We start from the raw sequence: 54,488 nt of genomic DNA on the forward strand, positions 1-54,488 counted from the left end.
TCGAGGTGGGCGGGCTGGTCGTCCAGGCCCAGGAGGGTCGAGGCGGGGATGGTGATGCGGACCTCGGCGCCCGGGCGACCCGAGCAGCGGGCGCAGCCGCGGCGAGCGGCCGGGGACGCGGCCGTGACGGTGCTGGGCGCGTGGACGGGTGCGGTGGCTCCGGTCGGTGCGCCGGGTGCGGCGGCGCCGGTGCCGGGGCAGGCGTCGGCCTCGGTCTCTGTCTCTGTCGGCGCGGTGGGCACAGCGGCCGATGAAGCCGGGGACTGCCCGCCAGGCGCGGGGAGCGTGGCGGGCGAAGCGATCCGCGAACCCGAGTCCGCCCGGACGGACGCGGGGTGCGCGGCGGGCACAGGGTCGGGCGGAGCCAGGTCCGTCTCACCGGACGCGGGGTGCGCGACGGCCTCGCCGACCGGGAAGAGCGTGGCGATCGGGGTCGGCTCGGCCGGGGGTGCGAGGACGGGGCCGTTGCGGTCGGTGAACGTCGCCCCATTCCACGAGCGTGTGGGTTGCGGCGGTTGCGGTGGTCCGGGGGTCAGGTGGACCTCGAAGGCCGGCCCGTCGGACGCCGGCACGTCCCCGACGACCAGGTCCCGCAGGCCGTCGGCGCGCAGCTGGTCCAGGGTGCGCCCGTCACCCAGGGCCTTGGCGGTCTTCGCGGCGTGGGTCAGCACCCCGTCGACCCGGATCGCGTCGGCAGCGTCCAGCACCAGCCACATCGAGGCCATCCCGTTCGGTTGGGGCCTCGGGTGGCTGACCTTCCTGGTCCGCCGGGCGCGGTCGTGGCGACCGGCGGCGCCCTCGGGGTCGACGAGCCGGATCTCCCGCGCCACGCGCTGCCGCAGCTGGCCGACCGAGCACTGGTCGGCGTCCGGGAGCACCGCGTCCTCCACGGCGTGCGCGACCTGGAACGGCAGGTCGGCCAGCTCCGCGGTCAGCACCTGGGCCTTGGCGGCGTCGACGTGCCCGGTCTCCAGCGCCTGCCGGGTGGCGCCGAGCAGCCCGTCCAGGACCAGCGCCCGGTGCACGGTCCTGGTCGCGGTCACCCGGGGCCAGCCCAGCCGCATCGCCAGCTCGTCGCCGGCCACGCACGCCTGCGTCGGGGGCGCACCGGCGAGCGGGGACCACTCCGGGCGCATCTCCTCGCGACGGGCCAGCTCGGCGACCATGGCCAGCGTGCGGGCGTGCTGGTAGGACTCGACGCGGTCCTGCGCGGCGATCGCCTCGACCAGGATCGCCGGGCTCAGCACCGTCAGATCCAGACCCCGCAGCCACGCATCCAGCTCCGGTCCGGGCGGGCAGGACCGGATCGCCTCGACCTGCCGCTGCTCGCCCGTCCGGGGCGCCCCGCCGGCTGCCACCACGGGGTCCGGACCGAGGTCGGTCAGGCACGTCCCGTCGGGCCCGTAGACCGGCAGCACCACGGCGGCGACCACGTCGCCATCCGGGTGTTCCTGCAGGTCAGGTGCCATGGAACAACGCTACCGGCGACCACCGACACGCCCCGCCGGGCGCCCCCGTCGTAGGCTGCCCCCGTGCGAGCGACCCTCATCCACGGCCCCCACGACGTCCGCCTCGAGCAGGTCCCGGACCCCACGATCCAGCGCCCCACCGACGCCCTCGTGCGGGTCGTCGCGTCGTGCGTGTGCGGATCCGACCTGTGGCCCTACCGCGGCGTGCGGCCGACCAGGCAGCCGCGCCGGATCGGGCACGAGTTCGTCGGCGTGGTCGAGGAGGTCGGGTCGGACGTCCGGACGCTGCGGCCGGGGCAGTTCGTGGTCGCGCCGTTCACCGTCTCGGACGGGACCTGCGTGCACTGCCGCAACGGCGTGCACACGTCCTGCGTGCACAGCAGCGGCTGGGGCGGGGACGACGCCGAGGGTGTGTTCACCGACGCCGGGCAGGGCGAGTACGTCCGGGTCCCGCTGGCCGACGGCACCCTCGTCGCGATGCCCGACACCCCCGACGCCGACCTGCTGCCGCACGTCCTCACGCTGACCGACGTCATGGGCACCGGGCACCACGCCGCCCTGTCGGCGGGCGTCGGACCGGGCTCGACCGTGGCCGTCGTCGGCGACGGCGCGGTCGGCCTGTGCGCGGTGCTCGCGGCGAAGCGGCTCGGCGCCGAGCGCGTCGTCGCCATGTCCCGGCACGCCTCCCGGCAGGCGCTGGCGCGCGAGTTCGGCGCGACCGACGTCGTGGCCGAGCGCGGCGACGAGGGCGCCGCGGCGGTGCGCGACCTCCTGGGCGGGAGCGGCCCGGACCAGGTGCTGGAGTGCGTCGGCACCAAGGAGTCGATGCAGCAGGCGCTCGACACGGCGCGTCCGGGCGGGCAGGTCGGCTTCGTGGGCGTCCCCGCGGGCGGGCCCGAGCTGCCGGTGCAGCAGATGTTCGGCAGCAACGTCGGCGTCCGCGGCGGGATCGCCCCGGTGCGCGCGTACATCGAGGAGCTCGCCGCCGAGGTGTGGTCGGGCGCGATCCGGCCCGGCAAGGTGTTCGACCTGGTGCTCCCGCTCGACGAGGTCGCCGAGGCGTACGCCGCGATGGACGAGCGCCGCGCGATCAAGTCGATGCTGCTGCCCTGACGCGCGCCGTCCCGCCGAGGACCGGCGTGCGCGGGGCGGCGCCGGGGTGACCGGCCCGGGTAGGTTCGACCGCGTGAGCCAGCCCACCCCGCCGCCCACCCCGCCGTCCGCGCACGCCACCCTCGCCGACGTCGTCGGCGTGCTGGAGCGCCGCTACCCGCCGCGCACCGCCGAGTCGTGGGACCGCGTCGGGCTCGTGACCGGCGACCCCGACCAGCCGGTCCGCCGGGTGCTGTTCGCGGTCGACCCGCTCGCCGCCGTCGTCGACGAGGCGCTGGACTGGGGCGCGGACCTCGTCGTGGTGCACCACCCGCTGCTGCTCCGCGGCGTGCACTCGGTCGCCGCGACCAGCGCCAAGGGCGCGCTGCTGCACCGGCTGATCCGAGGCGGGGTGGCCCTCTACACGGCGCACACCAACGCGGACGCGGCGGCCGGCGGCGTGGCGGACGAGCTGGCCCGCCTGGTCGGCCTGCAGGACCTGCGCCCGCTCGTCCCCGCGCCGGCCGAGCCGCTCGACAAGCACGTCGTGTTCGTCCCCGCCGGCGACGCCGAGCGCCTGGTCGACGCCCTGGCCGCGGCGGGTGCCGGCGCGATCGGCGAGTACAGCCGGTGCGCGTGGACGTCGACGGGCGAGGGCACGTTCACCCCGTCCGACGCGGCGACCCCGGCCGTCGGTCGCGCCGGCGAGGCGGCCCGCGTCGTCGAGGCCCGCGTCGAGATGGTGGCGCCTCGACGGCGGCGGGCCGCGGTCGTCGCCGCGATGCGCGCCGCGCACCCGTACGAGGAGCCGGCGTTCGACGTCCTGGAGCTGGCGACCTGGGACGGCCCGACCGGCACCGGCCGCGTCGGGCACCTGCCCGAGCCGCTCACCCTGCGCGCGTTCGCCGAGCGGGTCGCAGCCGCGCTCCCCGCCACGGCGCAGGGCATCCGGTACGCCGGCCCGGCGGACGCGGCGGTGCGCACGGTGGCGGTCGTCGGGGGGTCGGGCGACTCGCTGTTCGACGACGTCCGGTCCGCCGGCGCCGACGCCTACCTCACCGCCGACCTGCGGCACCACCCGGCCTCCGAGCTGCGCGAGCGCGCCGAGTTCGAGGCCCGCGGGGCCGCCGCCAGCCCGCCCTACCTGGTGGACGCTGCGCACTTCGCCTCCGAGTGGCCCTGGCTGCGGGGCGCGGAGCGCGACCTGCGCGCCGACCTGGCCGCGCGCGGCACTACGGTGGAGACCCGCGTGAGCACCCTGCGCACCGACCCGTGGACCGGCCGCGTCCCGGCGCCCTCCAGCACCACCGCACCGTCGGAAGGACACCACCCGTGACCAAGGCCTCCCCGCAGGACCAGAAGCGGCTGCTCGACCTCCAGGGGCTCGACACCAAGCTCGACCAGCTGGCGCACAAGCGCACCGCGCTGCCGCAGCACAAGCGGATCGCCGAGCTGGACGCGCAGCTGAAGGACCTGGACACCGCCATCGCCGCCTCCCGCACCGCGGTCGGCGACATCCAGCGCGAGGTCAGCAAGGCCGAGTCCGACGTGCAGCAGGTCCGGGACCGCGCCGCGCGCGACCGGACCCGGCTCGACTCCGGGCAGGGCTCCGCGAAGGACCTGCAGGCGCTGCAGAGCGAGCTCGTCTCGCTGGCCCGCCGGCAGGGCGACCTCGAGGAGGTCGAGCTCGAGGCGATGGAGCGGCTGGAGGCGCACGAGGGCACCCTCGGCGAGCTCACCACCGCGCACGCGGCGCTGCTCAACGACCGCGCGGCCGTCGTGGCCGAGCGCGACGCCGAGCTCGCGATCATCGAGAAGCAGGCCGACGAGGTGCGGACCCAGCGGGACGCGATGGCCGCCCCGCTGGCCGAGCCGCTGATCCAGCTCTACGACCGGCTGCGCGGGCGGCTCGGCGGCGTGGCCGTCGCGGCGCTGCGGCACGGGCGGTCCGAGGGCAGCGGCCTGCCGGTGCCCGCCACCGAGCTCGCGAAGATCAAGGCGACGCCCGAGGACGAGATCGTCTACTGCGAGGACTCCGGTCGGATCCTGGTCCGCGGCGAGGACGCGTACTGATGGCCGCCGACAGCCCGCAGGGGAGCGCGCAGCCGCTGGAGCCGGAGGCCGGGACGCCCGCGCCCGCGTCGCCCGCGCGCCGCGGGCGCCCGTCCGGCGCGGCGGTGCGGTTCGACGACGCGCAGCCGGTCACGGTGATCCTGGTCCGGCACGGCGAGACCGAGATGACCGTCTCCCGCGGCTACTCCGGGTCGTCCGAGCCCGGCCCGTCGCTCACCGAGCGCGGGCGCGGCCAGGCCGCCGCCGCGGGCGAGCTGGTCCGGCGGGTCGGCGACGACCTGTGGGGCGACGTCCCGTACCCGACCGAGCTCATCGCGTCCCCGATGGTCCGGACCCAGGAGACGGCCGCGATCATCGGCGCGCGCCTCGGCCTGACCCCGCGCGTGGACGCCGCGTTCCAGGAGGCCGACTTCGGCGCCTGGCAGGGGCTCACGGCCGAGGAGATCGAGCAGCGCTGGCCCGGTCAGCTCGAGCCGTGGCACACCCGCGCCGACCTCCGTCCCGACGGCGGCGAGTCGATCGCCGACGTGGGGGAGCGGATCGGCGCCGGGCTCGACGCCCTGCTCGCCGCGGGCACCGACCGGACCGTGGTCGTCGTCTCGCACGCCGTGGCGATCCGGGCCGCGCTCGGGCGGACGATGGGCGCGCAGCCGGGGTCGTGGAGCCAGCTGCGGGTCGCGCCGGCGTCGGTGAGCATCATCCGGCTGTTCGCGGACAAGCGGGACGAGGTCGCCGTGGCCGGGGCGCCGAGCGAGGGTTGGCCGGCGCGCGGCTGAGTCGCCGGCTCACCCAGGGCCCTGGGCCGGTGCGTCCGTGTCGGGCGGTCGCCCGGCGGGTGCGGATCCGAGCCCGAACGAGCTCAGCCACGCATCGACGGCGGGAATGGCCATGATCTTGGCGACCGCGGCGGCCAGCGCGGCGGTAGACGCCGAGGCGCCGAGAAGCCACAGGCTCCACGACTCGGGAATCCACTCGCCGAGGTCGTCGACCACGATGCCGACGATGACGGGCGCTGCCAACCCGAGTGCGATCAGCGTCGAGAGGAATGCTTGGAGAGCGGTGCGGGTCGCGACGCGAGCGTGACGGTGCGTGCGCTTCCGGGGGGTCTGGTATCGAAATGGAGTCCTCCTGAAGTGGGGTCAGATGCGGCGTCCCGGCAGTTGGCCGGACACGTCCGGTCGGCCGGCTCGTAGCCTCGACGCGGTTGGCGTTGCTGGGGCACCCCCGCGGCGGGTGGCGGCCTCTCGTCGTGCGATGAACTCCTCGACGGCCGACTGCCGAAAGCGCCAGGCGGACGTCGTGCCGCCACGGCCCGTCTTGAAGCCCCGGAGCTCGCCGCGTCGGGCCAGTTCACGAACTGTCTGCGGATCCTGGCCTGTGCGTTCGGCCACGTCGCGGACCGTCAACGGTGGTTCGACGCGCTCTCGGCCTCGTTTGTGTGCGCGTTCGGCGATGAAGTCAGATGTTCTGCTCCTATCGATCATCGTGCGAAGTCCCCTCTCGGTCCTGCGGTCGTCGTCGTCCGCCGCCGCACCGCGGCGCCGGCCGGTTTGTCCGCTGTCTGCACGTTCGGCGACAGCAGCGTCCCCGGAGCTACGAGCGCGCTCCGCGGTCTGTGTCCCTCGGCGCTCGGCACACGGCGGTGCGGGCGCTCGCGCTTCGCCACCGTGGCAGTAGACCACCCACTCAACGGGCGGAGGCGCTCGATGGGTGGTGCCGCGTGCCTAACATCGCCGCCGATGGCGCTGCCCGGTGCTCCCGGGCCGTGCCGGGCACCGACGGTCGGGAGTAAGAATGAGGCATCGGTTGGCTGCGATGGCGGGGGTGCTGATGTTGATGGCGTCAGGAGCGTGCACGCCGGACGAGGATGGCCGCAGGGTGGAGGGCGGGGAGTCGGCCGACAGCGGGGTCGGTGAACCCACCGGGAGGCGCGACTCGTACCTGGGGCTTTTCCCGGAGTTCGAGGCGGCGGTGTTCGCCGGCGCGGGTGACGAGACAGTGGAGCTCCCCGGCGGCGCGTGGGCGGGCTTGGTGTTCGCAGAGTTCGCTGGCTCCGGTGCGGTGAGCGTGTGGGAGACGGACGCGTCGGGCGTCCCGATCAGCACGTTGGTCAATCGCCACGGCCCCTACCGTGGGACGCTCGCGTACGGGCTCGACGGACTCACGAACGCATCCGCGTTGACAGTGCGTGCTCCCGCCGAATGGACCATCCGCATCCTGCCGGTCACCTCGGCTGCGGAGCTGCCTCCGGAGGGCTCCGGAGACGGCGTGTTCAGGAACCTCGCGTTCGACGGGAAGGTTCCTGTGACCTATCCGGGCGACGAGGTCTTTACGATGACGGCCTTCCCCGACTTCGCCTGGCCCGAGCTCAAGATCTATTCGATCCCTCATCTCGACGTCTCCGAGGTGGTCCCCGGGAGCACTGCCTCGAGTCAGATCTCGCTGTCGCAGTACGACCGGCTCGTCGTCGTCCGCTCGACCGGGTCGTGGACGATCGGCTGAGTCGAGGTCCGCCCGCCACGTGCACGGCGGGCGGTGTGCCCGCCGTGCACGGGCTGTCACCGGAGCGACCCTGCGTTCAGCCGCCGCTGCATCTCGGCGATGGCCGGCGACCGCGCCCAGAACGCGCCGTCGGCGAAGGTGCCGACGCGGCTCTGGAGCGCACGGAACGTGGTCGGCCCGCCGATGCCGTCTGCGGGCACGCCGAGCCAGTTCTGCATGGCTCGCATGAGGGGCGAGCCCTTCGGCGCACCGACCCATTCCCACCCCGAGGTCAGTCCGGGGTTGTTGCTCCGGTGCGCGGAGTACTGGCTCGACACCACGCCGTCGACGTACGTGCCGAAGCACTTCTGGAGGGCGGCTGTCGTCGCACGGCCCCAGTACCCGTCGGTGACGAGGCCCACGCTGGCGTGGGGGAGGTCGAACGTCCACTCCAGGTCGGGGGCGGTCACGCCCTCGCGGTCGTACGCGGGACGCCCGTACCCGACGATCGTGATCCCTCGGCTGAGCGGACCCCGGAGCTTGCGAGCGACGCAGCCGCCGGAGTCCTCGCTGCCGGGCATGTCGGCCCGTGAGGTGTTGCCCTCGATCGTGTAGGCGCCGAGTCCGTTCACGCTCTCGACGATGCCCACGTGGTTCACGTACCCGCGCGCTGCGCCGATCTTCATGTACAGGATGTCCCCCCGTCGTACGCCCGACAGGCCGTTGGTCCAGCGACCGCGAGCCTTGAACCAGTCGGCTCCCGCAGGGGTGCTCATGTGACGGGGGATGATCTCGCCGAGCATCCCCGACTGATTCGCGCACCACGAGACGAACATCGCGCACCAGAAATCGTGGTATCCGTACCAGTGGGTGTAGATGCTGTCACGCGGGTCGCCGTTCCAGTGGACCTTTCCGGGCTGGAATGCCGCGCCCTTCAGGCCCCTCGACGGCTCCCCGGTCGCAACTCCCAGAATCATGTCCGCCGTTCGAATCATGACATCAGTCCGGGTTCCGGTTGCCGAGATCCACCGCATCCTGAGATGCGGTGGGATCATCGCCCATCGGAAACTCGTCGACCTCTTCTGGCGGGATGTTGGCGATCTCTTCAGGCGTCAGTTCCGACATGTGTTTCTCCTTCGCTGCGACCGGTCGGTCGCGTAGTGCGCCGAGAATCGGTATGTCCTCGGCTGCGATGGAGATGACGTTAGTTTGCAGGAAAGCGCACGGCCAAGTTGCTCGATGTTCCTTGATGCCGCTTGGTGCGAGTGATTGTTGTTTGTTGTTCATCGCCGGACTGAGGTGAAGCCCGCGCTGCCCAAGGCGAGCGGAAGGAGGTGCAGGGGCGCGCGGTGACGAGCGCCGGTCGTGGCGCCGTCCGGCCGCCAAGGTGGGAACCGAGCACCTACTCAGGTGGACGAAGGCACGCCGCAATGAAGTCGTCCAGTCGTCTGGGCGGCTGGTCAGGCGGTCCGCTCGGCCTCTCAGACCGGCGGGTCGGTGCGGCGACGCAGCCGCCAGGGGCGCGCGGCCGGGAGCAGCCCCGGCACGCCGCCCATCGACCACCGCTGCTGCCGCCCCGGCAGGCCGCGCGCCGCCGACAGGCCGACGAGGACGCCCAGCGCGATCGCCACCATCGTGCCGCCGGTCGTCACGAGCGTGGACACGCCGTTGCTGTCGCCGTCCAGCAGGCTGGTCACCCCGACCAGGCCGAGGGCACCGGGCACCAGCATCCAGAAGGCGGGCAGGAACGACACGAGCGGAGACGGGCCCGACGGGAACCGGGACACCGCCAGTGCGACCGGCGTCATGGCGAGCGCGCCGACGAACGCCGACAGCGCCCCGCCGAGCAGCGCGTCCCCGAGCACCTGCGCGCCGTACGCGACGGCGAGCACCAGGACGACCCAGCCGATGGTCCGCGGCCGACCGCACCGGTAGACGACCGTGCCGGCCCCGAACACCGCGACGCCGATCCACGGCGCGACGGGACCGAGGGCGTTGCTGCTGGAGGCGAGGTCGACGGCGGGCACGCCGACCAGGGCGGCGGCCGCGACGATCCCGCCCGCCAGCAGGACGAGCTGCATCGCGCCCGCGGCGATGCGCCCCGCTCCGGAGAGCATCTGCCCGGTGGCGAGCTCGATGACCCCGGTCGTGAGCAGGCCGCCCGGCAGGAACAGCACGAGGGGGGCGACCAGCGACGGGAGCACGCCGAGATCGGGTACGACCCGCGCCGCGAGCAGCACGGCCGCCGCGACGACGAACGCGGACGCGACGGTCACCAGCACCTCGGCGCCGCTGGGCATGCGGCCCGCCACCAGCTGCACGGCGCCGACGGCGAGGCCGAGCCCGGCGGCGAACAGCAGGTCGAGCCACGAGCCGCCGAGGAGCGCGGCGATGCCCACCGACAGCAGCAGGTAACCGCCGAGCCGCGCGAGCATCCCGAACGGGGGCGCGCCCGCGCGCAGCAGCGTGATCCGGGCGGTCGAGCCGGCGACGTCCGCGTCCGGCTCCGCGACGTCGCGGAGCACGTCGGTGAGCTCGTCGACCTGGTGCAGGAGCAGGGGACGGCGCCCGGTCGACACGGCCGCAGTGGCGACGCCGTCCCCGTCGGGCACCGAGACGAGCAGCGCGGTCGGCAGGACCACGGTCTCGGTGCCCGGCACCCCGTGCACGGCGGCGATCTCGTCCAGGGTGTCGGCGACGGAGGACACCGTGTGCCCGGCGTCGACCATGGCCTCGCCCGCCACGACCATGAGGCGCAGCACCTCGGCGGGGGTGGGGGGCGTGGGCAGCTCGGCGGTGTCGCCGTCGACGGCGGGCAGGGCGGCGGTCGTCGCGTCGGACTCGGCCGCGGCGGCCCCCGCGCCGGTCGCCCCCGCGCCGCCCGCCTCGGCCGCGAGCCGGGCGCGGCGGGCCGAGATGGCCACGACCGCGACCGCCCCCGCGACGACGACGGCGAGCGCCGCGATCAGCTCGGCCCAGGGCGTCGAGGACGTGGTGACGGCGGGCGGGCGGCTGAACTGCCGGGACCCGCCCGTCCCCGCCCCGGCGTCGGTGGGTGACGGAGTCGGGCTGGGAGCCGGGCTGCCGGTGGGTGCCGGCGTCGACGTCGGGCCCGGCGTCGGCGTGGGCTGCGGCTCCGCCGTCGGCACCGGCGCGGGGACCTGCTGGGTCGGCGTCGGCGTCGGCACGGGCGTGGTGGTGGGGGCGGGTTGCGCCGGCGAGGGGGTGGGGGACGGCGCGGGGACGGCCCCCGTGCCCGCGTCCTGACCCTCGTCGGTGGTCGTGCCGGGAGCGGCCGCGCCGTCGCGCTGCGTGCCGGAGCCGCCGTCGGACACCGAGGCCCCCGCCGGGGCGCCCGCGAGGGCGACGACGCCGACCAGGGCGAGCACGAGCGCCAGCAGCAGCGCCGCGACCCGCGCGGTGCTCGTGCGTCGCATGCTGCTGCCGTCCCCCTGCCGGTCGATCACCACGGGCGGCCATCCCGGCCTGGACCCACGGTAGCCCGACGGGTCGCCCACGGCGTGCCCCGGCGGTGGCCGGCCGGTGGGTGGCGGGTGAAGGGGCGGTGCAGGGCAGCGGGACCGCCGCGGCCCTGCCCGGTCCGGTCGGTGCCGGCCGGCCGTGCGGCTACGCGACGACGAGCGACAGCGTCGCGGCCCGTCCGGCAGGTGCGTCCAGCTCGACCGCGAGCAGCTCCGTGCCGACCAGCTCCTGCGCCGCGCGGGCCAGCCGCTCCGCCGTCGTCGGCGCCCCGCCGCGGCGGGTGAGCAGGTGGCGGGTGAGCACGCCGCGCGTGTGCTTGGCGTGGTGGGACACCACGGAGCGCCTCCCGTCGACCTCGCGTAGCACCCGCACCTGCACCCACGACCCGTGGGCGGCCCGCGGCGGTCTCCACGCGGCGAGGTAGGTGGCCGAACGGCAGTCGACGACCAGCTCGCCGGCCTCGGCCCGCGGGTCGAGCTCGGCCCGCAGCGGCTCCCGCCACACGGCCGCGAGCGGCCCGACGCCCGGCAGGTCGACGCCCATCGACAGCCGGTAGGCCGGGATCCGGTCCTCGGGAGCGACCAGGCCCCACAGCCCGGACACGACGCGCACGCTCTCCGCGGCGCGCCGGCGCTGGGTCGTCGTCAGCCGGTCCAGTCCCGCCGCCCCGTACAGCACGCCGGTGTACACCGAGCGCGCCTCCGCGGCGGGCGCGTGCCGCAGGTCGACGTTGCGGGCCACCTCGTCGGCGATGCCCGCGCCCACGCCCAGCACCTCGACGGCGTCCGGGCGCGCGCTCGCCGCGACCAGGGCGTCCAGCACGCGCTCACGCGTCGGCGTCAGGGCCGGGGCGGACAGGGCGGCCGGGTCGAGCGCGGCGCCGCGCACGGGCGCCGTCTTGCCCTCGGACGGGGGGAGGAGGATCAGCACGCGCTGAACTGTAGGCGGCGCGGGGCGGTCGGCCGGCGCGCGGCGAGGGTGCGGTTCGCCACGTGCGGCGCGACCCCGGTGGCCCGCGGGCGTCCCGGCCCGCGCACGCACCATGAGGCCGTCGTGAGGGCGCTGCCGGCACTGCTCGCCGGGTGCGGCACGGACGCGGGGTCCCGGCGTCGGCGACGTGCGTGGAGCCACGGCGTCCCGCGCGCGGGCCGGTCGGGGTGCGACCATCGCGGGGTGCTGACGCGGGGGATGGACGGGGTGACGCGGGCCTGGGTCCGCGCGACGGGCCGACGGGTGGACCTGCCCGCGACGCCGTGGCTGCAGGGACCGGTCGGGGATCTCGACCGCGTCGGTGACGCGTGGCTCCCGGCGGAGGCCCACCGGCTCGGCGCCGAGGTGGCCGGACAGGGCGGCGGAGGTGACGCCGGGCCCCAGGGCCTGCTCGGGTCGATGGCGGAGCTGGACCGACCGGACTTCGCCGCCGACGCGCTCGCCGGGCCGGTCCGCCGGTTCTACGAGCGCACCTCGACCTGGCGGCTCGACGCCTGGGTCGGCTGGGCCCCGTGGGCGTGGCCGTTCGGCTGGGCGGTCGCCGCGCTGTTCGCGCGCCGCCTGGACCAGCTCGCCCTGCCCCTGCGCTCCCTCGACCTCGCGCACGGCATGTCGAGCGCCGTCACGCCGCTCGTCCGGGACGGCGCCCAGGTCGGTGCCCTGTGGCTGCGCCGCCTCCGCGCCACCGGCCGGATCGTGTTCAGCGGCCTGTACGGCGTCGTGCGGCTCCCGGCGTCCGGCGAGCCCGCCGTGCGCGTGACGTTCCCGCTGCCGCGCGGTCGGCTCGTGGTCCTCCTCCGGCCCACCGCGACCGCCGACGGCGGCCTCGTGCTCACGTCGGGGGCGGGGGCGTGGGGCGACCCGGGCGCGTACCTCGTCGTCGACCGGCCCGCCGGCTGCTGGGCGCGGCGCATCCCGGTGCACGAGCGGTTCCACGTGTTCGAGGACCCCGAGGGGGTGCTCCGCACGGACCACGGCCTGCGGCTCGGCACCCTGCCCGTGCTGCGGCTGCACTACCGGCTGACCGAGTCGGCCGGGCAGGAGCCGGCCCTCCGCGAGGGCGAGGCTGCGGCCGGGGCGTAGTAGGCTGACGGGCGCGGATGAGCTGGCCAGGCGGCCGCGTCGAGCCCTCGGGCTCGCCGAGGAACGTCCGGGCTCCACAGGGCAGGGTGGTGGGTAACGCCCACCCGGGGTGACCCGCGGGACAGTGCCACAGAAAGCAGACCGCCACCGCACGGCTCTCGGGCCGGACGGTGGTAAGGGTGAAACGGTGGTGTAAGAGACCACCAGCGTGCCGGGTGACCGGCACGGCTCGGTAAACCCCACCCGGAGCAAGGCCAGACAGGGAGCGTTCGAGGGCTGCCCGCCCGAGCTCCCGGGTAGGCCGCTGGAGGCGCACGGCAACGTGCGTCGTAGATGGATGGTCGCCACCCGCGCGGGGGTAACCGCGCGCGGGGACAGAACCCGGCGTACCGGCCAGCTCATCCGCGCACGAGGCAGCCCCGGCCACGTCGGCCGGCGCTTCGTCGTGCGTCGGCGGACGGTGCGCGGCCCCACGGTGGCGCGCGGCCCCGACCCCGGGCGCCGCGGGCCGAGCGCCCCTACCCTGGACGGGAGAAGACCGACGGAGGGGGCCCGTCATGTCCGAGGCGCGCTTCAGGATGACCCGGCTCGCGGTGGACGAGGCGGCGGACAGCCGCAGTCTCGCCGAGCTCGCGGAGCGGCTCACGCGGGACCCGACCGCGCACTACCAGGGCGCGGTGCCGGCCGAGGTGGGCGCGGTCGTGCACGGCGTGCTGACGTGGGGAGCGCGGCCCGGGAGGCCGCGCGAGCACCACGCGGCGGTCACGGTCGAGCGCCTCGCCTGACGGGCTGCCCGCGCCCCGGCCGCCGGGGCTCCGCGTCGACGTGCGCGGTGCCCGCGTCCAGGTCGACGGGCGGAGCGCCGTCACCCACGTCGTGCCGGTCGTGCCGCTGGCGCTCCTGCTCCTCGGTGGTGTGGGTCCGGCTCGGCTGGAACACGTCGATGAGCTCGGCGACCATCCCGCCGCCGGCCGCCGCGCCGCCCGTGTCCCGACGGCGCGACCGGCCGCGCGCCCGGAGGTCGAGCAGCCCCCACGCGACGAGGCGGTCGAGCAGGACGAGGAGCGCGACGGTCGCGGCCACCGCGACCACCCACCCGGTCACGTCCATGCGGCCCAGTGTCCCTCGCTCCCGGTGCCCCGGAGCCGTGCGACGTCGCCTACGCGCACCCCCGCCGTCGCACATCCGCCGCCGGCAGCCACACCGCGCCCGTCATCACCCGCAGGTCCACGATCCGCACCCGGACCAGGGCCGGGGTCCACTCGACCGCCACCGTGTCCAGGGGCTCCGGGCCGGTCTCCCAGCGCAGGGTGACGGTGACCGGGATGGGCCGCTCGACGTCGTGGTGCACGCCGGGCGGGACCGGCCGCGCGTTGAGCAGCGGGACGGCCGACCGCAGCCGGGACAGGCCGCCCGGGACGGTCTGCGCGAGGTTCACCACGGCAGTGTGCGCCGTCGGCCTCGCCGACGCGCGGGTGGTCCCGGGTGATGTCACCCACGGCCGGGCGCGGGCGGGAGAATGGCCGGCGTGCAGCCCGACGTGACCGTCCGCCCGATGACCGCCGCGCACGCCCCGGGAGTGCTGGCGGTGTTCGCCGAGGGGATCGCGACCGGCCACGCGACCTTCGAGAGCGCGGCGCCGACCTGGGCCGCGTTCGACGCCTCCCACCTGCCCGAGCACCGGTTCGTGGCGCTCGCCGGCGAGACCGCGGTAGATGCGGGGTCCGGGAGCCGGGAACCCCGCGACGAGGACGGTCTCGGCGGGGTCGGCGGGGTCGGCGCGGACGGGCCGGCCGACGCGCCGGAGGCGCCCGGTGGGACGGTGCTCGGGTGGGTCGCCGCGTCGCCGGTGTCCCGCCGGGCGGTGTACGCCGGGGTGGTGGAGGCGTCGCTGTACGTCGGCGGCGCCGCCCGCGGCCGCGGGGTCGGCCGGGCGCTGATGGCGGCGCTGCTGGACTCCGCCGCGGCGGGCGGGGTGTGGACGGTGCAGTCGTCGGTGTTCCCGGAGAACACCGGGAGCCTGGCCCTGCACGCGGCGACGGGGTTCCGGGTGGTCGGCACGCGGGAGCGGATCGCCCGCATGACGTACGGCCCGCTCGCCGGCCGGTGGCGGGACGTCGTGCTGCTGGAGCGCCGTCTCTGACACGTGGCGATCGCGGGCACCACGGACTTCGGTCCTGGTCAGACGCCCGCGGAGGCCCCAGGCTGGGCACGGGGGCTGAGGACGACGGCCCCCGCGCACGAGTCAGGGGGGCTCGGATGGAACGGCGACGCCTGCCGCGGATCGCCGCGCTGAGCGGCCCGGAGGCCACGCACGCGCACCACGTCGAGGTGCACTCGCCGGTGCCGGCGGGCCCCGCGGCGCTCACCTGGACGCTGACGCTGGTCGCCGCCGACGGCACCCCGCTGGCGGAGAGCCGGACGACGTCGCCCGACTTCCCGCTCCCGCTCGCCGACATCGCCCAGGTGCACCTGGACGTCGTGGGGCTGGTGCAGACGGGGCAGTGGGAGCCCGTCGCGACCGCGCGGGGCGGTGCCCGGTTCCGCGCGGCCGTCCGGGCCACGCCCCCGCCGGAGTAGCCTCCGGACGGCACGACGCCCCGCCCCGGGTGCCCGGGACGGGGCGTGGTCGGCGCGGAGGCTCAGTGCTTGAACGCGTCCTTGACCTTCTCGCCGGCGTCCTTGATGTCGGCCTTCGACTGGTCGGTGCGGCCCTCGGCCTCGAGGCGCTCGTCGTCCGAGGCGCGCCCGGTGGCCTCCTTGACCTTGCCGGCAGCCTTCTCGGCAGCGTTCGAGATCTTGTCGTCGAGTCCCATACGTCCTCCTTCTCCGGACCGGTACGTCGTGCCTCCGACGCTATGCCGGGTCGTGCGCGGTCGCATCCCGAGCGCCCGGGCCGGAGGCGCGAACGCCCAGGTCAGGCGGAGTCGTCCTCGGCCTGGTCCGCCGCGAGCAGGGCGGCCAGCTCGGAGGGGGTCGACCGGAGCAGGCAGAACTCGTTTCCCTCCGGGTCGGCGAGGACGTGCCAGGTGACGTCCGGCCCCTGCCCGACGTCGACCCGCACCGCCCCGAGCGTCAGCAGCCGGTCGAGCTCGGTGGCCTGGTCGGAGCCGTCGGGCGGCCGCACGTCGACGTGCAGCCGGTTCTTCACGCGCTTGGCGTCGGGCACCCGCAGGAACAGCCACGGCGTGGCGGCCACGCCCGGCGGCGGGAGGAGGTCCACCTCGTCGGCCACCTCCTCGACCGCCTGCCAGCCCAGGACCTCGGCCCACCACCGGGCGAGCGCGGACGGGTCGTGCGCGTCGATGCACAGCTGGCTCAGGTCGAGTCCCATGCGGCGACCGTAGACGCACGAGGGCGCCGCCACCAGACCCCGGCGGCGGCGCCCTCGCGGCGGGCGTCAGTCGCCCTTGACCCCCGCGACCGGCGTGCCGGCCCGGGCCGCCAGCGCCGCGGCGCCGACGATGCCGGCCGCGTTCCGCAGCTGCGCGGGCACGATCGGCGCGCGCAGGTGCAGCAGCGGCAGGAACTTCTCGTGGTGCTTGGACACGCCGCCGCCGACGACGATGAGGTCCGGCCAGAACAGGTCCTCGATGACGCCGAAGTACCGCTGCAGCCGCTCGGCCCACTGCGGGAAGTCGAGGTCCTCGCGCTCGCGCGCGGAGTCGGCGGCGCGCGACTCGGCGTCGTGGCCGTCGATCTCCAGGTGGCCGAGCTCGAGGTTCGGCACGAGGACCCCGTCGGCGACGATCGCGGTGCCGATGCCGGTGCCGAGCGTGCAGATGAAGGTGACGCCGGAGGTGGACCGCGCGGCGCCGTACAGCGTCTCGGCGTACCCGGCGGCGTCGGCGTCGTTGACCGCGAGCACCGGCCGGCCGAGCGCGTCGCCGAGGACGTGCTCGATGTTGGTGCCGATCCAGGAGCCGTCGACGTTCGCGGCGGACCGCGCGACGCCGTGCTGGACGACCGCGGGGAACGTCACGCCGATGGCGGCGTCCTCGGGCAGGTCGAACCGCTTGACCAGCTCGACGACCGTCTCCGCGACCGCGGCGGGGGTGGCCGGCTGGGGGGTGGGGATGCGGACGCGGTCGGCGGCGAACTCGCCCGAGGCCAGGTCGACCGGCGCGCCCTTGATGCCCGACCCGCCGATGTCGATGCCGAACGCCGTGCGCTCGTTCTTGCCGTGGTGGTTGCTCATGGGAGTGTGAGGATCTCCGCTCCGGTGTCGGTGACCAGCAGGGTGTGCTCGAACTGCGCGCTGCGGCGCAGGTCCGCGGTGACCACGGTCCACCCGTCGTCCCACGTCGTCCAGTCGGCGGTGCCCAGGTTGAGCATCGGCTCGATCGTGAAGACCATCCCGGGCTCGATGACCCGGTCGTACATCGGGGCCGCGTCGTAGTGCGGGATGACCAGCCCGGTGTGGAACGCCTCGCCGACGCCGTGGCCGGTGTAGTCGCGCACGACGCCGTAGCCGAACCGCGCGGCGTACTTCTCGATGACCCGGCCGATGACGTTGACCTCGCGGCCGGGGCGCACGGCCTTGATCGCGCGCGCCAGCGCCTCCTCGGTGCGCTCGACCAGCAGCCGGGACTCCTCGTCCACGTCGCCGCACAGGAACGTCGCGTTGTTGTCGCCGTGCACGCCGTCGACGTAGGCGGTGATGTCGAGGTTGACGAGGTCGCCGTCCTCGAGGACGGTCGAGTCGGGGATGCCGTGGCAGATGACCTCGTTCACCGAGGTGCACACCGACTTGGGGAAGCCGCGGTAGCCGAGCGTCGACGGGTACGCGTGGTGGTCGAGCAGGAACTCGTGCCCGATGCGGTCGAGCTCGTCGGTGGTGACGCCGGGTGCGACGTGCCGGCCGACCTCCTGCAGCGCCTGCGCGGCGATCCGCGCGGACACCCGGATGCGCTCGACGACCTCGGGGGCGACGACGTCGCTGCCGGTGTACGGGGTCGGCGCGGGCCGGTCGACGTACTCGGGGCGGGGGATGGAGGCGGGGACCGGTCGCCGGGGGCTCACGGTGCCCGGGACCAGCGCCGGCCTCGGCGCGTGCACGGACGTCATGCCTGGCAGTCTACGAAGAAGCGGTCGTGCCGGGTGAGCCGGACGGCCCAGGACGAGGAGGACGGACCCGTGGCCGACGAGTTCTACTACAACACCGAGACCGGGCAGGTCGAGCAGGGCAAGCAGTCGACGTGGTCGCACCTGATGGGCCCCTACCCGACCCGCGAGGCGGCGCAGCACGCGCTGGACAAGGCCCGGGCCCGCACCGAGGCGTGGGACGAGGAAGACCGCCGGGACCGCTGAGCCCGGCGGGGGACCGGGCCCCGCCCGGCGGGTACGCCGCCGCGCCCGACGGGTCCGACGCCGCGGTCAGCCCGCCGGCGCCTCGCCGCGCAGGCGGGCGGCCACCTCGGCGACGACCTCGGGGGAGCCGACGATCTCGAAGTGCATCTCGTCGCGCCGGCCGTCGAAGTCGCCGCCCCACGCGACGGCCGGGTGCACCTCGGCGAGGATCGACCGGATCGCCGCGACCTGCTCGTCGGTGAACGTGTCCCGCGCGCCGAGCGGGTGCTCGGTCGCGTTGAGGTCGACCGAGGTGCCGGAGGCGTGGTTCGACAGCCCGTCGCCGGCGTCGTCCTCCTCGCCGCGGACCGTGCGGTAGCCCCAGCCCCAGGAGCTCGCGGGGTCGACCGGCTCGACCTCGGCGTCGAACCGCGCCGCGACGTGCTCGAGCACGAACCGGACGTCACCGCCGCGCAGCCGGCCGGTGACCCACGGCGAGACCTCCAGCAGCGGGTCCGCGCCGTCGTCGAACGCCGGCCAGCAGTTCTGGGAGGTCGTCGCGTCGGGCACGCACGAGGCGTCGACGACGGCCACCGGCACCGGGTCGGGCTCGGCGGCGGGCGCCGGCCCGCCCAGCAGGCGCACGACGGCGACCACCAGCGCGACGACGAGGGCCAGCACGAGCGCCGCGCCGACGCCGAGGACGACCACGCCGCGCCGGGTCAGGCGCAGCCGGGGCCGCCGCGCGGGCGGGCGCGGGCTGCGGGGTGCGGTCGACCGGGGTGCCGACGACCGGGGTGCCGACGACCGCGGGGCGGGGGACCCCGACGGGGAGCGCGCCGCGGCCGGCTGCTGGACGGCGGAGTCGCGGCGCATGCCCCGAGCGTAGGGGGCCCGGGGGACCACCCGGTGCAGCACGCGCGACGCCGGGTGCGTGGTCAGCGGCGGGCGAGGTGCGCGACGACGGGCCGGTGGTCGCTCGTGCCGACCCGGTCCAGCACGCCGAACGCCGTCACCCGCCACGCGCGCCCGTCGACCAGCACGTGGTCGATCGGCGCGGCGAGCACGCGGGGCACGTCCGCGGGCCACGTGCCGAGACCGGCCGCCCCGACCTCGGCCGCGGCGTCGACGCACGGGCCCAGGTCGTCCAGGCCGGGGTGGTCGAGGGTCGCGTTGAGGTCGCCCGCGACGATCACCCCCGGCGTGGTCCGGCACGTGTCCGCGACGCCCGCGGCGTGCGCGCGCCAGTCCGGCATCGACGACTCCGCGGAGGGCGCACGGGTGTGGACCGCGACCACGACCTCCGGGGACACGGCGGACGCACCGGCGCGCACCGCACCGCCGCGCACCGCGGCGAAGGTGCCGAGCTCGGTGGCGGGCAGGCCCGCGGAGGTCGGGGCGTACGCGCCCAGGCTGTCGCGCACCAGGAGCGCGACGCCCTCGACGCGGGTGCTCGCGGAGTCGGCCGCGAGGGCGGTGGTCGGGCGGCCGGCGTCGGTCAGCGCGCGGGCCACGGCGCGGGCGGTCGCCCCCGAGGTCTCGGCGAGCACCACGAGGTCGGCGTCCTGCTGCTGGACGAGCGCGGTGAGGTCCTCGGGCCCGACGACGCCGAAGGTGTTGAACGACAGCACGACGAGCTCCCCGTCGGCGGCGGGGCCCGGGTCCGATCCGTCGACGCCGCGACCGGCGAGCACCGCGGCCTGCGCGCCGGCGCCCAGCGCGAGGACGGCGGCCAGGGCCAGGGGCAGCCGCCGGCCCGGCCGGCGCAGCCCCGCCCGACCGCCGACGCGGCGCCAGGCCTCCACGGTGCCCACCAGCAGCAGCGCGCCGCCGACCAGCAGGCACGCGACCAGCCCGCGCAGGGCGACGAGCTGGGCGACGGGCGTCCGGTCCGCCAGGCCGAGCCGGTCGGGCGCGACCAGGACGACGACGACCGCCGCCGCGAGCACCAGCACCCCGGCCGCGAGCGCCGCCCGGGCCCGGGCGCGCCGCGGGCGGCCGCCGCCGGCCGTCGGCGACGCGGTCAGCTGAGGAACGAGTGGTCGGCGTCGGGCCACTGCCCGCCGCGCACCTCGGCGGCGTAGGCGCGGGCGGCCTCGCCGAGCAGCTGCCCGACGGGCGCGAACGCCTTGGCGAACCGCGGCGACCACTCGCCCATGCCCGCCATGTCGGTCCAGACGAGCACCTGGCCGTCGCACTCGGCGCCCGCGCCGATGCCGATCGTCGGGATGCGCAGGATCTCCGTGACCCGGGCGGCGACCGGCGCCGGCACCATCTCCAGGACGACCGCGACCGCGCCCGCCTCCTGCACGGCGAGGGCGTCCTCGGCGAGCCGCTCGGCCGCCTCGTCGCCGCGGCCCTGCACCCGGTGGCCGCCGAGGGTGTTCTCGGACTGCGGGGTGAAGCCCAGGTGCCCGACGACCGGGATGCCGGCGTCGGTGAGCGCGCGGATCTGCGGGGCCACCCGGACGCCGCCCTCGAACTTCACGGCGTGCGCGCCGGCCTCCTTGAGGTACCGGGCCGCGGTCGCCAGGGCCTGCGCCGGGCCGGCCTCGTACGAGCCGAACGGCAGGTCCGCCACGACGAGCGCCCGGCGGGCCGCGCGCACGACGGCGCGCGTCGGCGGGATCATCTCGTCCACGGTGACCGGGATCGGCGACGCGTGGCCGAGCATCGTGTTGCCGATCGAGTCGCCGACCAGCAGCAGGTCGATGCCCGCGTCGTCGAAGATGCGCGCCGTCGCGAAGTCGTAGGCGGTGAGCATGGTGAGCCGCTCGCCGCGCTCCTTCGCCTCGGCGAGGTGGTGCACGCGGACGCGGCGCGGGGCGGGTGCGGCCGCGGGGGAGGCGGGGGTGCCGGGGGTGGCTGCCGGGTTCGGCTGCTCGGACATCAGTGCTGCTCCACGGTGTCGGTGGTCGTGCCGGTCGCGCGCGCGGTGGCCTCCGCCGAGGCGGTGGTGTCCACGGGCTCGCGCCAGCGCGTGGTGATCGGCAGCCTACGGTCCCGGCCGAACGCCAGGGCCGTCACCTTGGGGCCGAGCGGGTACTGCCGGCGCTTCCACTCGGCGCGGTCGACCAGCGACAGCACCTTGTCGACGATCTCCGGGTCGAAGCCGCGGGCGAGCAGCTCGGCGCGGCCCTCGGCGTGCTCGACGTAGGCGTCCAGCACCTGGTCGAGCAGGTCGTACGGCGGCAGGGAGTCCTGGTCGACCTGGCCCGGGCGGAGCTCCGCCGACGGCGGCTTGGTGATCGAGCTCTCCGGGATCGGCGGGACCTGGCCGGCGTCGACCGCGTGGTGGTTCCGCCACCGGGCGAGCGCCCACACCCGGGACTTGTCGACGTCCTTGAGCGGGGCGTAGCCGCCGACGGCGTCGCCGTAGATCGTCGAGTAGCCGACCGCGAGCTCGGTCTTGTTGCCCGTGGCGAGCACCAGGTGGCCCTCGGCGTTGGACAGGGCCATGAGGATCACGCCGCGCACCCGGGCCTGCAGGTTCTCCGCGGCGACGCCGTCGAGCGCCATCTCGCCCTCGAAGGCGTCGACCATCGGCTTGATCGCCTGCACCCGGTAGTCGGCGCCGATGCGGGCGGCGAGGTCCGCCGCGTCGTCCTTCGAGTGGTCCGACGACCAGCGGGACGGCATGGACACGCCGACGACCTTGTCGCCGCCGATGGCGTCCGCCGCGATCGCGGCCACCAGCGCGGAGTCGATGCCGCCGGACATGCCGAGCACGACGGAGCGGAAGCCGTTCTTGCGCACGTAGCCGGCCAGGCCCGTCACCAGGGCCCGGTAGATCTCCTCGTCCGGGTCCAGCGGCTGGGCCGTCGTCCCGCGCTCGAGGGCCGCGCCGCGCGCCGGCAGGTCCCAGACCAGCAGGTGCTCGACGAACTGGGGCGCGGACGCCAGCAGGGTGCCGTCCGGGCCGATGACGAACGAGCCGCCGTCGAACACCAGGTCGTCCTGGCCGCCGACCATGTTGACGTAGGCCAGCGGGGCCGCGACCTCGGCGGCCCGGCGCGCGGCCAGGTCGGTGCGGATGTGGCCCTTGCCCTCCTCGAACGGCGAGCCGTTGATGACGAGCAGCAGGTCGATGTCGTCGTCGGACAGCTCGGCGACCGGGCCGTCCTGCCAGATGTCCTCGCAGATCAGCAGGCCGACGCGGCGGCCCGCCACCTCGACCACGGTGGGCTCGCCGCCGGGCGTGAAGATCCGGAACTCGTCGAAGACGCCGTAGTTCGGCAGGTGGTGCTTGTCGTACCGCTGGTGCACCGAGCCGCGCTGCAGCACGACCGCCTGGTTCGTGGGGCGGGCCGGGGCGTCGTCGTGCTCGCGCACGGTGCGCTCGCCGACCGTGCCCACCACGACCGTGAGGTCCCCGAGCCCGGCCTCGTCCAGCGCCCGGGCCAGGTCGGCGAGGGCGCGCTCGGCGCCGCGGCGGAACGAGGCGCGCAGGGCCAGGTCCTCGATCGGGTAGCCGGTGACGGTCATCTCGGGGAACGCCACGAGGTCGGCCCCCGCCTCGGCGGCCTTCCGGGCCCAGGCGAGGACGGCGTCGGCGTTCCCGGCGAGGTCGCCCACGCAGGTGTCGATCTGGGCGAGGGCGACGCGGAGTCCGGTCTGGTCAGGCATACCGGTGAGCCTATTCCGGCCGGGAGGGCACCGGCGCGACGAGGCCCGGCGCGTGCGTCACCTCGCGGACACACGGATCAGGCAGGATGTCCCCCATGGACAGGCAGCAGGAGTTCGTCCTCCGCACCGTGGAGGAGCGCGACATCCGTTTCATCCGGCTCTGGTTCACCGACGTGCTGGGGACGCTGAAGTCCGTCGCCGTCGCGCCGGCGGAGCTCGAGGCGGCGTTCTCGGAGGGCATCGGGTTCGACGGCTCCTCGATCGAGGGCCTGACCCGGGTCTACGAGGCGGACATGATCGCCAAGCCCGACCCGACGACCTTCCAGGTGCTGCCCTGGCGCGGGGAGCGGCACGGCACCGCGCGGATGTTCTGCGACATCCTCACCCCCGAGGGCGAGCCGTCCCTGGCCGACTCCCGCAACGTCCTCAAGCGCGCGCTGGCCCGGGCGAGCGAGAAGGGCTTCACCTTCTACACGCACCCCGAGGTCGAGTTCTACCTGTTCGACGCCCCCGCCGACCCGACGCAGCCGCTGGTCCCCGTCGACCAGGGCGGCTACTTCGACCACGTGCCGCGCGGCACCGCGCACGACTTCCGGCGCGCCGCGATCACCATGCTGGAGTCCATGGGCATCTCGGTGGAGTTCTCCCACCACGAGGCCGGCCCGGGCCAGAACGAGATCGACCTGCGGTACGCCGACGCCCTGACCACCGCGGACAACATCATGACGTTCCGCACGGTGGTCAAGGAGGTCGCGCTGGAGCAGGGGGTGTTCGCGTCCTTCATGCCGAAGCCGCTGGCCGACCAGCCGGGCTCGGGCATGCACACGCACCTGTCGCTGTTCGAGGGCGACCGGAACGCCTTCCACGAGCCGGGCGGGCACCTGGAGCTGTCGAAGACCGCGCGCTCGTTCATCGCCGGCCTGCTCAAGCACGCCGCCGAGATCACCGCGGTGACGAACCAGTTCACGAACTCGTACAAGCGGCTCTGGGGCGGCTCCGAGGCCCCGTCGTACATCTGCTGGGGCCACAACAACCGGTCCGCGCTGGTCCGGGTGCCGATGTACAAGCCGGGCAAGTCCAACTCGGCGCGCATCGAGTACCGCGCGGTCGACTCGGCCACCAACCCGTACCTGGCGTTCGCGGTGCTGCTGGCCGCCGGCCTCAAGGGCGTCGAGGAGGGCTACGAGCTGCCCGAGGGCGCCGACGACGACGTGTGGGAGCTGACCGACGCCGAGCGCCGCGCGCTGGGCATCGAGCCGCTGCCGGCGACGCTGGAGAACGCGATCGCCGTCATGGAGCGGTCCGAGCTGGTCGCGGAGACGCTCGGCGAGCACGTCTTCGACTTCGTGCTGAAGAACAAGAAGCGCGAGTGGGAGGAGTACCGCTCCCAGGTCACCCCCTACGAGCTGCGCCGCTTCCTCCCGATGCTCTGACCCGTCGCCGACACCGCCGCCGTCGCGTCGAGATCGCAGAAGATGCGGGGTTCCCGGCCCAGGAACCCCGCATCTTCTGCATGCTCGGCGTCCTGGAGGGCGGGTGTGGGGAGCGCGTGGGGCGGCGGGGGTGCCGGGGTCGGTAGCGTGGGCGCGTGAGCAGCACGTCGGTCGGTCGGGGCAGCACGCTCGCGGGTCGGCTGACCCGCGCCGGGTTCGCGGACGTCGCGCGCGCGGAGCGGCTGCTGGCCGATGCCGCGCTGCTGCGGCTGGTGGGTGGCGACGAGGCCGTCCCCGACGACGACGCGCCGCGCGCCGCTCCCGGACCCGACGGCCTCCCGGGGGGCGCCGCGCTCGCCACCGAGGTGCTGGTCCCCGCGCTCGCCGAGTCCGCCGACCCGGACCAGGCCCTGCTCTCGCTCGCGAAGATCGCCGGCGCCGTCGAGCCGGACGCCCCGCGCCGCGACCGGCTCGCCGCCGCGCTCGCCGAGGACGGCCCGGCCCGGGACCGGCTGCTGGCCGTCGTCGGCGCGTCCGTGGCGCTCGGCGACGACCTCAGCGCGCACCCCGAGCACCTGGACGTGGTCCTGGACGACGCCCCGGGCACGGGCGTGCCGGTCGGCGAGGTGCGGGCGGAGCTGCTGGCGGCCGTCGGCGCGGACCCGGCCGCCGCGGTGCCGGTCGCGGGCACGGCGGGGCCGGACGGCGTGGACGCCATGCGCCGCGCGTACCGGCGCCGGCTGCTGCGGATCGCCGCCACCGACCTCACGTCCGGCGAGCCGCTGACCCGGCTGCCGGGCGTCGCCGCCGCCCTCGCGGACCTGGCCGCCGCCGCGCTGGAGGCCTCGCTGGCGCTGGCCCGCGCCGAGCTCGACGACCACGGCGCCTCGGTGCGCCTCGCCGTCATCGGCATGGGCAAGACCGGCGGCCGCGAGCTCAACTACGTGAGCGACGTGGACGTGGTCTACGTCGCCGAGCCTGTCGAGGGCGCCGACGAGGCCGAGGCCCTGGCCGCGGGCACCCGGCTCGCGACCGCGATGGCCCGCGCGTGCGCCGCGCCGTCCGGCGAGCCCGCGCTGTGGCCGGTCGACGCCGCGCTGCGCCCCGAGGGCAAGGACGGCCCGCTGGTGCGCACGCTCGACTCGCACCGGTCGTACTACGAGCGCTGGGCCAAGACCTGGGAGTTCCAGGCGCTGCTCAAGGCCCGCCCGCTCGCCGGCGACGCGGAGCTGGGCCGGGCGTACGTCGAGGCGACCAACCCGATGGTCTGGCAGGCGGTCCGCCGGGAGAACTTCGTCTCCGACTCCCAGGCCATGCGCCGCCGGGTGGAGAAGAACGTGCCCGCCGCGGAGGCGGACCGGCAGATCAAGCTCGGCGTCGGCGGGCTCCGGGACGTCGAGTTCACCGTGCAACTGCTGCAGCTCGTGCACGGCCGCGCTGACCCGGAGATCCGCAGCGGCAACACCCTCACCGCGTTGGCGGCGCTGTCGGCCGCCGGGTACGTCGGCCGCGAGCACGCGGGGCAGCTCGCGGTCTGCTACCGGTTCCTGCGGGCCATCGAGCACCGGATCCAGCTGCACCGGCTGCGCCGCACCCACCTGATGCCGACCGCCGCGGCCGACCTGCGCCGGCTCGCGCGGTCGCTCGGGATGCGTGCCGAGGGCGCCGAGGGGCTGCTCGAGCGCTGGCGGCAGGTGCGCCGCGAGGTCCGCGACCTGCACGAGGCGCTGTTCTACCGGCCGCTGCTCCCGGCGACCGCGCAGCTGTCCACCGAGGACGTCAGCCTGGCGCCCGAGGCCGCGCGCGAGCGGCTGGCGGCCGTCGGCTACCGCGACCCGGCCGGCGCCGTCCGGCACATCGCGGCGCTGACCGAGGGCGTGACCCGGCGGTCGGCGATCCAGCGGCAGCTGCTGCCGGTGATGATCGGCTGGTTCGCGGACGGCCCGGACCCCGACGGCGGGCTGCTCGCGTTCCGGCGGCTGTCCGAGACGCTCGGCGGGACGCACTGGTACCTCAAGATGCTCCGCGACTCCGGCACGGCCGCCGAGCGGCTGGCGCGCGCGCTGTCGACCTCGCGGTACGTCGCGGACGCGCTGGCCCGGTCGCCGGAGTCGGTGGCCTGGCTGGACGACGACGCCGAGCTCGAGCCGCGCAGCCAGGACCGGCTGGCGGCCGAGGCGGACGCGATCCTCACCCGCGCGTCCGAGCCGGTGCCGGCCGCGACCGCCCTGCGCGCGCTGCGGCGCCGGGAGCTGGCGCGCACCGCGGTCGCCGACGTGCTCGGCGTGGTGACCGGCACCCGGGCGTCGCGCAGCCTGACCGCCACGGCCGACGTGCTGCTGGCCGGGGCGCTGCGGGTGGCCGCGTGGGAGGAGCGGGCCGCGCGCGGGCTCGACGCCGACCCGACGGCGTTGCTGGTGGTCGCGATGGGCCGGCTCGGGGGGCGCGAGATGGGCTACACCTCGGACGCCGACGTGCTGTTCGTGCACGACCCGGTGCGCGGGGCGGACGGCGCGGTCGACGGCGTGCTGGCGCAGGAGTTCGCCACCGGCGTCGCCACCCGGCTGCGCGCGCTGCTCGGTGCGGTCGGTCCCGAACCCGCCCTCGAGGTGGACGCGGACCTGCGCCCGGAGGGCCGCAACGGCCCGCTGGTGCGCTCGTTCGACGCGTACGCCGAGTACTACGCCCGCTGGTCGCTGGTCTGGGAGAGCCAGGCGCTGCTCCGGGCGCGGCCGGTGGCGGGCGACCCGGCGCTGGGGGAGCGGTTCGTCGCGCTGGCGGACCCGCTGCGGTACCCGGCGGGCGGGCTGGACGCCGCCGGCGTGCGCGAGGTCCGGCGCATCAAGGCCCGGGTGGAGTCCGAGCGGCTGCCGCGCGGCGTCGACCCGACGCGGCACCTCAAGCTCGGGCGCGGCGGGATCGCCGACGTCGAGTGGACCGCCCAGCTGCTGCAGCTCCGGCACGCGCACGCGGTGCCCGGCCTGCGCACGACGTCGACGCTCGACGCGCTCGCCGCGGCCCGGGAGGCCGGGCTGGTGTCCGAGGACGACGCGGCGGTGCTCGCCGAGGCCTGGGACCTCGCGTCGCGGCTCCGGGACGCGCTCGTGCTGTGGACCGGCCGGACCGGCGGCGCGGCGGACGTCCTGCCGCACGACCGCCAGGTGCTGACCGGCCTGGCCGCGGTGCTGGGCTACCCGTCCGGCTCGGGCCAGGACCTGGAGGACGCCTGGCTGCGCGCCTCCCGCCGCTCCCGCCAGGCGGTCGAGGACGTCTTCTACGCCTGAGCTCGCGAGCCCCTGACGCACGAATGGATCCCTCCGCACCGACACGCGCCGGCGTGTTGGTGCGGAAGGATCCATTCGCGCGGTGCGGGCGGTGTGCGCGCGCGGGCGGGCTCAGTCCGGGGGGTCGAGGGGGTCCGGGCTGGCGGTCAACGCGCCGTCCTCGAGGTTCTCCTCGAGGTCCTGGGCCACGTCGTCGCCGCGGTCGACGCCGCCGAGGTCCCGCTCGGGCTCGGCGTCGGGCGCGTCGGGGTCCTCGCCGGGAGTGTCGGGGATCCAGTCGTCGGTCGAGTCGGTCACGCGTCCTCCTCGGGTCGGGGTCCGGCACCCGCGCGGCGCCGGTGCGCCCGACGCTAGGCGGGCTCGGCGGGCGGCGCGACCGGGGGCCGGAGCTCGTCCCCGCCGTCGCGCGGCTCGTCGTCCTTGCGCCGGCCGACGTTCTCCTCCTGGAGCAGCGAGGGGTCGACGAGCTCGTGCCGCCGCAGGTAGGTCGACAGCACGGCCTGGATGGTCGCGACGACGGGCAGCGCCAGGAACGCCCCCAGCGCGCCGAACACCGCCCCGGCGGCGATCACCGACAGGAACGCGACGGCCGGGTTCAGCGCGAGCGACCGCTGGGACACCTTGGGGGTGAGCACCAGGTTCTCGATCTGCTGGTACGCGATGATGAACGCCAGGACCGCGAGGGCCCGCAGCGGCGACACGGTGAGCGCCACCAGCACGGGCAGGGCGCCGCCGATGTAGGTGCCGACGGTCGGGATGAACTGGGAGACCAGGCCGGTGAACACGGCCAGCGGCAGCGCGTACGGGATCTGGATCAGCGCCAGGAAGGCCCAGGTCGCCACGGTCGAGATGGCGGCGAGCACCAGCCGGGAGTTGATGAACCCGGCGACCTTGTCCTGCGACACCTCCCACACCCGCAGCACCTCGCGCTGCCGGTGCGGGGCCAGGTACCGGCAGACGGCCGCGCGGAACTTCGGGCCGGCGCTCGCCATGTAGTAGACGACCAGCAGGACCGCGGTGGCGGTGAACAGCCCACCGGCGATCGAGGTGCCGACCCCGATGACGCCGGGCGCGATGCTGCCGACGTAGTCGCCGGCGTTGTCGAGCAGCTCGTCGGTCCGCGGGAGCTGGACGTCGAACCGGTCCGCGGCCATCGCGCGCAGGTCCGCGTAGTAGCCGGGGATGGACTGGACGAGGTCCACGAGCTGGTTGACGAACAGGCCGCCGAGCAGGCCGAGCACCGCGATCCCGAGGACGAGCGCGCCGACCATCGTGATCCCGGTGGCGAGCGGCCGCTTCACCTTGTGCCGGCCGAGCCACAGGATCATCGGCTCCATCGCGAGGGCCACGAACCACGAGATGACGATGATCGTGAGGACGTTGCCGAGCATCGAGGCCGCGCGCCAGATCAGGATGCCGGCGAACACCGCGACGACCCCCATGGCGAGCGCGCGCGGCAGCCACCGCGGCGGGATGCGGGAGTCGCGGGCGCCCGGGGCGAGCCCGGAGCCGCGGGCGGCGGGCGCCGGGCGCGGGGCAGGGTCGTCGAGCGCGGGCATGCGGGGCTCCGTGGGGTCGGCGGCGGGTGCGCCGGACAGGCTACCGGCGGCCGGTGCCCGGGTCGGGGACGCGCCCGGGACCAGCGTCCCGGCTGTCGGCTGGACAACCGGGCGTACCGTGTGTGAGCGTTAACATACAACGATGGAGAAGTCCGCCGGGGACGAGCCCGGCGCTCTCGACGAGGAGACGACAGTGACGGACGTCGACGCCGGCGTGGGCGTGAACCCGATCGTGCTGCAGCGGGCGGACCCCTGCGTGCTGCGGCACGGGGGGCAGTACTACTTCACGGGCTCGCACCCGCTGTACGACCGGATCGTGCTCCGGCGCGCGGAGCGCCTGGAGGACCTGCAGGCCGCCGAGGAGGTGACGATCTGGGAGCGGCACGCCGCCGGCCCGCAGTCGCACCTGATCTGGGCGCCGGAGATCCACCGCGTCGGCGACGCCTGGTACGTGTACTACGCCGCGGCCCCGGACGACCACGGGACGGTCGACGTGCCCGGGACCGCCGAGACGTTCAACCACCGGGTCTACGTGCTGGAGAACACCGCCGCCGACCCGTTCGAGGGGCAGTGGGTCGAGCGGGGCCAGGTCGACACCGGGTGGGAGTCGTTCGCCCTCGACGCGACCAGCGCGGTGATCGACGGCACCCAGTACCTGGTCTGGGCGCAGCAGGCGTTCGACGTGCGCGGGCACTCCAACCTGTACATCGCCCCGATGGCCAACCCCTGGACGCTGGCCGGGCCGGCGGTCGAGCTGTCCCGCCCGGAGTTCGACTGGGAGGTCAAGGGGTTCTGGGTCAACGAGGGCCCCTCGGTCCTGGTCCGCGGCGGCCGCGTCTTCCTCACGTACTCGGGCGCCGCGACCGGCATCGACTACGCGATGGGCGTGCTGACCGCCGACCTGGGGTCCGACCTGCTCGACCCGGCGTCGTGGACCAAGAGCGAGACGCCGGTGTTCGTGTCCGACCCGGCGGCGGGCCAGTACGGGCCGGGGCACAACTCGTTCACCGAGCTGCCCGACGGCACCCCGGTGCTCGTCTACCACGCCCGCACCTACACCGAGATCGTCGGCGACCCGCTGTGGGACCCCAACCGGCACGCCCGCGCCCAGGTCCTGCCGTTCGACGACCACGGCGACCCCGTCTGGGGCACGCCCGTGCCCGACACCCGTCCCACCCCGACCTCGACCGAGGTCCTCAGCCCCGCCGGAGACCCGAAGTGACCACCAGCACCACCCCCGCCGCAGAGCAGCGCCCGAGCGCCCTGGAGTCGCTGAAGCGCGGAGTGTTCTGGAACTACGGCGGGCTGTTCTTCTTCTACTTCGCCATCTGGCAGCTCGCGTTCACGTTCCTGCCGCTGTGGCTCGCCCGCGAGGGCATGGGCACCGGCGCGATCGGCGTCGTCAGCACCGTCTCCGCGATCACCGCGCTCGCGCTCCAGCCGGTCTACGGGTTCCTCCAGGACCGGCTCGGGTTCAAGAAGTACCTGTTCGCGTTCGTCGTGCTCTGCGCCGCGTTCATGGGGCCGTTCTTCGTGTTCGTGTTCCAGCCGCTGATCGGCGTGAACGAGTACCTGGCGGCGGTCGTCGGCGGCGTGTTCCTCAGCCTGTGCCTGAACTCGGGCGTCGGCGTCGTGGAGGCGTTCAGCGAGCGGGCCAGCCGCGCCAACGGCTACGAGTACGGCCACGCCCGGCTGTTCGGCTCGCTCGCGGGCGGCACCGCGGCGCTGGTCGGCGGGTTCATCTGGGCCGCCAACCCGGACAGCATCTGGTGGGCCGGCTCGGTGTCGGCGATCGTGCTGGGCACGCTGCTGTTCGTGGCCCGGGTGCCCCGGGGCGACGGAGCGCAGGCCGCGGGCGCCGGGGCCGACGCCGGCTCGGGCGGCACGAAGGTCTCGAAGGAGACCGTGCTCGCCCTGCTGCGCGACCGGAACTTCCTCGGCTTCGTCGTGCTGATGTTCGGCACCGCGGCGCTGTACGACGTGTTCGACCAGCAGTTCCCGAACTACTTCGCCACGTTCGTCGCCAGCGGGGACCCCGAGGTGCTGTTCTCCCGGGTCGTGGCGGTGCAGATCTTCGCCGAGGCGGCGTTCATGGTCGCCGCGCCGTTCATCGTCAACAAGATCGGCGCCCGCAAGGGCCTCATGGTGTTCGCGGCGATCCTGCTGGTGCGGGTGCTCGGCTCGGCGTTCTTCACGCACGAGTGGCTGCTCATCGCCTGGCGCCTGCTGGCCGCCATCGAGATGCCGTTCCTGCTGGTGTCGGTCATGAAGTACATCACCCGGATGTTCGACGTCCGGATCTCCGCCACCGCGTACATGCTGGGCTTCAACTTCGCCAAGCAGATCGGCATCGCGATCTTCGCGTCGGTGTTCGGCGCCTCGTACGCGGCGATCGGGTTCGCCCACTCGTACCTGATCATGGCCGGCGTGATCCTGGCGGTGACCCTGGTGGCGCGGTTCCTCATGGCGGACGACCGGGACCGGGTGGCCCCGGGCGAGCCGGCCGACCGCGCGGACGGCGGCGCGCCGACCCACGTGCTCGCCTCCTCCTGAGCAGGGGGTCCCGCGGCCGGACCGGGCCGCGGGACCCCCACCCTCGCCTATGCTGCACGCAGGCCGCGACAGATGGAGGGACCCGTGCCCGACCATCCCGCGGGGAGCCCCGCGACGCCGTCGCCCCAGGCCGCGGCGCAGCGCCTGCTGACGTCGGTCGGCAACCCCGCCCTGGAGCGCCTGGCGCAGCTCGCGTCCCGGCTCCTCGACGCCTCCTCCTCGCAGGTGTCCCTGCTGGCCGACGTCCCCAGCGCCGGCACCGGCGCCCCGGTGCCCGCGGACGCCGGGCCGGTCGTCGGCGCCTCCGGCACGCGCAGCGCGCTCCAGGACCGGGTGTGCGCCGTGACCGCGCGGCTCGGCCGGCCGCTCGTCGTCGCGGACGCCCGCAGGGACGACCGGCTGCGCGACCTCGACGTGGTGGCCGACGGCGGGGTGCGGGCGTACCTCGGCGTGCCGCTGGTCGGCAAGGACGGCCACGTCGTCGGCGCGCTCTGCGTGTACGACGCCCAGGTGCGCGCCTGGTCGACCGACGACGTGCTCGTGCTGACCGACCTGGCGGCCTCGGCCGTCGCGGAGCTGGAGCTGTCGGCGCTGGCCGTGGAGTACGAGGCCGACCGGGTGCGGTGGCAGCTCGCGGTGACCGCGGGCGAGGTCGGCAGCTTCGACTGGGACCTCGCGACGGGCGTGCTCGCCTGGGACGACGAGCTGCACGCGATCTTCGGCCTGGAGCCCGGGACGTTCGGCGGCACGATCGAGGCGTTCGAGGCGTGCCTGCACCCGGACGACCGCGCGCGCGTCGCGGAGGCGCTCCGGGACGCGATCGACCGCGTCGCGCAGTACACCGCCGAGTACCGGGTCGTGCACCCCTCGGGCGGCCTGCGCTGGGTGAAGGCGAAGGGCATGGCGCTGCCCGGCCCGGACGGCACCGCGGTGCGGGTACTCGGCGCGGCGTACGACACCACCGTCGAGCGCGAGGCGGACGCCCGGATCGCGCGGGTGCTCGAGACCATGCAGACCGCGTTCTTCCTGCTGGACGACGCGTGGCGGTTCACCTACGTCAACGCCGAGGCCGAGCGGGTGCTCGGGCGCACCCGCGGCGAGCTGCTCGGCGGCGTGATCTGGGACCTGTTCCCGCTGTCGGTCGGGTCGGCGTTCGAGGAGCACTACCGCGGGGCGGCCGAGTCGGGCACCGCGCGGTCCTTCGAGGCGTACTACCCGCCGCCGCTCGACGGCTGGTACGAGGTCCGGGCGCACCCCGGGCCGGACGGGCTGTCGGTCTACTTCCACGACATCACCGAGCGCCGCCGGCTCGAGGAGCAGCGCGCGGCCGCCCTCGCCGAGGCGGACGCGGCGACCAGCCGCCTGGCCCTGCTCGCCACCGTGGGGGAGGACCTGAGCGCCACGCTGGACACCGAGTACGCGGTGGGCCGGCTCGCGCGGCACGTCGTCCGGCACTTCGGCTCGTGGGCACTGGTGACCCTCTGGGACGAGGACCGGCAGCTCCGGGACATCGCGGGCTACCACGCGGATCCCGCGCGCCGGCGCGCGGTGGCCCGCTACACGCAGCTCCGGCTCCGCGCGCTCTCGCCGACCTCGTTCCTGCACCGCGCGCTGAGGTCCGGGGAGCCCGTGGTCATCCCGGGCGCGACCGCCGCGATCCTGCCGCTCCTGGCCGGGGAGGCGCGCGACGTGTTCGCCGAGCTCGCGCCCCGCACCGGGTACGCGGTGCCGATGCGGGCCCGCGGCCGCACGGTCGGCGCGATCTCGCTCTTCCTGGACGAGGGGCACGCGGACCTCGCCGAGGAGGACCTCGCGCTGCTCGTCCAGGTCGCCGACCGGGCCGGGCTCGCGCTGGACAACGCCCGCCTGTACGAGGGGCAGCGCCGGATGGCCGAGACGCTCCAGCGCGCGCTGCTGTCGGCGCCCGCCCAGCCGGACGACCTCGAGATCGCGGTCCGGTACGTGCCGGCGGCCCGGGCGGCCCAGGTCGGCGGCGACTGGTACGACGCGTTCCTCCAGCCCTCGGGGTCGACCGTCGTCGTGATCGGCGACGTGATGGGCCACGACCGGCACGCCGCGGCGGTGATGAGCCAGGTGCGCACCCTGCTGCGCGGCATCGCGGCGACCACCGGCGGCAGCCCGGCCGAGGTGCTGCGCTCCCTGGACGCCGCGCTGGACACGCTGCGGGTCGACGCGATGGCGACCGCGCTGGTCGGCCGGCTCGAGCAGACGGCCGAGGACCGTGCGGCGGGCACGACCCGGTTCCGCTGGACCAACGCCGGCCACCTGCCGCCGCTCCTGGTCGCGCCGGACGGCACCGTGCGCGAGCTGCGCGCGCCGCGGCCCGAGCTGGTGCTCGGGGTGTCGCCGGAGAACGCGCGCACCGACTCGGTGGTCGAGCTGCCGCGCGGGTCGACCGTGCTGCTCTACACCGACGGGCTGGTCGAGCGGCGCGGGGCGCACCTGCAGGAGGGCATCGACGCGCTGGCGGAGCTCGTCACGGAGCTGGCGCCGGAGGCGCAGGCCCGGGCAGCGGGGTCCGCGACGCTCGACGCCGCGTTCCTCGCGGACGCCGTGCTGGCGCGCGGGGCGGCGGGGGACGCGCCCGAGGACGACATCGCCCTGCTCGTCGTGCACCTCGGGCTCCAGGACGGGGACGCGCCGGGACGCTGACCCCGCCGGCCACGCGCGGGTGAACCCGTGCCGCCGATCAGGCGCGCATCCGGGTGAATCGCGCGTACGATCCCCGCAAACGTCACATATCGGGCAGGCGGAGCGGTCGGCCCGGGTGCGTCACCAGGGAGGCCCGCCCGTGCAGCTGCCCGACGACGCCGTGCCCGCGCGGCCGGCAGACGACCGCCCCGCGCCCCTGGTGAGCGTGGGCGTGCCCGTCTACAACGGCGACCTCTACCTCGAGGAGGCGCTCACCGCGCTGCGGGACCAGGACCTCCGCGACATCGAGGTGATCGTCTCCGACAACGGGTCGACCGACGAGACGGGCAAGATCGCCCGGGCGTTCGCCGAGGCGGACCCGCGGTTCCGGTACGTGCGCTCCGAGCAGAACCGGGGCGTGCCGTGGAACTTCAACCGGGTGCTCGACCTGGCGCGCGCGCCGCTGTTCCTGTGGAACGCCGCCGACGACGTGGTGGAGCCGCAGCACCTCGTGCGGTGCCGGGAGGCGCTGCTCGCGCACCCCGCGGCCGACATCGCGTTCCCGCGGGTGACGCTGGTGGACGCCGCGGGCGACGTCGTCGGGTACATGGACGACGAGGACCTGTCCTACCTCGGCCTCGCCCCCGCGGAGCGGGTCGACCAGCTGCTGCGCCGCTCGTCGTGGCAGGCCATCGCCTGGGGCGGGATGCTGCGCACCGACGCGCTGCGGGCCATGGGCGGGCACCCGCGGTTCTTCGGCGGGGACATCGTGCTGGGCATCCGGTCGGCGCTGCGGGCGGAGTGGGTCGTGGTCCCCGAGCGGCTGTTCCGCTGCCGGCGGCACGACAACCAGAACAGCAAGGCCGTGGGCGCGGACCCCATCGTGCAGGTGCGCAGCTACGACCCGGCGTTCCGGCGCCCCGTGGCGTTCCCGCAGTGGTACCTCGCCTACCGGATGCTCGCCGAGCCGCTGGTGGCCCCGGTGCCGCCCGCCGACCGGGCGCGGGCGCTGGTCTCGGTGGCACGGCGGTGGACCCTGCCGGAGTGGCGGCTGCTGGCGTACGACCTCAAGCGCAACGCCATCCGGCTGCGCCGCGGGCAGTACCAGGGCGCGTACTCGGCGTCGTCGGGCTACTGGGTCTGACGGCCGGGACCTTCGTCCCGGGTCGGCGGGAACCGGGATGCCGGCTCGTGCGTTGGGGGAGTCGATCGTGCCCCCGACCTGGAGAGAGATGGACGGCGACAGTAGTAGTCACCCCCTGCGCCCGCGCGAGACGGCGACGGGGGGTGAGATCTGATGTGGGTGCTGTCCCTGCTCCTGGGCGTGCTCGTCGTGCTGGCGATCACCGCCGCGACCGGGTACTTCGTCGCGCAGGAGTTCGCGTACATGGCCGTCGACCGGTCGCGGCTGAACGCCCGCGCCGCCGACGGTGACGCCGGTGCGCGCCGCGCGCTCACCGTGACCCGGCGCACCTCGTTCATGCTGTCCGGCGCCCAGCTGGGCATCACCGTCACCGGCCTGCTCGTCGGGTACGTCGCGGAGCCGCTGATCGGCGACGCGCTCGGCGAGGCCCTGGGTGGCGTCGGCGTGCCGACCGCGGTCGGCGTGGCCGTCGGCACCGTGTTCGCGCTGCTGCTGTCGACGCTGGTGCAGATGCTGTTCGGCGAGCTGTTCCCGAAGAACCTCGCGATCGCGCGCCCGGAGCCCGTGGCCGTGAAGCTGGCGTCGTCGACGACCGCGTACCTCACCGTGTTCGGCTGGCTGATCCGGGTGTTCGACTCCGCGTCGAACGCCCTGCTGCGGCTGCTGCGCATCGAGCCGGTCCACGACGTCGAGCACTCCGCGACCGCGCGCGACCTGGAGCACATCGTCGCCGAGTCCGCCGAGTCGGGGGACCTGCCGCGGGAGCTGTCGGTCCTGCTGGACCGGATCCTCGACTTCCCGGACCAGGACGTCGAGCACGCGATGATCCCGCGCTCGCGGGTCGACGTCGTGCGCGCCGGCGCCACCGTGGGCGAGGTCCGGGAGCAGATGGCCAGCGGGCACTCCCGGTACCCGGTGCTGTCCCCGGACGACGAGGTGCTGGGCGTCGTGCACCTGCAGGACGTCCTGGTCGCCACCGAGCCCGGCGAGCCCGTCGAGCGGCTCATGCGCGCGCCGGAGCTGGTGCCGACGTCGATGGCCCTGCCCGACGCGCTGCGCCAGCTCGCCGCGGGGCGCGACCAGCTGGCCTGCGTGCTGGACGAGTACGGCGGCTTCGCCGGCGTGCTGACGTTCGAGGACCTCGCGGAGGAGCTCGTCGGCGAGATCACCGACGAGCACGACACCGGCGTGCACGCGCCGACCCTCGCGGAGGACGACGGCGCCTGGACCATGGCGGGCGACGTCCACGTCGACGAGGTCGAGCGCGCCGTGGGCCGCGACCTGCCCGCCGGCGACTGGGAGACGATCGGCGGCCTCGCCATCGCGGCGCACGGCTCTCTGCCCGCCGCCGGGACCAGCGTCGTGCTGCTGCTCCCGGACGACCCGGGCGAGCTCGCGCACGCGGGCGACCCGGACCCCGTGTGGATGCGGGTCGACGTGCTGGAGATCGAGCGGCACGTCCCGGCGCTGGTGCGGGTGACCGTGCCCGCCGACCCGCCGCCCACCGAGGACGAGCGCGCCGACGCCGTCGAGCGCGACCAGGAGGAGAACCGATGAGCCCCCTCGTCGTCGTGATCGTGACCGTCGGCCTGATCGCCCTGTCGGCGTTCTTCGTGGCCGTCGAGTTCGCGGCGCTCGCCGCCAAGCGGTACCGGTTGGAGGAGGCCGCCCCGCGCAGCCGGTCCGCCCGGGCCGCCCTGCGCAGCTCGACCGAGCTCACCGTGCTGCTCGCCGGGTCCCAGCTCGGCATCACCGCGTGCACCCTGGCGCTCGGCGCCGTCACCAAGCCCGCGGTGCACCACTGGCTGACGCCGCTGTTCGAGGGCTGGGGCGTCGCGCTCTGGCTCGCGGACGTGGCCGGGTTCGTCCTGGCGCTGATCATCGTGACGTTCCTGCACCTGGTCGTCGGCGAGATGGCGCCGAAGTCCTGGGCGATCGCCCACCCCGAGACGTCCGCGATCCTGCTGGCCACCCCGATGCGCGCGTTCATGTGGCTGACCCGGCCGCTGCTGCGCGTGCTCAACCAGGCGGCGAACTGGTGCCTGCGGCGGGTCGGCGTCGAGCCGGCCGACCAGGTCGCCACCGGGCAGAACCCGGACGACCTGCGTCACCTGGTCGAGCACTCCGCCAACGTCGGCGCGCTGGACGCGTCGTACTCCCGGCAGCTCACCGGGGCGCTGGAGCTGCAGTCGCTGACCGTCCGGGACCTGGTCCGCGCGGGCGGGTCGCCGACGGCCGTCGCGCCGGACGCGACGATGGCGGACGTCCGGCTCGCCACGCAGGCCTCCGGGCACCTCCGGGTGCTCGTCGGCACCGGCGACCGGCTCGACGGGGTCGTGCACGTGCGGGACACCCTGGCGCACCCGGACACCGCGCCCGTGGGGACGCTGGCGCGCCCGGTGCTGCGGCTCGAGGCCGACGCGCCGGTGTCGGGGGCGCTGACGCAGATGCGCGAGGGGCGCCAGCACCTGGCGCTGGTGCTCGACGGCGGCCGGACCCTCGGCGTGGTGACCCTGGCGGACGTCCTCGCGCGCCTCTTCCCGCTGGCGGCCCCGGAGGCCGCGGCCGCTCCCGCCGACCCGCGCTGACCCGGGCCGGCCCCGGGCGCCGTCCTGGCGCCCCGCTGATCGTCGCGAGCCCACCCGATCGACCGGGTGGGCTCGCGGCGACCGGGTGGTGATCGGGGATCGGCGGGGCCCAGGGGGCCGGCGGGGGCCCGGGGTCAGGCCGGGGCGGGGGTGCGCGGAGCCGTGTCGCGGGCGCGGAGCCAGGCGTCGGCGTCGGCCCGCGGCATCGGCCGGCCGTGCAGGTACCCCTGGGTGCGGTCGCAGCCCATGCGGCGCAGCGCCTCGTCCGTCGCGGCGTCCTCGACGCCCTCGGCGATCAGCCGCAGTCCCAGGTGGTGCGCGAGCTCGAGCGTCCCGGACACGATCGCCCGGGTGCGCGCGTCGGTCGTCAGCCGGGCGGTGAACGACCGGTCGAGCTTGAGCTCGCCCGCGGGCAGCTCGTTGAGGTACGTCAGCGACGAGTACCCCGACCCGTAGTCGTCGATCGCCAGCCCGATGCCGCGGTCCGCGATCGCCCGGGTCACGGCCACGGCGTGCGGCGGGTCGTGCATCAGCGTCGTCTCGGTGATCTCGACGACCAGGCCCGCCGCGCGCAGCCCCGCGGCGGCGAGCGCGTCGTCGAGCGTCGCGAGCAGCCGCGGGTGGCCCAGGCAGGACGTCGACAGGTTCACCGCCACCGGGAGGTCGCGGCCCTCGTCCTGCCACCGCGCGGCGGTCCGGGTGGCCTGCGCCAGGACCCGCTCGGTGAGGGCGAACATCGACCCGGTCTGCTCGGCCAGGTCGACGAACGCGGCCGGGGGCAGCAGGCCGCGCTCCGGGTGCGCCCAGCGGACGAGCGCCTCCATGCCGACCACCCGCCCGTCCGCGCAGTCGAGCTGCGGCTGGTAGTGCAGCTCCAGGACGCCGTGCCGGTCGTCGCCCTCCGCCGCGGAGAGCAGGGCGCGCAGCTCGTCGGCCAGGGCCATCTCGTCGCGGTCGCGCGCGTCGGCCGCCTCGTCGTAGACGCGCACGCCGCCCCCGGCCCGCTTGGCCGCGTACATCGCGGTGTCGGCCCAGCGCACCAGCTCCCCGTCGCGGTGGTCGCCGAACGCCGTGCTGGCGACGCCGATGCTCGCGTCGAGCCGGACCACCCGGCCGGTGACCTCGATCGGCTCGCGGACGGCGTCGCGCAGCGCGTGCGCGACCGCCGTGGCCTGCCCGACGTCGTGGTGGTCCAGCACGACGCCGAACTCGTCGCCCCCGAACCGCGCGAGGAGCGCGCTGCCGTCCAGGCGGGCCTGGAGCCGCCGGCTGACGGTCCGGATCACGGCGTCGCCCGCCGGGTGGCCGTACCGGTCGTTGACGTCCTTGAACCGGTCGAGGTCGATGACCAGCAACGCCGCCCCGGTGCGCGCCGCGGCGAACCGGTCGGCCACCTCGAGCATCGCGCGGCGGTTGGCCACCCCGGTGAGCGGGTCGGTCCGGGCCTCTTTGCGGGTGGCGGCCAGCGCCGCGAGCTCGCTGGCGGTGCGCAGCAGCTGCGCGCAGCCGCCGCCGACCCCCGCGGCGGCGAGCAGCGCGACCCACGGGGTCCCCGTCGGGCGCAGGCTGTCCAGCACCAGCACGACGGTGCTCGCGGCGATGGCGATCATGGCGCAGGTCGTCACCACGAGCGTGGAGGCGAAGTGCCCGCGCAGCGGCGGCGGCTTGATCGTGCCCGCCCGTGCGGTGACCAGGGTCAGCGCGGCCCAGCAGACGACGGCGGGGACCGCGGGCGCGCCGTCGGCCGGCAGCCAGGGGAGCAGCACCAGCTCGACCGCGGCCATCGCGCCCAGGCCCGTCAGCAGCAGCCACGCGCGCGGGTCGTCCCGGAGCCCGCCCAGCACGGTCACGACCAGGGTCATCACCGCCAGCACGATCAGCACCGCCGCCCGGAGCAGGTGCCCCTCGGCGGCCCGGCCCGGCCCGTCGGCCGGCAGCACGCCGACCGCGACCGCCCAGACCAGCAGCGCGAGCGTGCCGAGCGTCGACCCGGCGAAGTTGACCCAGTCGACCGGGTGCACGGCCGAGGTCCGGAACCGGTTCCAGGTCAGCATGCCCTGGTGCGCGCACAGCACGGCGACGACGCCGCCGGCCGTGAGGCCGAGCCCACGCAGGTCACCCGCGGCCGGACCGCGCACCGTCAGGTCGACCGCCGCCTCCGCGGCGAGCCCGGCGGCGACCGCGGTGACCGACCGGCCGCACCACCGCCACAGGCCGCGCTCCTCGAGCGAGCGGATCGGGCCCTGCTGCCGCAGCACGACGCCGGCCGCCGCCGCTGCCAGCGCGCCGCCCGCCGCGGTCAGCCCGGCGGTCCCCGTCGCGCACTCGACGACGGCCAGCAGCGCGACGAGCACCGCGGGGCCCAGGAGCAGCGGACCGGGCGGCAGGACGCGGCGCCGCGGCGGGGCGGTCGTGGAGGGCATCACCGACACCATCGGCGCGCCGGAGCGGCAGCCGAGCCGTGCGCCCCGAGTTCACCCGGGGCGCACGGCCCCTCGACCCCGCGACGACGCCGTCCTACGGTGGGGCGATGGGGCGGCTGATCTACTCGATGTTCACCTCGCTCGACGGGTACGCGGCGGACGCGTCCGGCAGCAGCGACTGGGGCGGCGCGCTGGACCCGGCGCTGCACGACTTCATCTCGGACCAGACGCGGTCGGTCGGCACGTACCTGTACGGCCGCCGCATGTACGAGACGATGTCGTTCTGGGAGACGGCGCTGGAGGCGCCCGACCCGCCCCCGTTCGTCCGGACCTACGCCGAGGTGTGGCAGGCGGCGGACAAGGTCGTCTACTCCACGACGCTCGAGGAGCCGACGACGGCGCGGACCACCGTCGAGCGGACGTTCGACCCGGAGGCGGTGCGCGCCTGGGTGTCGGCGCTCGACCACGACGTGACCGTCGACGGGCCGACGCTCGCGGCGCACGCGCTGCGCGCGGGGATCGTCGACGAGGTGCAGCCGTACCTCGCACCGGTGTCGGTCGGGGGCGGCCTGCGGTTCTGGCCCGAGGACGTGCCGCTCGACCTGGAGCTGCTGGAGCAGCGCGGGTTCGGCAACGGGACCCTGTGGCTCCGGTACGCGGTGCGCCGGGGCTGACGGGGGCCCGCGTGGCGGCCGGGGCACCCGGCGGTTGACGACCGCGCGGCGGCGCGGGACCGTGGTCCCGCCGGTCCACGAGAGGGGGGCGACGACGATGTCGCTGCGGTGCACGGTCGGACGGCACGCCTGGCGCGTGCGGCGGAACCCGGAGAAGGGCGGCGCGGACGCGCTGTACGAGGTCTGCGCCCGCTGCGGGCGGGACCGGCCGGTCTTCGACCGGGCCGACGGCAGCGGCCTGGCCGTCCTCGGGCTCGGCGGCACGGCGGGGCCGGGGGCCGGTCCGGCCTGAGCGGGTCGCCCCGCCGGGTGCGTGCCGGGCCGGGCGCCGCCCGCGGCGTCAGGCGTGCAGGCCGAAGTCCGCGGCGTACCCCGGGTCGGTGATCGCCGGGCGGGTCAGCGCGAACGCCGCGATGTCGTGCGCCGTCGACCCCGCGGTGACGAGGTCGGCGAGCACCGAGCCGACCAGGCTCGCGAACTTGCCGCCGTGCCCCGCGCCGTTGAACACCGCGACGTGGGGGTGGCCGGGCACGGTGTCGAGCACGAACTCGCGGTCGGGTGGCATGTCGTAGACGCACACCGCGCTGCGCAGCGGGGGACCGGCCGCCGCCGGCAGGTGCCGCGCGAGGAACTCCCGGGAGCGCTCCGTGGTCGCGGGGTCGGGTCGGTGCGTGCGGCCCGCGCTGGTGACGAAGTGCCCGCGCATGTCCCGGGCGATCTTGACGCCCGCCTCGCCGTACACCGGGAAGCCGTACATCACCTCGTCGCCGTGCCACACCCAGATCGGGAACCGCTCGGGCGTGAAGTCCGCGAGCCGGGACGACGCGACGTAGTCGACCTGCTCCTCGGACAGCGTCAGGCGGAAGTCGAGCCCGAGGTCCGGCATCAGGTCCCCGAGCCAGGACGCCGCGGCGACGACCAGCCCGCCCGCCTCGACGTCGCCCGCGGAGGTGCGCACGGTGACCCCGCCCTCGCGGACGTCCACGCCGGTGACCCGGGTGTGCGGCCAGAACTCGACGCCCGCGGCCAGCGCGAGCGACGTGTGCGCCGAGACGGACCGCCGGATGTCGATCAGCCCGGCGTCCGCCTGGTGCAGCGCCGTGGTGCCGTCCGGGACCTGCCACTGCGGGTACCGCGCGCGCAGGTCGGCGGTCGACAGGTCCTCGAACCGCGCGCCGCCGGCGGCCATCGCGTCGCGGAACACCGCGAGCCGGTCCGTGCCGTCCGGGTCGGGCGGGGCGAGGTCGAGCCCGCCGGTGCGCGTGAACACCTGCAGGCCGGACTCCCGCTCCACCCGGTCCCACGCGGCGAACATGGCGTCGGTCAGGCGGACGTACTCGGGCCGGTGGTAGGACCGCCGGATGATCCGGGAGTGGTCGCCGGACGAGCCGAGCGAGTTCACCAGGTCGAACTGCTCGACGACGAGCACCCGCCCGGCGCCCGCGCGGGCGAGCCAGTACGCGGCGGCCGAGCCGACGGCCCCGGCCCCGATGACGACGTGCGAGTAGGTGCGTGCCACGCGCCGCACGCTAGCCCGCGGGCGCGTCGTGGTCGACGGGCGTCCACGGGGCGCGCCGACGTCGCGGCCGGCGCCGCGGTGGGTCCGGTCAGGCGCGTCCCGCGGCGGTGGCGGCCTCGGTGGCGACCGACCCCGGGTCCAGGTCCGGCCGTCCGCCGGGGTGACCCACCGTGCGGCGGGCCGCGACCGCCGCCCACCACGCGGCCTCCACCGGCGCCCGCCCGCTCGCGAGCGCCACGGCGAGCGCGGCCGTCGACGCGTCGCCCGCGCCGGTCGGGTCGACGGGGTCGTCGCCGAGGAGCGGGGTCACGACGTGCCCGCCCGGCCACGCGACCACGTCCCCGTCCTGCCCGGCGGCGAGCCGCACCGCGCGCGCACCCCGGGTGACGAGGTCCGCCGCGGCGGCGACCGCGTCCTCGACCCCGCGCACCGGCCGCCCGGCGAGCGCCGCGGCCTCCCCGGCGTCCGCCCGCAGCACGGCCCCGGCGGCGAGCAGCTCCGCGAGGAGCCCGGCGTCGTCGCTCGCCCCGTCGGCGACGACCAGCGGGCGCGCCGACGTCCGGGCTCCGCCGTCCGGCGCCCCGCGCGGATCCCCGGCCCGGCCGGGGTTGCCCGGCCGCGGCGGGGTGACGACGCGGAGGGCGGCGCGGACCGCGTCGGCCGGCTGCTGCAGCTGGAGCAGGACCGCGTCGGCCGCGCGCAGCCGGTCGGCCGACGCCGCCACGTCGGCGGGCGTGAGGAGCACGGGGGGCTCGACGTGCTCGAGCAGCCGGCGCTCGCCGGGCGGACCGACGACGTCGACCAGCAGGGCGGTCCGCGCGGCGGCGCGCACCACGACCCCGTCGACGTCGAGGCCCGCCGCCCGCGCCTCGTCGAGCACCAGGCGACCCGCGGGGTCGTCGCCGACCACGCCGACCAGCGCGACCCCGGCCCCGAGCCGCCGGCACGCGCGGGCCTGGTTCGCGCCCTTGCCGCCGAGCAGCTCGGAGCGCCCGCGGACGTCGGCCGAACCGCCGGCGTCCGGGACCCCGTCGACCGTCAGCACCAGGTCGCGCCCGGCCTGCCCGACCACCACGACCCGCACGCCACCCGATCCCGCACCCATGCCGCCAGCCTGACCCGCCCGCCCCGCACCCGCACCCGTTCCGGCGCACCCGTGCCAGGCGGGGGAGGCGGCCCGCGGGTCAGCCGCGCAGGTAGCCGTCGAGCCAGTCGAACACCCGCTGCTCGGTGAGCGACCGGGCGAGCGGCTGGCAGTGGCCGTCGGCACCCTCGGCCGCGGTGAACGGCACCAGGGTCGAGACGCCCGGCGTCAGGGCCGCCAGCCGCCGGGACTGCCCGGGCCAGAACTGCTCGCCCTCCGGGTCGGTGATCAGCAGCGCGTGGTGATCCGGTCCGCGACGTCCGCGACGTCGTACCGGCGCACCTCGCGCAGCGTGGCGGCGTACCCGTCCGCGCCGTAGGGCCGTGCCCGGAACCGCCAGGTCCGCGCGGTGCTCCGGGACAGCCGCATGCCCAGCTCCATGTCACGGTCGAAGGCGTGGTCCTCGCCCTTGTCGAGCAGCTTCAGCAGGCTGCCGGGGACCTCGCGCTCCCAGGACGCCGCGACGTCCACCACCCCCGGGTCGACCACGGCGGCGACCGGCCGGTGCTCGAAGGCCAGCGCCCGCGCGACCCAGTACCCGGCCTGGCTCACCCCGTAGACGGCCACCCGGTCCGCGTCGACCTCGGGCCGGACGAGCACCGCGTCGAGAACGGGGGTCAGGACCTTCTCCCAGTCCGGGCGGAACGGGACGCCGCGCTCGAACAGCACCGACTGCTGCCCCGGGCCGTCGAAGACCAGCGCGTGGTAGCCGCGGCGCAGCGCCCCGGCCACGCACTCGCCCCACAGCGAGGTGAGCGAGCCGTCGCTGCCGTTGACCGCCACCACGGTCGGGCGCGCCCCGCCGCCCGGAGCCCGGAACAGGTACCCGGGCAGCGCGTCGCCCTCGTACGGCACGGCCACGCGCTCCACGTCGAGACCGGCGTGGTCGACCCACGCGTCCCACGCCCGCCGGTGCGCGCGGAACGTCGGCAGCAGGTCCGCGTCCGACGCGAGCGCCGCCACGGCGTTCACCGCCACCGCGAGGTACGCCGACGCCCGCAGGTACGCCGCGGCCGCGCTGACCCGGTGGCCGCCCGCCGCGGCGGCGTCGCCCTGGGCGGCGACCCGGTCGCCGAGGTCGCGCCAGGCGGCGAACCACGCGTCGTGGTCCTTGGCGGGCACGCCCGCGACGGCCGCCAGCACCTCCCCGACGTCGGCGGCCCCGTGGACCGCGCGGCCCAGCGTGCTGCGGATGACCTCGTCGCGGTCGGCCTCGGGCGAGAACCGGACCGGGTGCGTGCGGTGGGCGGGCATGGCGGCGTCCTTCCGGGGCGGCGGCACGGTGGTGCCCCCACGCTCCACCCGGACCCGCACCGGCCGCCTCATCCGGTGCGGTCGATCCGCGGGGCCCGGGCCGCCCGCGTCAGCCCTCGCGCGCGTCCAGCACCGCCCGGACCCGCGCGGTGTCCGCGTCCGTCCAGCCCTCCGGCGCGGCGACCGCCGCCCAGCCGTCGAGGGTGAGCGCGTCGTAGTTGTGCCCGTGCCCGTCGGGCACGGCCTTCGAGTTCACCATGTCGAAGGTCAGCTGCCAGAACGTCACCAGCGGGTACCACGTCATCGTCAGGCCGCCCTCGCCGCTGTGCGGCGCGGAGAGCCAGTCCGGGCGGGTCAGCAGGAGGTCCGGGCCCCACCACACGATCGGGTCGGACGCGTGCTGCAGGTACAGCACCCGCGGGGCCTCCCACGCGGTCGGCGGCGTCGCGATCTGCTCGGTGTCGCCCGCGAACCGCACGAGCAGGCCGCTGGCGTACACCGGCGCGGCGGGGGTGGTGCCCGGGTCGCGCCGGTCCATCAGGGCGTGCCACACCGGGTTGGAGTTCGGCGGGCCGACCCACAGCACGCCGTCCGTCCGGGCCCGGATGTCCGCGAGCGAGTCGTACGCGCTCTCCGAGCCGTACGAGCCGAGGCTCTCGCCGTAGGCCAGCAGCTGCGGGCGGTCCTCGGGCGGCAGCGCGGCGACCCGCGCCTCGACGGCCGCGGCGAGCGCCCGGGCCTCGTCGGCGGCGCGGGACTTGTCGACCAGGAACGACAGCCAGCTCGGCAGGTAGGAGTACTGCGTCGCCACGGTCGCGGTGTCCCCGCCGTGCATCAGCTCCAGCGCGGACACGGCCGAGTCGTTGACCCAGCCGCTGCCCGTCGTCGTGACGACCAGCAGCACCGCGCGGTCGAACCCGCCGGCGCGCTCGAGGTCCGCCACCGCGAGGTCCGCCCGCCCCTCGGCGGTGCCGGCGCTGTCCAGGCCGGCGAACACCCGGACCGGCGTCGTGGTCGTGCCCGTGGTGGCGGCGGCGAGCTCGTCGGCGGTGGGGCCCTCGGCGACGAACCGACGGCCCTCGCGCCCCAGGGTGTCCCACGGCACCAGGGACGCCGGCGACCCCGACCGCTCCGCCGCCTCGGGCTGCGTGACGCCCGGGTGGTCCTCCGTGTTGGCCAGGGCGAACGCCCCGTCCACGGCGGACAGCGCCCGGCCGAGCAGCACGTCGTTCACCAGCACCACGGTCAGCACCGCCACCAGGACGACCGCCACCGCCCCCGCGAGCAGCCGCGGGAACCGCAGCCAGCGCTGCAGCCCGCGCTCGACCCGCAGCCCGACCCAGCGCAGCCCGCGCGCCAGCAGCACGAACGCGGCCGCCACGAGCACGAGCAGCGGTCCGGCGCGCAGCCAGTCGCCGGTGCTCGGGCCGGTCATCCCGATCGCCGCGGTCATCTCGCGCTGCCAGCGGGCGCCGTTCACCAGCGCGAGGACCAGCCCCGCGACCACGAGCACGGCCAACGCGGGCAGCCGCCACGGCCGCACCGCGACCCGCACCCGCGGCGGGACGCGGTGCCGCGCGACCACGACCAGCCGGCGCCAGGCGCGCAGGTGGCGCAGCGCCCACGCGACCGCGACCCCGAGCCCGTAGCCCAGCGCGCCCGAGATGCCCGAGACCAGGGCCTGGAAGAGCCAGTCGCGGGGGAGCAGCGACGGGGTCATGGCGAGCATCGCGAGCAGGGTGCCGAGGACGACGCCGGGGACGCTCGGCGGGCGGGGTCGGCGCCGCCGGGGCGTGGCGGGGCCGGGGGCGGGGCCCGAGGGGTCCGGGGTCGGCGCGGGCGCGGGGGTGGCGGCCGGCGTGGAGGCCGGGGTGGGCGCGGGGTGCGTCATGGGGCGGGTCCCTTCCTGGCGTGCCGCGGGAGCGCGGGGGGCCCGTCGTCGTCGGTCGCGGCCTCGATCGTCGCAGATGCCCGCCTCCGGGGTCGCCACCCGCGCCGGATGGTGCGCCCCTCGGCCGGGCGACTCCGCCCCGCGCCGTCGAGGTCCGCACCTGCGCCGGCCGGCCCCGGGCCCGGGCGGGGTCCGCCGGCGGCTCGCGGCCGCCTGCGCGTGCGCAGCGCGGTCCGCGGGCGCCGGCCGCACCGAGTGGGCGACACTGGGTCGGAACGCACCGTCCCGACCTGGAGGTCCACCCGTGGCCACGCCCCCGCTGCCGTCCGACGCCGTCGCGATGCTCCGCCGCCCGAACCCCGCCGTGATGGCGACGCTGCGCTCCGACGGCACGCCCGTCTCCGCCGCGACCTGGTACCTGTGGCGCGAGGACGGCCGGGTGCTGCTCAACCTCGACGGCTCGCGGGTCCGGCTGCGGCACCTGCGCCGGGACCCCCGCGTGACGCTGACCGTGCTGGACGCCGACGACTGGTACACCCACGTGACGCTGGTCGGCCGGGTCGTCGAGATCACCGAGGACACGGACCGCTCGGGCATCGACAGCCTGTCGGAGCACTACACCGGCCACGCGTACCCCGACCGGGAGAGCCCGCGGTTCTCGGCGGTCGTCGAGGTCGACCGCTGGCACGGCTGGGGCGCGCACCAGAGCTGAGCGGGGCCCCGCGCCCGCGCCCGTGCCCGCGCCGAGGGGGTACGCGACGCGTCGGGCGAGCAGTCGCCGGCTACTCGCTCGACGCGCCGGCTACCCGCTCGCCGACGGGGGCGTCGGCTCGCGCAGCATCGCCCACGGTCGGGGACCGGCGACGGGGACCTCGCCGGTCGCCACGAAGCCGAACCGCTCGTAGAGCCGGCGGCTCGCCTCCGTGGTCGCCTCGAGGTACGCCGGGAGGCCCGCCGCGTCCACCGCCGCCAGCCGGTGCCGGAGCAGGGCGGAGCCGACGCCGAGCCCGCGCGCCTCGGGTCCGACGGCGATCTCCTCGAGGTACCAGTGCGCGGCGCGCGGCCGGTGCCGCTCGTAGCGGGCGGTCTGCGCTGACGCGGTCGGCAGGTGCCGCAGCCCGATCGCCCGGACGACCGCCGGGAGCTGGCGCAGCCGCTGCCGCAGCGGCGCCTCCGGGCCGGGCCCGTGCCAGACGGCGACGCCCACCGGCGGGCCGTCCGGCGCGGTGCGGGCGACGTCGACGGTCCCCGCCGGGAGCGGGCCGGAGCGCAGCTGGGCGGTGTGCAGGGCGACCAGGCGGGCGGTGCGGTCGCGGTCGCCGGGGAACATCGCGCGGATCACCGGGTCGTCGCCGAGGGCGTCGGCGAGCAGCCGCGCGCAGGCGACCGCCTCGTCGGGTCGGGCGGGCTCGACGACGACCGTCACGGCGCGGTCCTTCCGGGGAGGGGGCTGCGGGCTGCCCCCAGCATGCCCCGTCGGCCCGGCTACGTCGCGACCCCCAGCCGCCGGGCGAGCGGGACCGCCCGCAGCACCGCGCGCGCCGCGGGCCCGCGCGCCCCCACCAGCAGGTCGACCTGCGGCCGCGCGGCGGGCCACAGCCGCGCCCCGACGGCGTAGTGCGAGCCGAACCCCGGGTCGACGAACGGCGCATCCGTGGTGCCGAGCAGGTACGTCATCGCCGCGAGCCGGCCGACCGAACCCGGGCTGAACCGGCGGAACCGCTCGTCGTACGCGTCCAGCAGCCCGAACCAGCCGCCGCCGGACCGGACGTGGAACCCGGCCCAGATCGTCTCGCCGCCGGCGGTGAGCCGCAGCGCGTCCAGGTCGCCGTCGCGGCGGAACGCGGACACCATGTCGCGGAACCAGCGCTCGTCCGCGGCGTCCAGCCCGAGCGCCGCGCCGCCCCGGCCCGGGTCGCCCTTCCACCCCGCGGCCTGCAGCGCGACGAACCGGTCGACCGCCGCCGGGTCGTCCGACTCGTCCCGCAGCTCCAGCGGCCCGCCGAGCTCCCGGGACAGACCCCGGGCGACGCGCCGGACGTTCCGGGCGTCCTCCGTGCGCAGGTGGGCGGTCGACAGCGGCGGGTCCACGACCACCCCGTCGACGGGCGCCGGCACCGGCACGACGTCGAACGCCGCCCGGGGCGCCCAGGCCCCGACGTCGCGGCTGCGCTCGTGCACCCGGATCCGCCGCCGGGCGGTCACCCGGTCGAGCACCTCGGCCAGCGGCCCCTCGGCGGGGAACCGGCGCAGCAGCGCGAGCCCCGGCAACCCGACGGCCGGCCCGCCGCGCAGCAGGGCGTCCAGCGCCTCGGCCGCCCGGTCCCGGTGCAGCAGCGGGTGGTGCCGGTCGCACTGCGACGTCATGAACTCGCCGCCCGTGGTCAGCGCCCGGACCGGCAGCCGCGGGGCGACCCGCTTCGTCGTGACCGCGAGCGCGCCCCGCCACGCCCCGTCCTCGACCGCGGCCAGCACCCGGACCTCGTGCGCGTCGGGCCGCGCGCGGGCGCTGAGCAGGAACCGCGGGTCGAGGCACATGTTCGGGGCGAGCGCCTCGGCGGCGAGGCGCTGCCAGGCCCGCGCGTCAGCATCGGTGACCTCCGCGAGCGGGATGAGCCGGATGTCCATGGGCCGACGGTAGGGCGGCATTTGCCCGGTTTTATCCCGATCGGGGGGTGAACTGGGACCGCCTCACCCGACCGGCCCAGCCCCGCGGCCTCCGCTGTCCGGGTCCGCCCGTGCCGATCAGCGAGGGGCAGGGCCGGACACCGGAGGCCGGGGGCGCCGCTACGGCAGCCGCACGTGCTGCGGGCCCAGCTCCGCGACGCTCCGCACGCCGAGCAGCGCCATCGTGCGCCGGACCTCGCGGGTCAGGATCTCCGCCGCCCGGTCGACACCGCGCTCGCCCCCGGCCATCAGCCCGTACAGGTACGCCCGGCCCACCATCGTCGCGTCCGCCCCGAGCGCGAGCGCGGCCACGACGTCCGCGCCGGACAGGATGCCGGTGTCCAACCACACCTCGGCGCGGTCGCCGACCGCCTCCTTCGCGTCCGGCAGCAGCCGCAGCGGCACCGGCGCCCGGTCGAGCTGCCGCCCGCCGTGGTTGGACAGCACGATCGCGTCCGCACCGGCCTCGACCACCCGGCGCGCGTCCGCGACGGTCTGGATGCCCTTGATCACCAGCGGACCGTCCCAGGACGCCCGCAGCCACTCCAGGTCGGCGATCGTCATCGTCGGGTCGAACAGCTTGTCCAGCAGGTCCGCGACGGTCCCGCCCCAGGTCGACAGGGACGCGAACTCCAGCGGCCGGGTGGTGAGGAGGTTGACCCACCACGCGGGGTGCATCCCCGCGTCCAGCACGGTCTTCACCGACAGCGCGGGCGGGATCGAGAACCCGTTGCGGGTGTCCCGCAGCCGCGCGCCGGCGACAGGCACGTCGACCGTGAGCTGCAGCGCCTCGAACCCCGACGCCTTCGCCCGGGCCATCAGGTCCTCGCCCGCGGCGCGGTCCTTCCACACGTAGAGCTGGAACCACTTGCGGGCGTCCGGGGCCGCCGCGGCGACGTCCTCGATCGACGTGGTGCCCATCGTCGACAGCGCGTACGGGATGCCGCGGCGCTCCGCGACCCGGGCGACGGCCCGCTCGCCCTCGTGGTGCATCATCCGCGTGAACCCGGTGGGGGCGAACGAGAACGGCACCGCGGCCGGCTTGCCGAGCATGTCGGTGGTCGTGTCGACCTCCGAGACGTCCTGCAGGATCGACGGGCTGAACTCGAGCTGCCGGAACAGCGACCGCGCGCGGCGCAGGCTGATCTCGGCCTCGGCGGCGCCGTCGGTGTAGTCGAACACCGACCGCGGCGTGCGGCGACGGGCGACCGTCCGCAGGTCGGCGATCGTCAGCGCGTCCGCCAGGCGGCGGCGCGTCGGGTCGAGCCGGACCGGCTTGGGCCGCAGCAGCGGCTTGAGCTCGGACCACTTCGGCAGCTGGCGCTCGGTCATGGGCTGATCCTCCCTCGGGCCGCGGCTCAGCGCAGGAACGCGGCGGCGACGCCGGAGTCGACGGGGACGTGCAGGCCGGTGGTCTGCACCAGGTCCGGCCCGGTCAGCGCGAACACCGCGGCGGCGACGTGCTCGGGCAGCACCTCGCGCTTCAGCAGGGTGCGCTGGGCGTAGTAGGCGCCCAGCTCCTCCTCGGGGACGCCGTAGGTGGCTGCCCGCTGGGCGCCCCAGCCGCCGGCGAAGATGCCCGACCCGCGCACCACGCCGTCGGGGTTCACGCCGTTGACCCGGATGCCGTGCTCCCCGAGCTCGGCGGCCAGCAGCCGCACCTGGTGCGCCTGGTCCGCCTTGGTCGCGGAGTACGCGACGTTGTTCGGGCCGGCGAACAGCGAGTTCTTCGACGCGATGTACACGATGTCGCCGCCCATGCCCTGGGCGATCATCGCCCGCGCCGCCTCCCGGGAGACCAGGAACGACCCGCGGGCCATGACGTCGTGCTGCAGGTCCCAGTCCCGGGTCGTCGTCTCGAGCAGCGGCTTGGAGATCGACAGCCCCGCGTTGTTCACGACCAGGTCCACGCCGCCGAACGCCAGCACCGACTCGCGGACGAGCCCGGCGACGGCGTCCTCGTCGGTGACGTCCGCGCGCACGGCCACGGCGACGTCGGGCCCGCCGAGGGCTGCCGCCACCTCCTGCGCGCCCTCCAGGTTCACGTCCGCGGCCACGACGCACGCGCCCTCGGCGGCCAGCCGCTCGGCGATCGCCTTGCCGATGCCGGACCCGGCGCCGGTGACCAGCGCGACGCGGGTGGCCAGCGGCTTCGGCCTCGGCATCCGCGCGAGCTTGGCCTCCTCCAGCGCCCAGTACTCGATCCGGAACTTCTCCGACTCCGGGATGGGGGCGTAGGTGCTGATCGCCTCGGCACCGCGCATCACGTTGATCGCGTTGACGTAGAACTCCCCGGCCACGCGCGCCGTCTGCTTGTCCTTGCCGTACGAGAACATCCCGACCCCCGGCACCAGCACGATCGCCGGGTCCGCCCCGCGCATCGCGGGGGAGTCCGGTCCGGCGTGCCGCTCGTAGTACGCCCGGTACTCGTCGCGGTAGGCGGCGTGGCGCTCGCGCAGGTGCACGACCACCTCGTCCAGCGGGGCGTCCGCGGGCAGGTCGACGACCAGCGGCGAGACCTTCGTGCGCAGGAAGTGGTCCGGGCACGACGTGCCGAGCGCCGCGAGCCGGCCCAGCTCCTCGCGGGCGACGAGGTCGAGCACCACGTCGGTGTCGGTGTAGTGGCCGACCTGGGGCCGGTCCGTCGACGCGAGCCCGCGGATCACCGGCGCCAGGGCCGCCGCCCGGGCGCGCCGCTCGTCGGCCGGCAGCGGCGCGTACCCGGGGCGGACCGCGCCGAACGGGTGCCGGCCCTCGGCGGCCAGCGCCTCGGTGCGCTCGGCGATGAACCGCTCGGCGGTGCGGATGATCCGCAGCGACCGCTCCTCGGCCTCCTCGGACGTGTCACCCCAGGCGGTGATCCCGTGACCGCCCAGGACGCAGCCGATCGCCTGGGGGTTCTGCTCCTTGATCGCGGCGATGTCCAGGCCCAGCTGGAACCCCGGCCGCCGCCACGGCACCCACACCACCGCGTCGCCGAACACCTCGCAGGTGAGCGCCGCGCCGTCCGCGGCGGTGGCCAGCGCGATGCCCGCGTCCGGGTGCAGGTGGTCGACGTGCGCCGCGTCGACCAGGCCGTGCATCGCCGTGTCGATCGACGGCGCGGCGCCGCCGCGGCCGTGCAGGCAGTAGTCGAACGCCGCGACCATCTCGTCCTCGCGCTCGATCCCCGGGTACACCTCGACGAGCGCACGCAGCCGGTCCAGGCGCAGCACCGCGAGGTTCTTCTCGGTCAGCGTGCCGAGGTCGCCGCCCGACCCCTTCACCCACAGCAGCTCCACCGGCCGGCCGGTCGCCGGGTCGGTGGCGGTGCCCTTGGCGGACGTGTTGCCGCCGGCGTAGTTGGTGGTGCGCGGGTCGGCGCCGAGGCGGTTCGAGCGCGCGATCAGGTCGGCGGCGGGGTTGGACATCGTCGTCTCCGGCTCGTGGGGGATGAATCGATTCACAACCTAAGTGGGTCGATGGTCCCGCGTCAACGGAGGGCGTGCGAGGGTGAGGTGCACCGCGAGCCGGCGGTGCGGGTCGTTGAGCGCGGCGCGCGGGGCGGTGTGGGTCGTGAGGTGCGGTGTGCGGAGGCCCGGGGCGAGGCTCGTGGTCCCGGGTCTCGACCTAGGGCGCTGACCAGGCGGCGATCGCCAGCGGCACGAACAGCACCGCGGCGACAGCCGCGATGCCGAGGTACACCCGGAACATCGTGCGGCCGGCACCCGACGGCGCGGCGGGGGAGCGTCGTCGCAGCCACAGGATCACCCCGAACCCGACCGCCCCGACGACGACGAACGGGACCGCGAGCACCACGATGTCGGCCATCCAGCCTCCTCTGATCGGCAACGCTGCCACGGGCGGAGGACGGCCGCGCGACGGGCGGGTCAGAACGGGGGTGGTGCGTCGTAGGGGTCGGTGGTGGCGTCGTGGTTGCGGCCGGTGCCGGGTCGGGTGAGGTAGCGGTGCCCGGTGGGGGTGATCCACTCGAACAGGCCGGGTTGGATCTGGCGCAGGCGGAAGCCGCCGTCAGTCTTGAGCCGGTGGTGCCGGTGGCACAGGGGTCCGAGGTTGTCGGCGTCGGTGCGGCCGAGGGGCGTGTCGGGTGGGTCGCCTGGCCTTCGGTGGTACTCGATGGTGTGGTCGAGGTCGGCGCTGCGGGCCGGGACGGTGCAGCCGGGTGCGGCGCAGGTGGTGTCGCGGGTGCGGACGAACTCGTCGAGCGCGGCGGGTGGTCGATAGCGCTGGCGGCCGACGTCCAGGACCTGGCCGGTGAGGGGGTCGGTGATGATGCGCCGCCAGGTGCCGCCGTCGGCCAGGGCCCGGGCGCGCACGGCGTCGATCGGGCCGTACCCGTCGAGGTCGGCGGGGTGGTCGTCCAGGCCCAGGAGGGTGGAGGCGGCGATGGTGAGGTTGACCTCGGCGCCGGGGCGCCCCGCGCAGCGGGTGCAGCTGCGACGCGCGGCGGCGGTCGCGAGGTCGGACGCGGGCGCGGCCGGGACCGGAGCGGCCGGCGCAGCACCGGGCGCGGGCTCGGTGCTGGCAGGAGGTGGGGTCGGCGCGGTCTCGCCCGGCGCCATCTCGCTCGGTGTGGGCGCGATCGGCACGGATTCGGTCGGCGCCGTGCTGGCCTCGGGGTCGCTCACCGGGGTGAGCGTGGCGGTCGGGATCGGCTCGGCCGGCCGGGTGGGTGCGCCACGGGTGGTGGTCTCCGGCCACCGGCGCGATGCCCGGCGCCGGGTGGGGACCGGTGCGGGTGGGTCGAGGTGGACCTCGAACGCCGGCCCGTCCGATTCGGGCACGTCACCCACGACCAGATCCCTGAAGCCGTCCGCACGGAGCTGGTCCAGGGTGCGGGGGTCGCCCAGGGCCTTGGCGGTGCGGGCCGCGTGGTGCAGGACCCCGTCGACCCGGGTGGCGTCCTCGGCGGCCAGCACCACCCACATCGCCGCCATCCCGTGCGGGCGGCGTCGGGGGCGGGTGACCCGGCGGGTGCACCGGGCGCGGGTGTTGCGTCCGGCCTCCCCTTGGGGGTCGGCGATCCGGACCTCGCGGGCCACCCGCTGCTCGAGCTGCCGGCGGGAGCACTGGGCGGCGTCGGGCAGGACCGCGTCCTCCACGGCGTGCGCGGCCTG

General features: G+C 76.0%; 51 protein-coding genes and 1 other RNA gene. 22 read left to right on the forward strand and 30 right to left on the reverse strand.

The features are described from left to right. Positions 1–1,469, reverse strand: a 1,469-nt coding sequence (locus tag FS882_RS19605; protein WP_158375746.1) for a DUF222 domain-containing protein, incomplete at its 3' end; no start/stop codon positions are given. Between the two features lie 63 nt (positions 1,470–1,532). Between FS882_RS19605 and FS882_RS19610 the strand changes: the two genes are divergently transcribed. The 4 genes from FS882_RS19610 (at position 1,533) to FS882_RS19625 (ending at position 5,410) form a co-directional block, all read left to right on the forward strand. After that, positions 1,533–2,582 carry a zinc-dependent alcohol dehydrogenase family protein gene (locus FS882_RS19610; RefSeq protein WP_158375748.1) on the forward strand — a complete coding sequence of 350 codons (1,050 nt, stop codon included), beginning with the start codon at positions 1,533–1,535 and terminating at the stop codon, positions 2,580–2,582. A 73-nt stretch (positions 2,583–2,655) separates the two neighbouring features. Continuing rightward, complete coding sequence (locus tag FS882_RS19615; RefSeq protein ID WP_158375750.1) at positions 2,656–3,897, forward strand: Nif3-like dinuclear metal center hexameric protein; 1,242 nt, start codon at positions 2,656–2,658, stop codon at positions 3,895–3,897. After that, the gene (locus FS882_RS19620) at positions 3,894–4,634 is read left to right on the forward strand and encodes a zinc ribbon domain-containing protein (RefSeq protein WP_158375752.1); all 741 of its coding nucleotides are present in this window, start codon (positions 3,894–3,896) and stop codon (positions 4,632–4,634) included. Before FS882_RS19615 ends, FS882_RS19620 begins: the two co-directional genes overlap by 4 nt. After that, a complete protein-coding gene (locus tag FS882_RS19625) occupies positions 4,634–5,410 on the forward strand; it encodes a histidine phosphatase family protein (RefSeq protein WP_158375754.1) in 777 nt (258 codons plus the stop codon). The genes FS882_RS19620 and FS882_RS19625 overlap by 1 nt, the downstream gene beginning before the upstream one ends. Positions 5,411–5,419: 9 nt before the next feature. Here FS882_RS19625 and FS882_RS19630 read toward each other — a convergent pair whose 3' ends face one another. Together FS882_RS19630 and FS882_RS21825 are read right to left on the reverse strand one after the other, a co-directional pair. Further along, entirely contained in the window at positions 5,420–5,626 is a 207-nt protein-coding gene (locus FS882_RS19630; protein ID WP_158375756.1) for a hypothetical protein, read from the reverse strand. Between the two features lie 147 nt (positions 5,627–5,773). Then, positions 5,774–6,118 (reverse strand): helix-turn-helix domain-containing protein, encoded by a 345-nt coding sequence (locus tag FS882_RS21825; RefSeq protein WP_158375758.1) that lies wholly within the window; start codon positions 6,116–6,118, stop codon positions 5,774–5,776. A gap of 331 nt (positions 6,119–6,449) precedes the next feature. Between FS882_RS21825 and FS882_RS19640 the strand changes: the two genes are divergently transcribed. After that, on the forward strand, positions 6,450–7,136 hold the full coding sequence (locus FS882_RS19640) for a hypothetical protein (RefSeq protein ID WP_158375760.1): 687 nt from the start codon (positions 6,450–6,452) through the stop codon (positions 7,134–7,136). Between the two features lie 56 nt (positions 7,137–7,192). Here the strand turns inward: FS882_RS19640 and FS882_RS19645 are convergent, their stop codons facing one another. From FS882_RS19645 to FS882_RS19660, 4 genes are all read right to left on the reverse strand, one after another. Next, positions 7,193–8,170 carry a CHAP domain-containing protein gene (locus FS882_RS19645; RefSeq protein WP_158375762.1) on the reverse strand — a complete coding sequence of 326 codons (978 nt, stop codon included), beginning with the start codon at positions 8,168–8,170 and terminating at the stop codon, positions 7,193–7,195. Continuing rightward, positions 8,115–8,402, reverse strand: a complete 288-nt coding sequence (locus FS882_RS19650; RefSeq protein WP_158375764.1) for a hypothetical protein — start codon at positions 8,400–8,402, stop codon at positions 8,115–8,117. Before FS882_RS19650 ends, FS882_RS19645 begins: the two co-directional genes overlap by 56 nt. Positions 8,403–8,596: 194 nt before the next feature. Further along, positions 8,597–10,552, reverse strand: coding sequence for a threonine/serine exporter ThrE family protein (locus FS882_RS19655; RefSeq protein WP_158375766.1), 1,956 nt, complete (start codon positions 10,550–10,552; stop codon positions 8,597–8,599). Positions 10,553–10,742: 190 nt separating this feature from the next. Beyond that, on the reverse strand, positions 10,743–11,528 hold the full coding sequence (locus tag FS882_RS19660) for a YaaA family protein (RefSeq protein WP_187365393.1): 786 nt from the start codon (positions 11,526–11,528) through the stop codon (positions 10,743–10,745). Between the two features lie 243 nt (positions 11,529–11,771). Here FS882_RS19660 and FS882_RS19665 point away from each other — a divergent pair, with 243 nt between their 5' ends. The 3 genes from FS882_RS19665 (at position 11,772) to FS882_RS19675 (ending at position 13,456) form a co-directional block, all read left to right on the forward strand. Further along, on the forward strand, positions 11,772–12,671 hold the full coding sequence (locus FS882_RS19665) for a hypothetical protein (protein WP_158375770.1): 900 nt from the start codon (positions 11,772–11,774) through the stop codon (positions 12,669–12,671). A gap of 18 nt (positions 12,672–12,689) precedes the next feature. Then, positions 12,690–13,076: RNase P RNA component class A (rnpB, locus tag FS882_RS19670), an RNA gene on the forward strand. A 152-nt stretch (positions 13,077–13,228) separates the two neighbouring features. Then, positions 13,229–13,456 carry a hypothetical protein gene (locus FS882_RS19675; protein WP_158375772.1) on the forward strand — a complete coding sequence of 76 codons (228 nt, stop codon included), beginning with the start codon at positions 13,229–13,231 and terminating at the stop codon, positions 13,454–13,456. On the opposite strand, the gene FS882_RS19680 is transcribed toward FS882_RS19675, so the two are convergent. Both FS882_RS19680 and FS882_RS19685 read right to left on the reverse strand, forming a co-directional pair. After that, on the reverse strand, positions 13,434–13,781 hold the full coding sequence (locus FS882_RS19680) for a DUF6191 domain-containing protein (protein WP_158375774.1): 348 nt from the start codon (positions 13,779–13,781) through the stop codon (positions 13,434–13,436). The two genes, FS882_RS19675 and FS882_RS19680, sit on opposite strands and share 23 nt — an antisense overlap. Before the next feature lie 49 nt (positions 13,782–13,830). Next, on the reverse strand, positions 13,831–14,109 hold the full coding sequence (locus tag FS882_RS19685) for a hypothetical protein (protein ID WP_158375776.1): 279 nt from the start codon (positions 14,107–14,109) through the stop codon (positions 13,831–13,833). Positions 14,110–14,190: 81 nt separating this feature from the next. Here FS882_RS19685 and FS882_RS19690 point away from each other — a divergent pair, with 81 nt between their 5' ends. Then, a complete protein-coding gene (locus FS882_RS19690; protein ID WP_410053302.1) occupies positions 14,191–14,814 on the forward strand; it encodes an N-acetyltransferase family protein in 624 nt (207 codons plus the stop codon). Between the two features lie 116 nt (positions 14,815–14,930). Next, entirely contained in the window at positions 14,931–15,251 is a 321-nt protein-coding gene (locus tag FS882_RS19695; protein WP_158375778.1) for a hypothetical protein, read from the forward strand. A gap of 62 nt (positions 15,252–15,313) precedes the next feature. Here the strand turns inward: FS882_RS19695 and FS882_RS19700 are convergent, their stop codons facing one another. The 4 genes from FS882_RS19700 to map form a co-directional block, all read right to left on the reverse strand. Continuing rightward, positions 15,314–15,487 carry a CsbD family protein gene (locus tag FS882_RS19700; RefSeq protein ID WP_158375780.1) on the reverse strand — a complete coding sequence of 58 codons (174 nt, stop codon included), beginning with the start codon at positions 15,485–15,487 and terminating at the stop codon, positions 15,314–15,316. Positions 15,488–15,588: 101 nt separating this feature from the next. Continuing rightward, on the reverse strand, positions 15,589–16,005 hold the full coding sequence (locus tag FS882_RS19705) for a VOC family protein (protein ID WP_158375782.1): 417 nt from the start codon (positions 16,003–16,005) through the stop codon (positions 15,589–15,591). Positions 16,006–16,071: 66 nt separating this feature from the next. Then, positions 16,072–16,869 carry a polyphosphate--glucose phosphotransferase gene (gene ppgK, locus FS882_RS19710; RefSeq protein ID WP_158375784.1) on the reverse strand — a complete coding sequence of 266 codons (798 nt, stop codon included), beginning with the start codon at positions 16,867–16,869 and terminating at the stop codon, positions 16,072–16,074. Further along, entirely contained in the window at positions 16,866–17,738 is an 873-nt protein-coding gene (gene map / locus FS882_RS19715) for a type I methionyl aminopeptidase (RefSeq protein ID WP_187365394.1), read from the reverse strand. Before map ends, ppgK begins: the two co-directional genes overlap by 4 nt. Positions 17,739–17,771: 33 nt before the next feature. Here map and FS882_RS19720 point away from each other — a divergent pair, with 33 nt between their 5' ends. After that, positions 17,772–17,981 carry an SPOR domain-containing protein gene (locus tag FS882_RS19720; protein ID WP_262348428.1) on the forward strand — a complete coding sequence of 70 codons (210 nt, stop codon included), beginning with the start codon at positions 17,772–17,774 and terminating at the stop codon, positions 17,979–17,981. 66 nt (positions 17,982–18,047) lie between these two features. Here FS882_RS19720 and FS882_RS19725 read toward each other — a convergent pair whose 3' ends face one another. The 4 genes from FS882_RS19725 to FS882_RS19740 form a co-directional block, all read right to left on the reverse strand. After that, positions 18,048–18,836: a M15 family metallopeptidase gene (locus FS882_RS19725; protein WP_158375786.1), complete on the reverse strand. Its 789-nt coding sequence runs from the start codon at positions 18,834–18,836 to the stop codon at positions 18,048–18,050. A 62-nt stretch (positions 18,837–18,898) separates the two neighbouring features. Then, entirely contained in the window at positions 18,899–20,017 is a 1,119-nt protein-coding gene (locus FS882_RS19730; protein ID WP_262348429.1) for an endonuclease/exonuclease/phosphatase family protein, read from the reverse strand. Continuing rightward, positions 19,984–20,850, reverse strand: coding sequence for a 3-methyl-2-oxobutanoate hydroxymethyltransferase (panB, locus tag FS882_RS19735; RefSeq protein ID WP_158375788.1), 867 nt, complete (start codon positions 20,848–20,850; stop codon positions 19,984–19,986). Before panB ends, FS882_RS19730 begins: the two co-directional genes overlap by 34 nt. Next, on the reverse strand, positions 20,850–22,586 hold the full coding sequence (locus FS882_RS19740) for an NAD+ synthase (protein ID WP_158375790.1): 1,737 nt from the start codon (positions 22,584–22,586) through the stop codon (positions 20,850–20,852). Before FS882_RS19740 ends, panB begins: the two co-directional genes overlap by 1 nt. A gap of 95 nt (positions 22,587–22,681) precedes the next feature. Between FS882_RS19740 and FS882_RS19745 the strand changes: the two genes are divergently transcribed. Continuing rightward, positions 22,682–24,019, forward strand: coding sequence for a glutamine synthetase family protein (locus tag FS882_RS19745; RefSeq protein ID WP_158375792.1), 1,338 nt, complete (start codon positions 22,682–22,684; stop codon positions 24,017–24,019). A 155-nt stretch (positions 24,020–24,174) separates the two neighbouring features. Next, complete coding sequence (locus FS882_RS19750; protein WP_158375794.1) at positions 24,175–27,303, forward strand: bifunctional [glutamine synthetase] adenylyltransferase/[glutamine synthetase]-adenylyl-L-tyrosine phosphorylase; 3,129 nt, start codon at positions 24,175–24,177, stop codon at positions 27,301–27,303. 111 nt (positions 27,304–27,414) lie between these two features. On the opposite strand, the gene FS882_RS19755 is transcribed toward FS882_RS19750, so the two are convergent. Then, positions 27,415–27,600: a hypothetical protein gene (locus FS882_RS19755; RefSeq protein ID WP_147796360.1), complete on the reverse strand. Its 186-nt coding sequence runs from the start codon at positions 27,598–27,600 to the stop codon at positions 27,415–27,417. Between the two features lie 53 nt (positions 27,601–27,653). Next, a complete protein-coding gene (locus FS882_RS19760; RefSeq protein ID WP_158375796.1) occupies positions 27,654–28,862 on the reverse strand; it encodes an AI-2E family transporter in 1,209 nt (402 codons plus the stop codon). Positions 28,863–29,004: 142 nt separating this feature from the next. On the opposite strand from FS882_RS19760, the gene FS882_RS19765 reads away from it, so the two are divergent. From FS882_RS19765 to FS882_RS19790, 6 genes are all read left to right on the forward strand, one after another. Further along, on the forward strand, positions 29,005–30,084 hold the full coding sequence (locus FS882_RS19765) for a family 43 glycosylhydrolase (RefSeq protein ID WP_158375798.1): 1,080 nt from the start codon (positions 29,005–29,007) through the stop codon (positions 30,082–30,084). Further along, positions 30,081–31,415 (forward strand): oligosaccharide MFS transporter, encoded by a 1,335-nt coding sequence (locus FS882_RS19770; RefSeq protein ID WP_158375800.1) that lies wholly within the window; start codon positions 30,081–30,083, stop codon positions 31,413–31,415. Before FS882_RS19765 ends, FS882_RS19770 begins: the two co-directional genes overlap by 4 nt. Before the next feature lie 84 nt (positions 31,416–31,499). Further along, the gene (locus FS882_RS19775) at positions 31,500–34,088 is read left to right on the forward strand and encodes a SpoIIE family protein phosphatase (protein WP_222848272.1); all 2,589 of its coding nucleotides are present in this window, start codon (positions 31,500–31,502) and stop codon (positions 34,086–34,088) included. A gap of 139 nt (positions 34,089–34,227) precedes the next feature. Beyond that, the gene (locus FS882_RS19780; RefSeq protein WP_187365395.1) at positions 34,228–35,211 is read left to right on the forward strand and encodes a glycosyltransferase family 2 protein; all 984 of its coding nucleotides are present in this window, start codon (positions 34,228–34,230) and stop codon (positions 35,209–35,211) included. A gap of 153 nt (positions 35,212–35,364) precedes the next feature. Beyond that, positions 35,365–36,768 carry a hemolysin family protein gene (locus tag FS882_RS19785; RefSeq protein ID WP_222848273.1) on the forward strand — a complete coding sequence of 468 codons (1,404 nt, stop codon included), beginning with the start codon at positions 35,365–35,367 and terminating at the stop codon, positions 36,766–36,768. Further along, on the forward strand, positions 36,765–37,799 hold the full coding sequence (locus FS882_RS19790; protein WP_158375808.1) for a hemolysin family protein: 1,035 nt from the start codon (positions 36,765–36,767) through the stop codon (positions 37,797–37,799). Before FS882_RS19785 ends, FS882_RS19790 begins: the two co-directional genes overlap by 4 nt. 134 nt (positions 37,800–37,933) lie before the next feature. Here FS882_RS19790 and FS882_RS19795 read toward each other — a convergent pair whose 3' ends face one another. Then, positions 37,934–40,222, reverse strand: a complete 2,289-nt coding sequence (locus FS882_RS19795) for a putative bifunctional diguanylate cyclase/phosphodiesterase (protein ID WP_158375810.1) — start codon at positions 40,220–40,222, stop codon at positions 37,934–37,936. 107 nt (positions 40,223–40,329) lie between these two features. On the opposite strand from FS882_RS19795, the gene FS882_RS19800 reads away from it, so the two are divergent. Next, positions 40,330–40,896, forward strand: a complete 567-nt coding sequence (locus tag FS882_RS19800) for a dihydrofolate reductase family protein (protein WP_158375812.1) — start codon at positions 40,330–40,332, stop codon at positions 40,894–40,896. A 136-nt stretch (positions 40,897–41,032) separates the two neighbouring features. Continuing rightward, entirely contained in the window at positions 41,033–41,188 is a 156-nt protein-coding gene (locus FS882_RS21210) for a hypothetical protein (protein WP_187365396.1), read from the forward strand. A 48-nt stretch (positions 41,189–41,236) separates the two neighbouring features. Here the strand turns inward: FS882_RS21210 and solA are convergent, their stop codons facing one another. The 4 genes from solA to FS882_RS19820 all read right to left on the reverse strand — a co-directional run bounded on the left by solA (position 41,237) and on the right by FS882_RS19820 (position 46,704). Then, entirely contained in the window at positions 41,237–42,415 is a 1,179-nt protein-coding gene (gene solA / locus FS882_RS19805; RefSeq protein WP_187365397.1) for an N-methyl-L-tryptophan oxidase, read from the reverse strand. Positions 42,416–42,503: 88 nt separating this feature from the next. Further along, positions 42,504–43,520, reverse strand: coding sequence for a PfkB family carbohydrate kinase (locus FS882_RS19810; protein WP_222848274.1), 1,017 nt, complete (start codon positions 43,518–43,520; stop codon positions 42,504–42,506). A 267-nt stretch (positions 43,521–43,787) separates the two neighbouring features. Then, positions 43,788–44,813, reverse strand: coding sequence for an alpha/beta hydrolase family protein (locus tag FS882_RS19815; RefSeq protein WP_262348430.1), 1,026 nt, complete (start codon positions 44,811–44,813; stop codon positions 43,788–43,790). 109 nt (positions 44,814–44,922) lie between these two features. Continuing rightward, positions 44,923–46,704 carry an alpha/beta hydrolase gene (locus FS882_RS19820; RefSeq protein WP_158375816.1) on the reverse strand — a complete coding sequence of 594 codons (1,782 nt, stop codon included), beginning with the start codon at positions 46,702–46,704 and terminating at the stop codon, positions 44,923–44,925. Positions 46,705–47,008: 304 nt separating this feature from the next. Here FS882_RS19820 and FS882_RS19825 point away from each other — a divergent pair, with 304 nt between their 5' ends. Beyond that, positions 47,009–47,416 (forward strand): PPOX class F420-dependent oxidoreductase, encoded by a 408-nt coding sequence (locus tag FS882_RS19825; protein ID WP_158375818.1) that lies wholly within the window; start codon positions 47,009–47,011, stop codon positions 47,414–47,416. A 90-nt stretch (positions 47,417–47,506) separates the two neighbouring features. On the opposite strand, the gene FS882_RS19830 is transcribed toward FS882_RS19825, so the two are convergent. The 6 genes from FS882_RS19830 to FS882_RS19855 form a co-directional block, all read right to left on the reverse strand. Then, a complete protein-coding gene (locus tag FS882_RS19830; RefSeq protein ID WP_158375820.1) occupies positions 47,507–48,130 on the reverse strand; it encodes a GNAT family N-acetyltransferase in 624 nt (207 codons plus the stop codon). Positions 48,131–48,189: 59 nt separating this feature from the next. Continuing rightward, positions 48,190–49,332: a GNAT family N-acetyltransferase gene (locus FS882_RS19835; protein WP_187365398.1), complete on the reverse strand. Its 1,143-nt coding sequence runs from the start codon at positions 49,330–49,332 to the stop codon at positions 48,190–48,192. A gap of 159 nt (positions 49,333–49,491) precedes the next feature. After that, entirely contained in the window at positions 49,492–50,703 is a 1,212-nt protein-coding gene (locus tag FS882_RS19840) for an alpha-hydroxy acid oxidase (RefSeq protein ID WP_158375824.1), read from the reverse strand. Positions 50,704–50,729: 26 nt separating this feature from the next. After that, the gene (locus FS882_RS19845; RefSeq protein ID WP_158375838.1) at positions 50,730–52,781 is read right to left on the reverse strand and encodes a bifunctional aldolase/short-chain dehydrogenase; all 2,052 of its coding nucleotides are present in this window, start codon (positions 52,779–52,781) and stop codon (positions 50,730–50,732) included. A gap of 199 nt (positions 52,782–52,980) precedes the next feature. Beyond that, entirely contained in the window at positions 52,981–53,181 is a 201-nt protein-coding gene (locus FS882_RS19850) for a hypothetical protein (protein ID WP_158375826.1), read from the reverse strand. A gap of 59 nt (positions 53,182–53,240) precedes the next feature. Beyond that, on the reverse strand, positions 53,241–54,488 hold a 1,248-nt coding region (locus FS882_RS19855), incomplete at its 5' end, for an HNH endonuclease signature motif containing protein (protein WP_158375828.1).

The sequence above is a fragment of the Cellulosimicrobium cellulans genome (assembly GCF_007679345.1).
In the GTDB taxonomy this organism is placed as follows: Bacteria; Actinomycetota; Actinomycetes; order Actinomycetales; family Cellulomonadaceae; genus Cellulomonas; species Cellulomonas cellulans_A.

Excerpts from the sequence above, each read along its gene's own strand:
- FS882_RS19640 (WP_158375760.1), top strand. The coding sequence starts at position 6,450 with ATGGCGGGGGTGCTGATGTTGATGGCGTCAGGAGCGTGCACGCCGGAC.
- FS882_RS19765 (WP_158375798.1), top strand. The coding sequence starts at position 29,005 with ATGGAGAAGTCCGCCGGGGACGAGCCCGGCGCTCTCGACGAGGAGACG.
- FS882_RS19760 (WP_158375796.1), bottom strand. The coding sequence starts at position 28,862 with ATGCCCGCGCTCGACGACCCTGCCCCGCGCCCGGCGCCCGCCGCCCGC.
- FS882_RS19850 (WP_158375826.1), bottom strand. The coding sequence starts at position 53,181 with ATGGCCGACATCGTGGTGCTCGCGGTCCCGTTCGTCGTCGTCGGGGCG.
- FS882_RS19790 (WP_158375808.1), top strand. The coding sequence starts at position 36,765 with ATGAGCCCCCTCGTCGTCGTGATCGTGACCGTCGGCCTGATCGCCCTG.
- FS882_RS19820 (WP_158375816.1), bottom strand. The coding sequence starts at position 46,704 with ATGACGCACCCCGCGCCCACCCCGGCCTCCACGCCGGCCGCCACCCCC.
- FS882_RS19800 (WP_158375812.1), top strand. The coding sequence starts at position 40,330 with ATGGGGCGGCTGATCTACTCGATGTTCACCTCGCTCGACGGGTACGCG.
- FS882_RS19795 (WP_158375810.1), bottom strand. The coding sequence starts at position 40,222 with ATGCCCTCCACGACCGCCCCGCCGCGGCGCCGCGTCCTGCCGCCCGGT.
- FS882_RS19690 (WP_410053302.1), top strand. The coding sequence starts at position 14,191 with ATGGCCGGCGTGCAGCCCGACGTGACCGTCCGCCCGATGACCGCCGCG.
- FS882_RS19840 (WP_158375824.1), bottom strand. The coding sequence starts at position 50,703 with ATGACCGAGCGCCAGCTGCCGAAGTGGTCCGAGCTCAAGCCGCTGCTG.
- FS882_RS19810 (WP_222848274.1), bottom strand. The coding sequence starts at position 43,520 with ATGGGTGCGGGATCGGGTGGCGTGCGGGTCGTGGTGGTCGGGCAGGCC.
- map (WP_187365394.1), bottom strand. The coding sequence starts at position 17,738 with ATGACGTCCGTGCACGCGCCGAGGCCGGCGCTGGTCCCGGGCACCGTG.
- FS882_RS19740 (WP_158375790.1), bottom strand. The coding sequence starts at position 22,586 with ATGCCTGACCAGACCGGACTCCGCGTCGCCCTCGCCCAGATCGACACC.
- FS882_RS19675 (WP_158375772.1), top strand. The coding sequence starts at position 13,229 with ATGTCCGAGGCGCGCTTCAGGATGACCCGGCTCGCGGTGGACGAGGCG.
- ppgK (WP_158375784.1), bottom strand. The coding sequence starts at position 16,869 with ATGAGCAACCACCACGGCAAGAACGAGCGCACGGCGTTCGGCATCGAC.
- FS882_RS19680 (WP_158375774.1), bottom strand. The coding sequence starts at position 13,781 with ATGGACGTGACCGGGTGGGTGGTCGCGGTGGCCGCGACCGTCGCGCTC.
- FS882_RS19725 (WP_158375786.1), bottom strand. The coding sequence starts at position 18,836 with ATGCGCCGCGACTCCGCCGTCCAGCAGCCGGCCGCGGCGCGCTCCCCG.
- FS882_RS19655 (WP_158375766.1), bottom strand. The coding sequence starts at position 10,552 with ATGCGACGCACGAGCACCGCGCGGGTCGCGGCGCTGCTGCTGGCGCTC.
- FS882_RS19645 (WP_158375762.1), bottom strand. The coding sequence starts at position 8,170 with ATGATCCCACCGCATCTCAGGATGCGGTGGATCTCGGCAACCGGAACC.
- FS882_RS19845 (WP_158375838.1), bottom strand. The coding sequence starts at position 52,781 with ATGTCCAACCCCGCCGCCGACCTGATCGCGCGCTCGAACCGCCTCGGC.
- FS882_RS19695 (WP_158375778.1), top strand. The coding sequence starts at position 14,931 with ATGGAACGGCGACGCCTGCCGCGGATCGCCGCGCTGAGCGGCCCGGAG.
- FS882_RS19745 (WP_158375792.1), top strand. The coding sequence starts at position 22,682 with ATGGACAGGCAGCAGGAGTTCGTCCTCCGCACCGTGGAGGAGCGCGAC.
- FS882_RS19650 (WP_158375764.1), bottom strand. The coding sequence starts at position 8,402 with ATGAACAACAAACAACAATCACTCGCACCAAGCGGCATCAAGGAACAT.
- FS882_RS19835 (WP_187365398.1), bottom strand. The coding sequence starts at position 49,332 with ATGGACATCCGGCTCATCCCGCTCGCGGAGGTCACCGATGCTGACGCG.
- panB (WP_158375788.1), bottom strand. The coding sequence starts at position 20,850 with ATGTCCGAGCAGCCGAACCCGGCAGCCACCCCCGGCACCCCCGCCTCC.
- FS882_RS19785 (WP_222848273.1), top strand. The coding sequence starts at position 35,365 with ATGTGGGTGCTGTCCCTGCTCCTGGGCGTGCTCGTCGTGCTGGCGATC.
- FS882_RS21825 (WP_158375758.1), bottom strand. The coding sequence starts at position 6,118 with ATGATCGATAGGAGCAGAACATCTGACTTCATCGCCGAACGCGCACAC.
- FS882_RS19700 (WP_158375780.1), bottom strand. The coding sequence starts at position 15,487 with ATGGGACTCGACGACAAGATCTCGAACGCTGCCGAGAAGGCTGCCGGC.
- FS882_RS19625 (WP_158375754.1), top strand. The coding sequence starts at position 4,634 with ATGGCCGCCGACAGCCCGCAGGGGAGCGCGCAGCCGCTGGAGCCGGAG.
- FS882_RS19815 (WP_262348430.1), bottom strand. The coding sequence starts at position 44,813 with ATGCCCGCCCACCGCACGCACCCGGTCCGGTTCTCGCCCGAGGCCGAC.
- FS882_RS19705 (WP_158375782.1), bottom strand. The coding sequence starts at position 16,005 with ATGGGACTCGACCTGAGCCAGCTGTGCATCGACGCGCACGACCCGTCC.